Source organism: Streptomyces sp. NPDC001868 (assembly GCF_040297125.1).
Lineage (GTDB): Bacteria > Actinomycetota > Actinomycetes > Streptomycetales > Streptomycetaceae > Streptomyces.
In genome coordinates, this window is the sequence record NZ_JBEOYO010000064.1 from 1 (window position 1) to 50,191 (window position 50,191).

The window sequence follows — 50,191 nt, forward strand, 5'->3', positions numbered from 1 at the left end:
ACATTCCGAACCCGGAAGCTAAGCCTTACAGCGCCGATGGTACTGCAGGGGGGACCCTGTGGGAGAGTAGGACGCCGCCGAACAAATATTGAGAGAAGCCCCGCCGGGAAACCGGCGGGGCTTCTCTGCGTTCAGGGGCAGAATTCAGGACGGCTCCACCAGTTTTGTGTCGTACGCCAGGATCACCGCCTGGATGCGGTCCCGTGAGCCCGTCTTCGCGAGGATGCGGCCCACATGGGTCTTGACCGTCGACTCCGCGAGATGGAGGCGGGCGGCTATCTCGGCGTTCGTCCAGCCTTTGCCGATGACGGTGAGGATTTCCCGTTCGCGGTCGGTGAGGGACGTCAGGCGTGGGTCCTGGAGCGCGGGTTCGGCGGCGGGCTCTCCGGGGGCGACAAGGCGCTTGGCGTAGGTGTCGAGGAGGCGGCGGGTCAGGCTGGGGGCCACGACCGCGTCTCCGGAGGCGACGGCTCGTATGCCGGAGAGGAGCTCCTCGGGGAGGGCGTCCTTGACCAGGAAGCCCGAGGCGCCGGCGCGGAGGCCTGCGTAGGCGTACTCGTCGAGGTCGAACGTGGTGAGGATCAGGACGCGGGTGCGGTCGCCGGAGGCGACGATGCGGCGGGTGGCCTCGATGCCGTCGAGGCCGGGCATGCGGACGTCCATCAGGACCACGTCGGGATGGAGTTCGGCCGTCATACGGACCGCTTCGGTGCCGCCCGGGGCCTCACCGACGAGTGTCATGTCGTCCTGGCTCTCCAGGAGCATGCGGAAGCCGAGGCGCTGGAGGGGCTGGTCGTCGGCGATGAGGACGGTGGTCACTGCGGGGTTTCCTCCGGGAGGTGAAGGTGGACTCGCCAGCCGCGCTGCGGGTGAGGGAGTGGGCCGGCCTCAAGTGTGCCGCCGTACAGGGCCGTTCGTTCGCGCATGCCGGGGAGGCCGCGGCCGCCGTTCGCCGGGGTGGGCGGGGCGGGGGTGGTGCGGGCGGTGTCGGTGATCGTGAGGGAGACGGCGCCGGAGTCCTCGTAGGAGATGAGGAGTTGGGACGTGGCTCCCGGTCCCGCGTGTTTGAGGGTGTTGGTGAGGGCTTCCTGGATGACGCGGTAGACGGTGAGCTGGCGGCCGGGGGGAAGGGTGGGGGTGCCTTGGACGGTGGTGTGGACGGGGAGGCCCGCGGCGCGTACGCCGGTGATGAGGTGGTCGAGGTCGGTGAGGGTGGGCTGGGGCGTGAGGTCGGCCGGTGGGGCGGGCCGGGTGGTGTCCTCGGGGTCGTCGCGCAGGACGTCCAGGAGGCGGCGTAGTTCGGCGAGGGCCTGGCGGCTGGTGGTGGAGATGGCGTCGAGGGCCTCGGCGGCGCGGACGGGGTTCTTCGCCGCCGCGTAGCGGCCGCCGTCGGCGAGACCGGTGATGACCGAGAGGTTGTGGCCGATGATGTCGTGCATCTCGCGGGCGATGCGGGCGCGTTCGGCGGCGGCGGCGAGGCGGAGCTGCTGGTCGCGTTCGACTTCGAGCTGGCGGGCGCGTTCGACGAGGGAGGCGAGGTACTCCTTGCGGGTGCGGACGGCGATGCCGGCGAGCGCCGCGAGGGCCAGGCTCATCGCGACCGGTATGGCGTTCTGGTCGAAGCCCTGGTCGGCGGGGTAGCGGAGGCCGCCGATCACGAAGGGGAGGACGGTCAGGGCGTACGACCAGAGCAGGGTGCGCTGGCGGGTGCGCAGTGCCACGTGGAAGAGGGCGACCAGGAGGAGCATCGAGGCCTGGAGGAAGGCGCCGGTCCAGGTGTTGACGACGGCGAACGGCAGCATCGTCAGGAGGGTCGGGAAGGGGCGGGTGCGGCGGGCGATGAGCGGGACGCTGAGGCCCAGGGAGAGGGTGAGGATCAGTCCGCCGGGGAGTGCGGGGTTCTCGGTGACGTTCAGCCAGCCGCCGCTTGTGTAGTCGATGAGGGCGGCCGTCACGAAGGCGGCGGCGACGAGCAGGTCCCAGAGGCGGGGGCGGCGGCGGTCGAGGTCGCGGGCTCGGTTGGTGAGGCGCTGGACGTGGCGGGTGAGGGGCTGGGGGCCGGTGGGGTGCCAGTCGGACTGGGTGCCGTCGCTTGTCACGGAGGCATCCTCGTACGTCTGCGCGAGTGGCGCGTCCGGCCGGGGCGGGAAACCGGGTGAAGGGTGTAGTACCCCGGTACTACCGTGGCCGGTATGGATCTGGTGGTGAGTGCGGGGAGCGCGGTTCCCGACGGGTACGTCGTGCGGGCCGTTCGGGCTGATGAGTGGCGGGCCGTACGGGAGTTGCGGTTGGCCGCGCTGTTGGATCCGGTGGCGCATCTCGCGTTCCTGGAGACGTACGAGGCTGCGGTGGCGCGGCCGGACGCCTTCTGGAAGGAGCGGGCGGCGGGGGCCGCGGAGGGGGCTCGGGAGCGGCGGCAGTTCGTCGTGGAGAACGTGGCGGACGTGGCGGACGGGGACGGTGGGTGGGTCGGGACCGTGACCGTGCTCGTGGAGGAGGCCGGGGTGCGGGACTTCTTCGGGGGGATCGTCGAGCGGCGGCAGGCGCATCTGGTGGCGGTGTTCCTGCGGGACGGGCATCGCGGGAAGGGCGTGGGCGAGGCGATGTTCGCGGCCGCCGTGGAGTGGGCCCGGGAGGCCGGGGTCGAGCGGGTGCGGTTGTTCGTGAACGAGGGGAACGGGCGGGCCGCCGCCTTCTATCGGCGGGTCGGGTTCGTGCCGAGTGGGGTGACCGTCGAGGGCGATGAGGGGCGGGAGTTGGAGTACGTCCTGCGGTCGGCGCAGGCGTAGGCGCGGGCGCAGGCGTAGGTGCGGGTGCCGGGTGGGCTGGTGTTAGCGTTCGGCGGCATGGACGACAGCGTGTATGTGGGCAATGCGGGCAAGGACGCGGCGCTGGACCGGGGTTGGCTGCTCGGGCACTTCAAGGCCGAGGGCGATCCCCGGCGGAGTGAGGCGGTGGAGATCAAGTGGGGTGTCCATCCGCGGGGTGATACGCGTGCGCAGTGGGTCCAGGGTGAGGAACGTACCGCCCTGCAGGTGCTGATCAGCGGTCGTTTCCGGGTCGATTTCCCCGGCCGTAGCGTCGTGTTGGAGCGCCAGGGCGACTATGTCGTCTGGGGACGCGGGGTGGACCACTCCTGGGTCGCGGAGGAGGAGTCGGTGGTGCTGACCGTGCGGTGGCCGTCCGTGCCCGGGTACGCGGTGTCGGACGGGGATGCTTCCTGACCCCTGCTAGGGCAGCGGGAGTTCGGCGTTCGGCCAGCGGGATCTGGCCTGTTCGCGGGAGCGGAGGAGGGCCAGGGTGGGCAGGCCCCGGTCGGCGCCGGAGGTCAGCAGGGCCGGGAGCTGGGGGAGTGGGGCCACGGCTGCCACGTCGTCCAGGACCAGGGTGAGTGGTGGGTCGAGGCGGCCGGAGGATGACCGTTCGGCCATGCGCCGGCCGCGCTCGACCACGCTTGAGGCGAGGGCCGTCAGCAGGGGCATGGCGGATGGGTTCGCCTTTGGGTCCTCGATGGGGTCGCCGACCACATAGAGCGTTCCCCCCTCGTGCACGAAGGAATCCAGGGCGAGGGAGTCCGCCCGGTTCGGGGTGCAGGATTCGCGGACGTTGACCGTGGAGAGGGCGGAGAGGGCCCGGGCCGTCAACTGCTGGGCGATGTCCCGGCGTTCGGGGTGCGAGGTGAGGGCCGACTCCAGTTCGCCCGCCGCGCCGGGGGCCGCCTTCGGGTTCGTACGGAGGGTGCGTACCGCTTCCTGGACGTTGCTGCCCTGGGCCCAGCGGTGCAGGTGGCGGATGGTGCGGGCGTCTATGGCGGCGGCGTGGAGGTAGCTGCGCAGGAGTGTCTCCGCGGTGTCCGCCATGGCCTGGTCGATCTTCGCGGTGGGGCGGATGGGGGCGAGGAGGGCGGTGGCCCTGGCCGCCGCCGTCGGCTTGTCCTCGCAGCCGGCGATGGGGGACCAGTGGAGGCGGGCCGGGGTGTCGCAGCGGTGTGCGGGGTCGTAGAGGAGGACCGGGCCCAGCTTCGCGCGGGCGTCCTTCGTGTCCGACCAGAGGGTGGGGTCGGAGGTGACCACCAGGGCGGGGCCCTCGGCGTCCCGTACGGCCTGGGCGGCGGCGGGGCGGCGGGACTCGGCGGGGCCGAGGACCACCGAGGGGGGTGGTGTGGTCGCCCAGCCGGCCGGGGCCGCGAGCGGAGCGGCGGGCTCGTCGTGACGCGGCTCGGGGAGCGGCGGGGAAGGTGCGGTGGGTGCGGTGGGTGCGGGGGGCGTCGAGGTCGCGGCCAGGGCGGGGAAACCGGCGGGGGGAGCGAGGCCGCCGCCGTGGTGGCTTCCGGCGGGCTGGGGGACCGGCGGGACCGGGGTGGTCGCCGGGCCGGGAGCGTCGGCGGCCGATGTGGTGGGCGAGGGCCCGTGCTGGGCGTGGCCGTCGCCGGGGTGTGGCTGGGCTGTGGGCGCCTGCTCCACGGGGGTGTGGGGTGCCGGGCCCGGGTGGTGGGCGTATCCCCCGAGGTGCGGTGTGCCGTGGCCGGAGAACTCGGTCGGTGCGCCTGCCACCGCTCCTGCCCCGGCTGCGGCTCCGCCCTTCCCCTGGGCCCGTGCCGCCTTCTCCCGTGCCCGTACGGCCCTCCAGCGGGCCAGGGTGCCCATGGTGAAGACGGTCAGGACGAGGAGGACCATGAGCTGGCTGATGAAGAGGCCCCAGAAGAGGCCGTAGCCGGAGAGCTGGGCGGCGGGGGTGTCCGGCCAGGCGGCGGGGAGGTCCTGAGGGGCGCCGACCAGGCTGCGTACGGCCAGGGGTGTGCGGGTGAAGGTGACGGCGTCGGGCCAGGCGCCGTGGGCGAAGAGGCCGGCCAGGCCGGTGGCCGTCCAGACCAGCAGGGTCAGGCACACCAGGAAGCCGAGGAGGGCGATCAGCAGCCCGTCGGGGATGCCGCCTCCGCCCTGCTCGGGGCGTCGTCGGTCGTCGGGTCTCATCGCACGCCGCCGTTCACGCCGTTTCCTCCGCCGCCGTTCACGCCGCTACCTCGCCCTGCCCTGTGTTCGTTCCGGCTCGTCCCTGGTCCCGTTCGGGCTCAGGCCACTGTCGACTCGGAGGAGCCGTATCCGTCGACCTCGCTCAGTCGCTGTTCGACGAAGGCGGCTGCCCGTTCCTCGGCCTCCAGTTCGGCGGCGTGGAAGGCGTCGTCCTCGTCGAGCAGGTGGTCGACGGACGATTCGGTCATCGCGCGGTCGGTGAAGACCAGGGGGCGTTCGGTCTCGGTGATCAGGTGTTTGACCACCTGGACGTTGCCGTTGACGTCCCAGACGGCGATGCCGGGGGTGAGCGTGGGGATGATCTCCACGGCCCAGCGGGGCAGGCCCAGTACGCGGCCCGTCGCCCTCGCCTCGTCCGCCTTCTGGGCGTAGATCGTCCGGGTCGAGGCCATCTTGAGGATGGCCGAGGCTTCCTTCGCCGCCGCGCCGTCGACCACGTCGGACAGGTGGTGGACGACCGCGACGAAGGACAGGCCGAGCCGTCGGCCGAACTTCAGCAGGCGCTGGAAGAGCTGGGCGACGAACGGGCTGTTGATGATGTGCCAGGCCTCCTCGACCAGGAAGATGCGCTTCTTCCGGTCGGGGCGGATCCAGGTGTGCTCCAGCCACACGCCGACGATCGCCATGAGGATGGGCATGGCGATGGAGTTGCGGTCGATGTGGGACAGGTCGAAGACGATGAGGGGTGCGTCGAGGTCGATGCCGACGGTGGTGGGGCCGTCGAACATGCCTCGGAGGTCGCCGTCGACCAGGCGGTCCAGGACCAGCGCCACGTCCAGGCCCCAGGCCCGTACGTCGTCTATGGCGACGTTCATCGCCTCCGCGGACTCCGGTTCGGGGTGGCGGAGTTGCTCGACGATGTCGGTGAGGACCGGCTGGCGTTCGACGATGGTCTCGTTGACGTAGGCGTGGGCGACCTTGAGGGCGAAGCCGGAGCGTTCGTCCAGGCCGTGGCCCATCGCGACCTCGATGATCGTCCTCAGGAGAGCCAGCTGGCCCGTCGTGGTGATCGAGGGGTCGAGGGGGTTGAGGCGGATGCCCATGTCGAGGGCGGCCGTCGGGTCCAGGCGGATGGGAGTTATTCCCAGCTCCTGCGCGATGAGGTTCCATTCGCCGACGCCGTCCTCGCCCTGGGCGTCGAGGACGACGACCTGGCGGTCGCGGAAGCGGAGCTGGCGCAGGACGTACGTCTTCTCCAGGGCCGACTTGCCGTTGCCGGACTCGCCGAGGACGAGCCAGTGCGGGGCGGGGAGCTGCTGGCCGTAGAGCTGGAAGGGGTCGTAGATGTAGCCCTTGCCGGAGTAGACCTCGCGGCCGATGATCACGCCGGAGTCGCCGAGGCCGGGGGCGGCGGTCGGGAGATAGACGGCCTGGGCCTGGCCCGTGGAGGTGCGCACCGGGAGGCGGGTCGTCTCGACCTTGCCGAAGAGGAAGGAGGTGAAGGCGTCCGTGAGGGCGGACATGGGGTCCCGCATCAGCGACGTACCTCCTGTCCCGGCTTCTGTTCCGATGGATGATCCCGCATCGCGGTGGCCCTACCTTCGGATTCCGGTGGCGAACGGGAGCGTGTTGACGAAGGCCCGGTGGTGTTCGCGGTCGCACCACTCCAGCTTCAGATACGACTTGCCGGCCGAGGCCCTTATCGTCCGCTTGTCGCGGGCCAGGGCCTCGGGGGAGCGGGAGGAGACGGTGATGTAGCCGACGAGGTTGACGCCGGCCGCGCCGCTCGCGAGGTCCTCGCCGCGCTGGTCGAGGCGGGAGTGGGAGGCGACGTCGCGGGGGTCGACGGTGCGGTTCATCTTGGCGGCGCGGGACGCCTCCGCCTCGTCGTTCGTCTTCTCGGTGAGCATGCGTTCGATGGCGACCTCGGTGGGTTCGAGGTCCATCGTGACGGCGACGGTGCGGATGACGTCCGGGGTGTGGACGAGGAGCGGCGCCAGGAAGTTGACGCCGACCGGGGTCATCGGCCATTCCTTCACCCAGGCGGTGGCGTGGCACCAGGGGGCGCGGGTGGAGGACTCGCGGGTCTTGGCCTGGAGGTAGTCCGGCTCCATCGCGTCCAGTTCGGCCGGCCAGGCGTTGCGCTTGGTCATGGCCTGGATGTGGTCGATGGGGTGGTCCGGGTCGTACATGGAGTGGATGAGGGAGGCGAGGCGGCCCTGGCCCAGCGGCTGCCGTACGCGGATGTCGGCCTCCTGGAGGCGCGAGCAGATGTCTGTCAGCTCGCGGGCCATGACGACGGCGAGGCCCGCGTCCTTGTCGAGCTTGCGGCCCTGGTGGGGCCGGGCGGCGCGGGCCATGGCGTGGCCCTCGGCGGCGAGTTCGCGGGTGTAGTGCATACAGGCGACGAGGTACGCGCGGTGCTGCTCGCTGCTCGTGGAGACCATGGACTGCAGCTGGTCGTACGACTGCTGCAGCCAGCCGGGGGCGCGTTCGTCGCCGCGCTGGGCGACGTCCTTGGCGTGGGCGTCGGGGTCGGCGGGGAGCGTACGGGCGAGCATCTGGAGGCGGGTGACGAAGCCGTCGCCGTTGGCCACGTGCTTGAGGAGGGTGCCGAAGCGGTCGACGAGGGCTTCCTGGTCCTCGGAGTCGCGCAGGCCGACGCCCGGGCCCTCGATCTCGATGGCGGCGGTGACGGTGCGGCGGTCCGCGTGCAGCAGGACGGCGATCTCGTCCGGGCCGAAGGGCGCGGCGAGCCAGGTGATGCGGCCGATGCCCGGCGGGGGGCCGACCTCGACCTCACGGCCGTCGAGGCGTGTGCCGGCCTCCATGTTGGCGGAACGGTACGTCGTGCCGCTGCGCAGGCTGCGCTTGTAACTGCGGTTGATCTCGAACCACTTGTAGAACGTCCGCCGCTTGTATGGCACGTACACCGCGGCCAGCGCCAGCATCGGGAAGCCCGTGAGCAGGGCGATGCGGGGGACGAGCACCGGGACGAGGAGGCCGCACATCATGCCGAGGAACGCGCCCGCGATGATCAGCGCGATCTCGCCGGACTCGCGGTTCCGGCCGATGATCGCGTTCGGCCGGGCGCGGCCGATCAGATAGGTACGGCGGGGCGTGATCGGATGGGACATATGGGCCGCGTGGGAATCAGTCGTCAACGCCCTTCACCTCCCGTGCGGTTGGAGCTGCTGTTGCGGGTGTTGCCGGCGTGGGGGGTGTTGACCGGGCTCGTACGGGGCGGCGGTGCGGCGGAGGGGACGGATCCGCCGCCTCCGCCCGGGGTGCGCGAGCTGTGGGCGGCCACGCCGCCGGATGCGGGGTTGGCCTGGCGGGGGGTGCTGCTTCCGCCTCCGCCGCCGTTGTTGTCGGCCCGGGAGCTGTGGGTCTTGATGCCCTGGGCGACGAGGCTGGCCGGGGAGCTGATCACGGCGGCGGCCTTGCCTTCGGCGCCGCGCATGATGCGGTTGTTGCGGGAGTTGGCGATCTCGTCGCCGAAGCCCGGGACGAAGCGGTAGATCATCGCCGAGGCGAAGATGGCGAGGAGGATGATGGCGAGGCCGGAGACGACCGCGGCGAGGGAGTCGGGGCCCTCCTCCGTGGTCAGGGCGCCGGCGAGGCCGAGCACGATGACGATGACGGGCTTGACCAGGATGATCGCGATCATGATGCCCGCCCAGCGGCGGACGTGGCCCCACAGGTCCTTGTCGACGAGACCGGCGTAGACGACGACGCCGAGGAGGGCGCCGACGTAGAGGAGGACGGCCCTCAGGTACAGCTCCAGGTAGAGCACTCCGGCGGCGACGATGGAGATCAGCGACACCAGGATCAGCATGATCGGGCCGCCGCCGATGTCGTTGCCCTGCTTCAGGGCCTCGGAGAACGTGCCGAAGAACGTGTCCGTCTGGTTGCCGGTCGTCTTGGCGATGATGTCGCTGACGCCGTCGGTGGCCGAGACGACCGTGTAGAGGATCAGCGGGGTGAAGGCCGAGGCCAGCACGGTCAGCCAGAGGAAGCCGACGGCCTCCGAGATCGCCGTCGTGAACGGCACGCCGCGGACCGCTCGCTTGGTGACCGCGAGCAGCCACAGGACGAGGGTGAGGATCGCTGAGGCGGCGAAGACGACCGCGTAGTGCTTCAGGAACGTGAGGTTCGTGAAGTCGACGTTCGCGGTCTCGTCGACGGCTTCGGAGAGCTTGTCGACGGTCCAGGAGGCGGCGTCGGCGCAGCCTTGGGCGAGGGAGGAGAGGGGGTCGAGGGTGGTGGTGAGGTCATTGGGGGTGGTGCCCGAACCACCACCACCGCCTCCTCCGTTGTCGCTCTCGCAGTACTCCCGGGCCGCGCCGGAGAGCAGTGAGCATGAGTCCCCGCTGGGGGAGGGTGAGGGCGACGGTGTGGGTGCGGCGACGGCACGCGTCGCCAGGAGGACGAGCGTGGTCTGTACGGCTGTGAAGGCTGCGGCGACCTCGAGTACGCGGCGTTGCCTACCGGGCATAGGTGAACCCTCCGTACTCCTCGACGGCCTTCGAGATGTCGTCGGACGTCGAGACCTTGTTGTCGCCGTTGACCGGCGCGGGACCTTCCTTCTGCGCGAAGCTGTCGACCTTCCAGTCGTCGTTCTCCCAGCGCAGGTGGAGGGTCATGGTGAACCAGTCGCTGGTGACCGGGTTGGTCGTGCTCTCCGATGCCATGCCGAACACACCCGTGCACCAGACCTCGACGGTCGCGGCGCTGTCCGAGTAGCTCGTGGTCGTGGTGCCGACCGGCATGGTGCGTGAGACGTATGTGCTGCCGTCCGGTGCGTTGCCGTCCTGGTCCAGTCCGACCTTGGTCAGGAAGTCCGTGCTGTACACCGTGTTCAGACGGTCTTCCAGATCGGCCGACTTGTCGGCGGTGAAGACCCGCTGGACGATCTCGCTTCGCCGTACCGGCTTGAGGATGTCGGCCGAGACGAGCACCACGGAGTAGTTGGCCGCCGCCGATTCGGCGCCCTGCTGGTCGTGGGCGAAGCCTGAGGGGATGCCCCCGGTCTTCGTGGTCACCGGCCGCTCCCCCGAAGCCGCCGTAGGCGCCGTCTCCGCCTTGTCTCCGCCGGCGGTTCCGTCGGTGTCGGAGTTGCCGTCTCCCCGGTTCGCGAAGGCGATCGCGGCGATGAGGAGGACGACGACGCCGACGACGGTGACGAGGCTTCTGGAGGAGGAGCGGCCCCGGCGGGGGTCGCCGCCGCCGTCGGGGAGGCGGGTTCGGGTCTGGCCGGTGCCGGCGTAACCGCCGTACGCGCCGTCGTCACCGGAGCGCGAGGGCTCGCCGTGCCCGTGCTCGTCGCCGAGACTCATGCCGCAGTCGCCCCTTCAACTTCGACGTCGTACGGAAAGGCGTAGCAGTACGACGGTAGCCGCGCTGGTTCCCGCGCGGGCGCGGTGTGGAGACTCGACATCAGGGAAACGCAACCTCAGCCGGTGGGCACGACGGACGGGTGGGGTGGATGGGGAACCGGCCGCCGCGCTACACGGCCATGCCGTACACGATGGTGAAGAGCGTGCCCAGTGAACCGATGATGAAGACGCCGGTGAGGCCGGCGATGATGAGGCCCTTGCCCTGTTCGGCGCTGAAGGTGTCGCGGAGGGCGGTCGCGCCGATGCGCTGTTTGGCCGCGCCCCAGATCGCGATGCCGAGGCAGAGGAGGATGGCGACCGCCATCACGACCTCGATCATCACGCGTGCCTCGTTGCCCAGGCTGCCGAAAGGCCCCCAGTCCGGGGCGATTCCGCCGATGATGGTGGTGATGTCGCCCTTTTCGGCCGCAACGAACATATAAGTCACCGCCCCTAGTGGGTAGTTCTGTTGTCTTCGCTTGCTGTGCGACGCGTGCGCCTCGGCGTCCGCATCGCACGCCTCCGCGCGGGTGCGCAGAGGTCGGGCCCATTCTCGCCGACAATGACACTGTCGCATGTCGACTTGACGTCATTGATTGGCGGTTTTCGTACGGATCCCTTGCCGCCGGCCCGCGTGGGACCCTAACGGGGGGTGCGGAACGGTAAACGAAGGGTCGTATCGTCACTCTGTGTATCACGGCAGGTCACGTCGGGCAACGAGGGTGAATCGGAACCTGTGGTGTGGTTCCGTCGTTATTCCCCTTCTGTGACCTCTGGAGGGCGGCCCGGCCCCGCTTCTGACGGGGTGTCGGTCGCGCCCTTCCGCTGTTCGGTCGGGTCCGGTGTGCTCCGGGTTCGAGTGTGCCTGATGTGGACGTAAGGGTCGTGTGTGGGGCCGGGCCGCTGATCGACGCCAACTTCGATCCGCTGGAACCGCTTTGCCCGGCTGCCGGCTGAGGCGTTGTCAGTGGTCGTGGATACGTTGGGGTCATGAGTTCTTCGCTGAGTGTGTATCTGCTGGATGTGGCTGCCACCCGGGCGTTGGTCGGGTCCGGTGACGAGCAGTTGCTGGAGGTCGTGCGCGGTGAGTTCGGGGGCGATCTGGCGCGTGACGACGAGTGGTTCGCGTCCGAGATCGAGGACGGGGCGCCGACGGCGTACGAGGCGTTGCGGGCCGTCGTGCACGGGGGGCCGTTCGGTGAGGACGGGGACAAGGAGCACGCGTTTCAGTACGGGTACGCGTACAAGCGGCTGTGTTCCCTCACGGGGTCGTTCCTGGACAACAGCTGTTTCACCCCGCACCGGGGCGACTGGCTGTCGGTGGTCGACGAGGGGCTGACCGCGCTGGGGATCACGGCGGTGTCGGTGGAGGAGTTCGGGTACAGCGATCTGCCGGCTCCGCTGCCGTCGACGTACATCCCGGGCTGTGGTGAGTGGACGCATGAGCAGTGTCTGCGGGCGCTGGAGCAGTTCGAGGCGACGAAGGCGAAGGACGGGGCTCCGCCGCCGCTGGAGCCGGAGGTCGTGGAGGCGGTCATGCAGGTCCTCCAGTGGCTGCGGCACGCCGAGTCGCGGCCCGGCTTCGGGGTCATCGGCTTCAAGTTCTGAGTACGGCGGTCCTTGCCCTGATGTGGGGAAGGGGGGAGGGGGAGGAGGGGCGCGTGCGGCTGGGGGCTGAGGAGACTCCTGAGCTGTGGGCGTTTCTGGGTGGGCTCCGCCTCGGTCAGGTCCTCTCCGGGACGGTCGCGGCGGTGGAGAGGTTCGGGGTGTTCGTGGCGCTGGACGAGGGGCCGGAGCATCCGGTCTTTCCCGGGGTCGGGTTCATCACCGTTCCGGAGCTTTCGTGGCGGCGCGTCGAGGACGTCGCGGAGGTGGTGCGGGTGGGGCAGCGGGTCGCGTGTGAGTTTCTGCAGTTCGACACCTGGAACGGGGAGGCCCGGCTGTCGTTGCGGGCGATGGAGCCGGATCCCTTTCAGGCATTCGCGGACCGGGTCGAGGTGGGGCGGAGGCTGCGGGGGCGGGTCACGAAGGTGGTTCCGTTCGGGGTCTTCGTGGAGGTGGCCGACGGGATCGAGGGGCTGGTTCACCTGAGCGAACTCGCCGTGGAGCCGGTGGAACCGGTGGAGATGGCGGACCCGGTGGAGATGGCCTGCGGGGGCGTCGGTGTGGGGGACGAGATCGTGGTGGTGGTGACCGAGGTCGACCGGGTGTGGCGGAGGCTTTCGCTGTCGCGGGTTCCGGACCTGGGTTCGTCCTAGGGGCTGGGCTGCCCGTTCCTGTGTCAGCCGACAGGACCCGGCTCCCGCGTGCCATTCTGCGCCGATGCCGAGAATCGGATCGATCGTGCTGAACGTCGCCGACCTCGGTCGCGCCTCCGGCTTCTGGAGCGCCGCCCTCGGTCACACGCCCCGTCCCGGGCGGCCCGAAGTGCTGGCCCCGGCCGACGGCCGGGGGCCGCTGCTCTGGCTGGACGAGGACGACCGTACGCATCTCGACCTGTGGACCGACAGCGCTGAGGAGCAACGGGCCGAGGTGGAGCGGTTGTTGGGGCTGGGGGCCACCCGGGTCGAGTGGGGGACCCCCGAGGGTGCCGACTTCGTCGTTCTCGCGGATCCGGAGGGGAATCTGTTCTGTGTGATCGACACCGCCGCCGGGGGGTGAGCCCTGGCAGGGCTCAGGCCTCCGGTTGCCCCGCGGTCGGCTCGTAGTCCCCCACGCCCTCCACGCCCTCCACGAAGTGGTCGAACTCCCCGGCTTGGACGCCCAGGACGAACGCGTCCCACTTTCGGCGGTTCGTCGTCACGACGTTGTCGGGGTCGCTCGTTTCGCGGATGTAGACGGGGGCTTCGGGGTCGTCCTCGCCGTCGCCCTCGCCGAAGGCGAGTTCGATCCAGGGGCCAGGGCCGGTCGCGTCGTCGGGGGCGGCGCGGATCCAGTCGAGGTCCGGGGGGATGTCGGACACGAGGTGGCTCCTCCTCTGGGGGCTGCCTGGGTGGGCTTCTGAGCGTGCCCCGGTGCTGTTCGACGCCGGGTGGCCGGGCGTGGCGTGGTGGGGTCGGGGGCGGTCGCTCGGGTGTGTCCGGTCACCGTATCCCCGTCCTGGACGCGGGCAGGGGGGAGTTGTCCGGGGTTGGCCGGGGGGCGTCGGGTGATCATTCCTATGGAGGGGGGCCGCCTCTACACTTGCTGGCGGCGGACTGGCGCGCGGTGAGGGGCGGTTGACGGTGCGTAAGGCGTGGATCGTGGCCATCGCTGTCGGCAGCGCCGGGCTCAGCTTCGTGATGGTGCTGGTCGTGGGTGTCTATCTGGTCGCCGGGAATCTCGCGAACGGGATCGGCGGGAAGTCCGTCGGGCTGGCCAAGGGGGCCGTTCCCGCCGCCTATCAGGCGCTCGTACAGAAATGGGGCAATCTGTGCGACGCCATCAATCCGGCGTTGCTCGCCGCACAGCTGTACCAGGAGAGCGGGTTCAATCCGAAGGCGCAGAGCCATGCCGCCGCGCAGGGGATCGCGCAATTCATTCCGGGGACCTGGGCCACGCACGGGCTGGACGGGGACGGTGACGGGGACCGCGATGTGTGGGACCCGAATGACGCGATTCCGTCGGCCGCCTCGTACGACTGCTCCCTCGCGAAGTACGTGAAGGACGTACCCGGTGATCCGACGGCGAACATGCTCGCTTCCTACAACGCGGGGGCGTACGCCGTCATCAAGTACGGCGGTGTCCCGCCGTACAAGGAGACCCAGAATTATGTGAAGACGATCACGACGCTGTCGGAGAGTTTCGCCGCGCCCACGACCCGGGTCGATCCGAGCGAGCAGGCGGCCGGGGCCATCGCGTACGCGCAGAAGAAGCTCGGGACGCTGTATCTGTGGGGCGGTACGGGTACCGCTGAGCAGGGCGGACGCTTCGACTGCTCGGGGCTGACGCAGGCGGCGTACGACAGTGTGGGGATCACTCTGCCGCGGGTCGCGAACGATCAGTACAACGCCGGGCCGCACCCCTCGCGGGACGAACTGCTGCCGGGGGATCTCGTGTTCTTCTCCGACGACCTCACCAACTCCCGGGCCATTCGGCACGTCGGGATTTATGTGGGGGGCGGATACATGATCGACGCGCCGCGGACGGGGGCCGTCATCCGGTTCGACCCGATTGATACCCCCGACTACTTCGGTGCCACCCGGGTCACCGAGGATGGCGCGAAAGCGTTGCCCACGACGGTCTGACAGTGCCGTAATTCTCCGTGAACCCATGCCCTGAGCTGCGGAGACGTGTCTCTCTTCGATAACGTCTGAGTGATCATTCAGTGGAGGGTGGAACGCATTGAAGGGGAGTGTGCGTTCCTATTTGACGTAGCGCGTTGACGCTGGAGCGGAAGCACTACGCACACCACGGGGGTGGCACAGCGCGGCGCACGTACGGGTGCGGTCGCGGGAACGATGACGAAAGGGCCGCAGCACGATGGCTGGACTCGCCGCGCATGCCGCACTTGCCGCTGAATCCGGATCGAATCCCGACGTCGAGCTGCTCTACGACATCAACGGCCTCGCCAAGGACGCGCCGCACTGGCTCGACCGGGTGATGGAGTTCGTCGGTGAGTACGGGCTTCTCTTCGTGATGGTGCTGCTGATTCTGGGGTGCTGGTGGGGGGTGCGGAAGCGGGGTGGGGAGGATGCCGCCTCGTCCGTGGCCGCGTTGGTGTGGGCGCCGCTCGCCGCCGGCGTCGCCGTGCTGGTCAACGTGCCGATACGCGGGTTCGTGGAGCGGCCCCGGCCCTTTCTCGATCATGAGGGGCTGGAGGTGCTGGTCTCCGGCAAGACCGACTACTCGTTCGTGAGTGATCACGCGACGCTGATCATGGCGATGGCGGTGGGGTTGTTCGTCGCCGATCGGAAGTTCGGGGTGGTCGGGCTGGTGGTCGGGCTGCTGGGTGGGTTCATCCGGGTGTACATGGGGGTGCACTATCCGACCGATGTGATCGGGGGGTTCGCGTTGGGGACCGCGGTCGCGTTGTTGCTGTCGCCGTTGGCCATGGCGCTGCTCACGCCGTTGATGAAGGCGGTGGAGCGGTCGCCTCGGGTGGGGTGGGTTGTGCGGGCTCGGGGGCGGGATGGGGGGCGTGCGGTGATTCCGGGGGCTCGGGTTGAGGGTGCCTCGGCGGAGGAGCGGGATCTGGCGGCCTGAGGGTTCGCCCGGGAGTTCTTCGCCCCCGCCGCCCCTACCCGTCCCATCACCAGGGGCTGTGCCCCTTCGACCCCCTGAGCGCCTTATGGCTCGGGGGGTTCTGTTCTTTGGCGGGTGCGGGTTGTTCGTGGTTGCTCGCGCAGTTCCCCGCGCCCCTGGAGGGGCCTTCGGCCCTCCAGGTCCGATACCTCCTGGAGGGGGCTTCGGCTCTCCAGGGCTGTCCGTTACAGGGCCTGGGGGAAGGTGAAGAAGCGGTTGGGGTCGTATTTCTTCTTCAGGGTGGTCAGGCGGGGGGCCGCTTCGCCGTAGTAGGCCTTTTTCCAGTTGGTGAGGGTGGGGTCGGTGTAGTTCTGGTAGGCGGCGCCGGAGGCGTGGCGGGTCATGGACTTGTGGGCCGTGGTGAGCCAGGACTGGGCTGTCGTGCCGGAGGTGCCGGACTTCCAGGAGGCGAGGTACTGGGCGAGCATCCGGGAGCGGCGGTGGACGAAGGCCGTGGCCGTGGGGGAGACGCGGTTGATCTGGCCGCCCAGGGCGGTGAGCTGGATGGAGCCGGCCCCGCCCTTCACGCCCGTGATCTGGGTCAGCAGGGTCTGGATGCCCGCCGAGGAGATCGAGCGGTCGAAGAAGTCCGAGCGGGCCGCGTACGTCTCGCGGCCCAGCGCGCCCTGGGGGGAGCGGCCCGGTGTCGAGCCGGGCAGATGGCACTTGGCGTCGGTCGAGAACGAGGAGCAGCCGGCGTAGCCCTCCATGGCGTCCTCGTACGAGCGGCGCCTGAGGGAGACGCTGCGGGCCGGGGTGCCGACACGGTCGGCGAGGCGGTCGAGGGCGTTCTCCAGGTCGCCGTACGTGCCGAGGGAGAAGGCGGCGACCGAGATGGAGGGACTGCCTCCGTTCTGGATGTGGCAGGAGGACCAGATCTCGTCGGGCTGTGCCGGGCCCCACTCCTGCCAGGCCTTCACGACGGCGGCGGCCTTGGACCACGGCCAGGTGAGGTACGCGGTGACGCCCTGAGGGGCCGCGTGGGTCTTGAAGCGGAGTTCGGTGACCACGCCGAAGTTGCCGTTGCCGGCGCCGCGTAGTGCCCAGAAGAGGTCCTTGTTGGTGCTGGCGTTCGCGACGAGTTGCTTGCCGTCCGCCGTTATCAGCGTGGCCTGGGTGAGGCTGTCGCAGGTCAGGCCGTAGGCGCGGGAGCTGACGCCGTGGCCGCCGCCGAGGGTCAGGCCGGAGACGCCCACGGTCGGGCAGGAGCCGGCGGGGATGGTCACGCCCTTCGCGGCGAGGGCGCGGTAGACGTCGATCAGCTTCGCGCCGGCGCCGATGACCGCCTCGTCGGCGGAGGCGCGGACCTTGTTCAGCTTGGAGACGTCGATGACCAGGCGGCCGTTGCCGGAGGACCAGCCCGCGTAGGAGTGGCCGCCGTTGCGGATCGAGACCTTGATGTCGTGGGCCCTGGCGTAGGCGAGGGTGGTGCGGATGTCGTCGGGGTGGGCGACATAGGCGACCGCCGTGGGCTTCAGGGTGTCGTAGCGGGTGTTGTAGAGCTGGCGGGCCGTGGACCAGGCCTTGTCGCCGGGGCGGACGAGGGGGCCGTCGAGGTCCTTGGCCAGGGCTGACCAGTTGGCGGCGGAGGCCTTGGAGACGGTGGCCGTGCCGGTGGTGGTCCGCAGGGACGTGTCCGTGGTGTCGGTGCCGGTGCCGGTGCCTGTGCAGGCGGTGGCCGTCAGGGTGGTCAGTGCGGCCGCACCGCCGATGAACGTGCGTCGTTCCATGTGTGCCTCCCGGTGCGCCGCGTGGGTTGGTCGTGGAACGAGACGGGGTTGGTGGGGGAGGGGTTCCAGGATTCTCGCCCCCGCCGCCCCTGCCCGTCCCATCACCAGGGGCTGTGCCCTTTCTGCCCCCCTTCTTCGGGGGCTGCCGCCCCCAGGTCCCCGCCATCGGATGAGGGGGCTTGTGTGGGTTTGTGCGTGTCGGAGCGTCGTGGCTTGTCGCGCCGTTCCCCGCGCCCCTATCGGGCGGGAGTGGGAGTAGGGGCGGGGGTGACCGGGCAGTCGTGAATCTGTAGTCGGTCGAGCACTTAGGGTTACAAGGTGGGTGGGGGTGGTGGGAGTTATGTGGAACGCTTGAGTCCACTGGTGTGGGAGAGGTGATGGCTACGGGATGGCGGCATCGGAATCTGGACGTGCCCTCACCGTGAGCATTCCGTGACCTCACCGCACTGTCGGCAGGGGTTCACTCGCCGTTCACTTCCGTCCATCGGCGGCTTCACCTGATCTGCCTAATTTCGGCCTTACCCGGTGCGGGATGCGGACCGAAATGCGGCCGTGCAACCCGTGACGACAGCAGTCTGAGGGACCGAAGGCATCCGCTGGACAGCTCCCGATGCTGATACGACGACTTCGCACGCCGCCATCTGGACGGCGGCTCCTGGAAGGAACTCCCGAAAGTGAAGCTTCAGCGCAAGAACCGGCTGCGCGCCCTTTCTCTCGGTGCTGTCGCCCTCACCGGCGCTCTCACCCTCACCGCGTGTGGGTCCGACGACACCACCGGTGGCGCGAGCGGCGACACCGGCGCGAAGACGCCGGCCGCCGGCAGCATCGACTGCGGCGACGCCAAGGGCCAGCTGCTGGCCGACGGCTCCTCCGCGCAGAAGAACGCGATCGACGCCTGGGTGAAGCAGTACCAGAGCGTCTGCAAGGACGTCGTCATCAACTACAAGGGCAGCGGCTCCGGCGCGGGCATCACCGCGTTCACCCAGGGCCAGGTCGCCTTCGCGGGCTCCGACTCGGCGCTGAAGCCCGAAGAGGTCACGGCCTCCAAGGAGATCTGCTCCGACGGTCAGGGCATCGACCTGCCGATGGTCGGCGGTCCGATCGCCGTCGGTTACAACGTCCCGGGTGTCGACAGCCTGGTCCTGGACGCCAAGACCCTCGCCCTGATCTTCGACAGCAAGATCACCAACTGGAACGACAAGGCCATCGCGGCGCTCAACCCCGACGCCGAGCTGCCCGACCTCAAGATCCAGGCCTTCCACCGCTCGGACGAGTCCGGCACCACGGACAACTTCACCAAGTACCTGATCGCCGCGGCCCCCGACAACTGGAAGTACGAGGGCGGCAAGGCCTGGCAGGCCAAGGGCGGCCAGTCCGCTCAGGGCTCCTCCGGTGTCGCGCAGGGCGTGAAGGAGACCAAGGGCGCGATCTCCTACATGGAGCTCTCCTACGCCAAGGACGGCATCAGCACGGTCGACGTCAAGACCGACGCCGCCGAGCCGGTCAAGGCGACCGTCGAGAACGCCACCAAGGCCATCTCCGAGGCCCAGGTCGTCGGCACGGGCAAGGACCTCGCGCTGAAGCTGAACTACAAGCCCTCCGCCGAGGGCGCCTACCCGATCACCCTCGTCACCTACGAGATCGTCTGTGACAAGGGCAACAAGGCGGACACCCTGCCCGCCACCAAGTCCTTCCTCACCTACATCGCGTCCGAGGACGGCCAGGCGCTGCTCTCCGAGGCCGGGTACGCCCCGATGCCCGAGGAGATCATCACCAAGGTCCGCACGACCATCTCGGAACTGAGCTGACCTGAGTGCGGCCCAGCCCCGACCGGGACTGGGCCGCACCGTCCGGTGCACCGCCGCCAGGAGCATCCCGCCACCGCGGGCGGCTCCGCCCCGAGCCGCCGTCCGTCCGGCGACGGCTCCGCAGACCGGAGAACCTGATGGACATATCGACCAAAGACACTCCCGCTCCCCCCACCCCACCGCCTTCCGAGACCGCCGAGCAGAAGCGCGCCGCACGCGGCGCGACCCGCCCCGGCGACCGGATCTTCCTCGGCCTGTCCCGCGGATCCGGCATCTTCCTGCTGGTGATCATGGCGGCCATCGCCGTGTTCCTCAGCTACCGTGCCGCGCTCGCGATCAGCAAGGACGAGGGCAACTTCTTCACCACCTTCGAGTGGAACCCCACCGGCAACCCGCCGGTCTTCGGCATCGCGGTCCTGGCCTTCGGCACGATCGTCTCGTCGGTCATCGCCATGGCCATCGCGGTCCCGGTCGCCGTCGGCATCGCCCTCTTCATCACGCACTACGCCCCGCGCAGGCTGGGTGGCCCCATCGCGTACGTGATCGACCTGCTCGCCGCCGTGCCGTCCATCGTGTACGGCCTGTGGGGCATCCTGGTCCTCGTACCGCAGCTCGACGGGCTCTACGGCTGGCTGAACGACTACCTCGGCTGGACCGGCATCCTCGAGTGGCAGGGCGGCGCCCCCCGCTCGATGCTCACCGTCGGCATCCTGCTCGCGATCATGATCCTGCCGATCATCACCAACGTGAGCCGTGAGGTCTTCCGCCAGGTCCCGCAGATGCAGGAAGAGGCCGCGCTGGCGCTCGGCGCCACCCGCTGGGAGGTCATCCGGATGTCGGTGCTGCCCTTCGGGCGCTCCGGTGTCATCTCCGCCTCGATGCTGGGCCTCGGCCGCGCGCTCGGCGAGACCATGGCCGTGGCGATGGTTCTGTCGTCCAGCTTCGAGATCAACCTCAGCCTGCTCGACCCGGGCGGCGGCACCTTCGCCCAGAACATCGCCAGCAAGTTCAGCGAGGCCACCGAGATGGGCCGGGACGCCCTCATCGCCTCCGGTCTGGTCCTGTTCGTCATCACCCTGCTGGTCAACGGCGCGGCCCGGCTGATCATCGCCCGCCGCAAGGAGTTCTCGGGGGCCAACGCATGAGCAACGCAACTCTCACCCCGAAGGGCCCGAGCAGCCTGCGCGCCGCGTCGCTGCCCAAGTGGTTCGCGTGGGCGGTCGCCGCCGGTTCGGTCGCGCTGGGCCTTGGCATCAGCGCCGTGGCCGGCCTCGAGAGCTCCATCCAGTGGGCCCTGATCGCCGGCATCCTCTTCGTCCTCGGCTCGTTCGTCATCGCCGCCCGCGTCGAGGGCAAGCGGCAGGCCAAGGACCGGGTGGCGACCAGCCTCGTCTGGGTCGCGTTCCTGCTCGCGGTGCTCCCGCTGGCCTCCCTCATCTGGGAGACCATCAGCCGCGGTGTGAAGGTCCTCGACGGCTACTTCCTCAGCCACTCGATGGGCGTCGTCTCCAACACCGAGCCCGGCGGCGGCATCTACCACGCCATCCTCGGCACCCTGGAGCAGGTCGGCATCGCCGCCGTCATCTCCGTGCCGATCGGTGTGCTGACCGCGATCTACCTGGTCGAGTACGGCCGCGGCAACCTCGCCAAGGCCGTCACCTTCTTCGTCGACGTCATGACGGGCATCCCGTCGATCGTCGCGGGTCTGTTCATCCTCAGTACCTGGATCCTGATCCTGGACATGGGCCCCTCCGGCTTCGCCGGCGCGATGGCGCTGACCATCCTGATGCTGCCGGTCGTCGTCCGCTCCACCGAGGAGATGCTCAAGCTCGTCCCGAACGAGCTGCGCGAGGCCTCGCTGGCGCTGGGCGTGCCGAAATGGCGCACCATCCTGAAAATCGTGCTGCCGACCGCCATCGGTGGTATCACGACAGGTGTGATGCTCGCGGTCGCCCGTATCGCCGGTGAGACCGCTCCGGTCCTGCTGCTGGTGTGGGGTTCGAGCTACATCAACGCGAACCCCTTCTCCGACCCCCAGGCCTCGCTGCCGATGTACATCTATCTGCAGTTCCAGCAGAGCGGCGGTTCCGGAGCGGCGTACGACCGTGCCTGGGCGGCGTCGCTGACGCTGATCGCCTTCATCATGATCCTGAACCTGGCGGCCCGCGGCATCGCCCGCTGGAAGGCGCCGAAGACCGGTCGCTGACGCGGCCATACAGCGACCAGTTCCCCCGCGAAAGAAGCAGTGATTCCCATGGCCAAGCGAATTGACGTCAGCGGCCTCAACGCCTACTACAGCTCCTTCCGAGCCATCGAGGACATCTCGATGGCCATCGAGCCCCGTACGGTGACGGCCTTCATCGGCCCCTCCGGCTGCGGCAAGTCCACGTTCCTGCGCACCCTGAACCGGATGCACGAGGTCACGCCGGGCGGCCGCGTCGAGGGCAAGGTCATGCTCGACGACGAGAACCTGTACGGCGCCGGGGTCGACCCGGTCTCCGTGCGGCGTGAGGTCGGCATGGTCTTCCAGCGTCCGAACCCGTTCCCCACGATGTCGATCTACGACAACGTGGCGGCGGGCCTGAAGCTGGTCGGCGGCAAGAAGAAGTCCGAGCTGGACGAGATCGTCGAGAAGTCCCTCAAGGGCGCGAACCTCTGGAACGAGGTCAAGGACCGCCTGAACAAGCCGGGTTCCGGGCTCTCCGGTGGTCAGCAGCAGCGGCTGTGCATCGCCCGTGCGATCGCGGTCGAGCCGAAGGTGCTGCTCATGGACGAGCCGTGCTCCGCGCTGGACCCGATCTCGACGCTCGCCATCGAGGACCTCATCGGTCAGCTGAAGGAGCGCTTCACGATCGTCATCGTGACGCACAACATGCAGCAGGCGGCGCGGGTCTCCGACCGTACGGCGTTCTTCAACCTCTCGGCGGTCGGGCAGCCCGGCAAGCTCATCGAGATAGACGACACGGAGCGGATCTTCTCCAACCCGTCCGTCCAGGCCACGGAGGACTACATCTCCGGGCGCTTCGGCTAGGCCGACGTCTCCAAGGAACCCCTCGCGGTGCTGCATGGCGGTGCCGCCGCGAGGTAGGTGAAGGGCCCGCCCCCGGCTCCCGGGGGCGGGCCCTTTCTCGTGGGGGGAGGGGGGCTCGGCAGGTGGGATTTCTCGCCCCCGCCGCCCCTACCCGTCCCATCCCTGGGGACCGCGCCCCAGACCCCCCACGGCTGAGTGGTCGGGTGCGGGTCCGGTGGGGCTTCTCGCGCAGTTCCCCGCGCCCCTGACGGGGCGCCCCTTGCAGGGGCTACAGGAAGGCCAGGTTCACGAGCCAGAAGCTCGTTGCCGCTACCAGGGCCGCGGCCGGCATCGTGATGAACCAGCCGAGGATGATGTTCTTGGCCACGCCCCAGCGGACGGCGTTGATGCGCTTGGTGGCGCCTACGCCCATGATCGCCGAGGTGATGATGTGGGTCGTGGAGATGGGGGCCTTGAAGATGAAGGCCGTGATGAACATGATCGACGCGCCGGTGGTCTCGGCGGCGAAGCCCTGGGGCGGGTCGAGTTCGATGATCTTCCGGCCCAGGGTGCGCATGATGCGCCAGCCGCCCGCGTAGGTGCCGAGCGAGAGCATGACCGCGCAGACGATCTTCACCCAGATCGGGATGGGGTCGCCGTAGTCCTCGACGTCCGCGATGACCAGGGCCATCACGACGATGCCCATCGTCTTCTGGGCGTCCTGGAGACCGTGGCCGAGGGCCATACCGGCCGCCGACACGGTCTGCGCTATGCGGAAACCGCGCTTGGCCTTGTGCGGGTTGGCACGGCGGAAGATCCACATGATGGCCGCCATCACCAGATAGCCGACGACCAGGCCGACCACCGGTGACACGAACATCGGGATGACGATCTTTTCGAGGACGCCGGACCAGTAGACCGTCGTACCGCCCGCGAGTGCCGCGCCCACCATGCCGCCGAACAGCGCGTGGGAGGAGGACGACGGGAGACCGAAGTACCAGGTGACGAGGTTCCAGGTGATCGCGCCGACGAGGGCCGCGAAGAGGATGCCCATCCCCTTGGAGCCCTCGGGGGTGGAGATCAGTCCCTCGCTGACCGTCTTGGCGACGCCGCTGCCGAGGAAGGCGCCGACGAGGTTCATGACCGCGGCCATGGCGAGGGCGGCGCGCGGTGTCAGCGCGCGCGTCGACACCGAGGTGGCGATCGCGTTCGCGGAGTCGTGGAAGCCGTTGGTGTACGTGAAGAAGAGCGCGACCCCGATGGTCACGACCAGGGCGAAGGTGTCCATGAAGGGGTCAGGACTCCTTGACGGCGATGGTCTCCACCGTGTTCGCCACGTGCTCGAACGCGTCCGCCGCCTCCTCCAGCACATCCACGATCTGCTTGAGCTTGAGGACCTCGATGGCCTCGTACTTGCCGTTGAAGAGCATGGCCAGCAGCTTGCGGTGGATCTGGTCGGCCTGGTTCTCCAGCCGGTTGACCTCGATCCAGTACTCGGTGAGGTTGTCCATCGTGCGGAGGTTCGGCATCGCCTCGGCGGTCAGCTCGGCGGCGCGCGAGAGGACCTCGATCTGCTGCTCGACGCCCTTGGGCAGTTCCTCGACGTTGTAGAGGACGACCAGGTCGACGGCCTCCTCCATGAAGTCCATGATGTCGTCGAGGGAGGACGCGAGGTTGTAGATGTCCTCGCGGTCGAAGGGCGTGATGAACGAGGAGTTCAGTTGGTGGAAGATCGCGTGTGTGGCGTCGTCACCGGCGTGTTCAGCGGCCCGCATACGCTCTGCGATCTCGGCCCGGCCGGCGGTGTCCGCCCCGAGCAGTTCCATGAGGAGTTTCGAGCCCGTGACGATGTTGTCCGCGGATGCGGCGAACATGTCGTAGAAGCTCGTCTCCCTGGGGGTCAGACGAAAGCGCACGTGGGGTCCTCGGTAAGCATTGGTTTCGGTCAGGCTGATGCTAGGCGCATCATCCGGCCACGGCTAATGGGCCGTCCCCCAGTGTCGCCCATCAGGCAGATTGACCGGCAGGGGGGCCGCCCGCAGGGCGTATACCCGCCAAAGTTCGATACCATATACCCGGTAGGGGTATATGTCTGGAGGCTGCGATGACGACCACAGGGGCCGGTGCCGAAGTGCCCTCCGCCGTAGACGGGGTGGAGCCCGGTGTCGTGACCGATCACGACCGTGGAATCCATGGGTACCACCACCAGAAGGACGAGCATCTCAAGCGTCTGCGGCGCATCGAGGGACAGATCCGTGGGCTTCAGCGAATGGTCGACGAGGACGTCTACTGCATCGACATACTCACCCAGGTCTCCGCCTCCACCAAGGCCCTGCAGTCCTTCGCGCTGCAGCTCCTCGAAGAACACCTGCGGCACTGCGTCGCCGACGCGGCTCTGAAGGGCGGCGCGGAGATCGACGCGAAGGTGGAGGAGGCCACGAAGGCGATCGGGCGGCTGCTGCGGACCTGAGGGTCAGGGGGCGGGGTGCGCCGGGGTCGGTTTTCGGCCACCGGGTGCGGTGTCCGGCGCGCCTGCCCGTCTACCGGCGGGGTTCGTCCTCGTGGGCGCGCTCTTCCCAGACGCGCAGGACCTCGTCGATGCGGTCGGGGCTGAGGCGGTCGCCGTCGGTGGTCGAGGCCGCGATGATGAGGTCGCCGCAGAGCTCGATCTCGGCGAGGGCCACGTGGTCCTGAACCGCCGTACCGCCTGCCGGAGCCACGCGCATCACCTCTTCTCTGCCGTCACCGACTCCTAGGGTAGGCAGCGGCCCACAGCCGGCGCATGGCACCAACGGACCATTTCCGGCCCCGTACTTTCCGCGCCGCCCCGGTCCTGCCCCTCCGCTCCACTCCTCCGCTCCAGGCCTCCGCTCTAGTCCTCCGCGATCTTCCCGGCGTAGATGTCCTCGGGCCTCGGCAGGCGTACGGCGACGGCGACCCCGAAGTCGTACAGCAGGGTCGTCGAGGCGACGGCGACGGAGCCCTGGCCGCCGCCGTTGACGAAGCTGAAGCGGTGGCGGACCTTGCGGACGCGGCCCTCGTCGTCGAGGTAGGCGTCGAAGGGGACGCGGGAGGTGGCGAAGCCCTCGGCGGCGGCGCGCAGGGGGGCCCGGTTGCCCTCGGAGGCCGCGCGGGAGGCCGTCAGCAGGTCGGCGGTGCCGCGGTAGTGCCGGACCGGGGTGCCGTCCACCTCGGTGTCGCCGACGAACCTCGCCGTCCGTGTTCCGCGCAGCACCTCGGCCGCGGCGAACGGGTCGGTGGCGCCGCCGGTGACCAGATTGCCGTCGGAGAGGGTGCCGGTGTCGACGCGGACCCATTTGTCGGCGGGGACGCCCGCGCCCCGGTTCTTCATGAACAGGGCGCCGGGGGCGAGGAGTTCGGTGATCGGGCGGTGTTCGCTGTGGCCGGCGGGGTCGTGCGGGAGCAGCACCTTGAGTCGGCCGAGCTGTCTGCCGTAGTCGTAGACGCCCTCGCCGTGGATGGTCACGCGGGTGCCGCCGGTGGCCATCTCCATCTCGGTACGGGCCTTGGAGCTGCCCGCGCGGACGAGAGTGGGGGCGGCGCGGCGCAGCAGGTCCACCGGGTCGGAGGGGAGGGAGTCGTCGTCGGTGCCCGAGCAGCCGGTGACACCGGCCGCGCCGACCATGAGTCCCGCCGCGACGAGTGCCGCGCCCGTTCTGCTGTGCCGCCGCGTCACCATCGCCTGCCGATCCCCTGCCGGGTTTGTGCCGGGTTTCTGTGGTCGTTTCGGATAACGAAGGGCGGGGGAGGGCGTCACGCCGGGAGGGTGCGGGGGGATGGGAGGGGCGCCTGAGAGCTCGGGGGTGATGGGTTGTATCGCGGCTGCGGGTGAGTGGGGCTTCTCGCGCCCACGCGGCGGAGCCGCACATCGATACAGCCCCGCGCCCCTGAGCCGGGGCTTCGCCCCCGATCACGGGTGGGGGTGCTTGCCTTGGGTAACGTTGTCGGTGTGGCGCATCAGGACGAGCCGATACCTCCGCAGCACCGTACGACCACCGTCGATCAGGGGCGCTTCTGTGTGGCGAGATGCAGCTGCGGCTGGCGTGGGCCGGCGAGACGGGCGCGGAGTCTGGCCCGGACGGACGCGGAGGGGCACTCGGCGGGCGGGGTGTGAGCGCGGGCCGGGGGCGTGTGCGGGTCAGGCGTGGCGGAGGGTCGCCAGGAACTCGTCGACCAGTTCCCGGTCGCGGGGCTGGGTGAGGCGGGCGCGGGCGGCGGCCGGGTCCAGCCAGAGGATCCGGTCCACCTCGTGGTTGGGCTCGAAGTGGCCCCCGGTGGCCTCGGCCGCCCAGTAACTCACCTGCTTGGCACGCCCGTTGACGAAGTAGTGGGTCGTCGGCAGCCGGGGTCCGGGCGCGCAGCGGTGGCCGGTCTCCTCCTCGACCTCGCGCAGCGCGCCGGCGAGGGGGTCCTCGCCGCGCTTCAGCTTGCCCTTGGGGTGCGACCAGTCGTCGTACTTGGGCCGGTGGACCAGGCAGATCCGCAGGTCCGAGCCGTCGGGCGAGCGGCGCCACAGGACGCAGCCCGCCGCCTGGACGACGGCGTCGGGGTTGCCGGTCACGACGTGCTCACCGCCTCCTTCTGCCAGGACTGCTGGAACGCGAACCGGGATGCCTCCACTTCGTGGCGCTGGTCGGCGTGGAGGACGCCGAGGGCGTAGGCCGTGGCCGGGGCGATCCGGGGGGTGCGGGCGGCGGCGGCCGCCGCGGAGGCCGCTTCGGAGGCGTCGCGGTGGCGGTTGAGGGCCTCGCCGGCCGTGAGGAGGCGGACGTCCACGGGGACGGCGCCCGGGTGCAGGACCTCCAGGGCGTAGCGGTGGAGGCGGAGCAGCAGCCGTACCTGGTGCCAGGGGGCGTCCTGGGGGTGGGGCGCGGTGTCCGGGGAGAGGCCGTGGATGAGGGCCTCGGCGTTGTAGGGGTGGCCGGCCGTGTGGAGGGGGAGGCCGGTGACCGCGTCGCGGAGGCGTTCGTGGGCGGCGGCGGCGAGGGGGCGGAGGTCCGCGGTGGGGGCGGTGGGGGTGAGGGGGACCTCGCTGGCGAGGACGGCGACGTTGTCCGCGACGGCGTGGAAGCGGGAGGAGCCGAGGGCTTGCAGGGCCGCCGAGTGGGCCCGGGTGCGGGCGAGGGTGAGCTGGCGGTCGAGGAGGGCGCCCGCCTTCGCCGCGCCCACGGTCAGGCTGCCGCGGTCCGGGGTTGCCGTGGGGCGGGAACCTGGGCCGGCGGTGCCGGGTTCCGCTGTGCCCACCCGTTCCGCCCCGGCGGAACGACTGCCCACAGCGGGGGCGGGGGCGGTGGAACGGCCACCGGCGGAGGCGGCGGCTGTGTTGGACCGGCCACCGGCGGAGGCGGTGGTCGTGGTGGCGCGGCCCCCGGCGGTCGTGGTGGTGCGGCTGCCGGGGGTGGCGGTCGTGGCCCGGCCCGTCGTGGTCGGCTGGGAACTGGCCGCGGCCGAGCCGGACTTGGGCGCCTGGGCCGGGAACGGTGTCGCGCCCGAGAGCCGGTTCAGGGCCGTCACCAGGCGGTCCAGACGGGCCGCGTACGCGTGCTCGCGGCCCAAGGTGCCCGACAGCCAGGCCAGTTCGGGGCGGAGGGACTCCGACCAGTCCGTGTCGAGCAGAGGCCGGAAGGTGTGCAGCGTGCCGCTGATCCGGCGGGCCGAGCGGCGCAGGGCCAGGGCCGCGTCGCCGGACTCCTCGGCTGCCGCCGCCGCGCCCCCACCGGTCTCGCGGTGGGTGCGCAGCGCGCGGAGGAACTCCGTGGCCTGGGCCCGCAGATAGCCGGCGACGGCATCGGCGGGTACGACCAAGGGGTCCGTGGGGTCAAGGTGTTGCTGTGCCACGCCGGCGCCTCCGGGCGTCAATGAGCATCTCCTGGACGTTGCGCAGGGGCTGGCCGTCCGCGTCGGTGGAGTGCCGGATCCACTCGCCGTCGGGACCGAGGTGCCAGGAGGAGGTCGTGTCGGACATACCGGTCTCCAGCAGGCGGTTGAGCGCCGCCCGGTGGGCCGGGTCGGTGACCCGGAGCAGGGCCTCGATCCGGCGGTCGAGATTGCGGTGCATCATGTCGGCGCTGCCGATCCACACCTCCGGCTCGCCGCCGTTGCCGAAGCCGAAGATCCGGGAGTGTTCGAGGAAGCGGCCGAGGACCGAGCGGACCCGGATGTTCTCCGACAGGCCTGGGACCCCGGGGCGGATGGCGCATATGCCGCGCACCCACACGTCGATCGGCACACCCGCCTGCGAGGCCCGGTACAGCGAGTCGATGAGTGCCTCGTCCACGATCGAGTTGACCTTGATACGGACGTGCGCGGGACGTCCGGCACGGTGGTGCTGGACCTCCTTGTTGACGCGGGCGATCAGCCCGTCGCGCAGGGACTTGGGCGCGACGAGGAGACGGCGGTAGGTCTCGCGGCGCGAGTAGCCGGAGAGCCGGTTGAAGAGGTCGGAGAGGTCCGCGCCGACCTGCGGGTCCGACGTGAGCACGCCGAGGTCCTCGTACAGCCGGGCCGTCTTCGGGTGGTAGTTGCCCGTACCGACGTGGCTGTAGCGGCGGAGGGTGTCGCCCTCCTGGCGGACCACCAGGGACAGCTTGCAGTGGGTCTTCAGACCGACCAGGCCGTAGACGACATGGCAGCCGGCCTCCTCCAGCTTGCGGGCCCACTTGATGTTGGCGTGCTCGTCGAAGCGGGCCTTGATCTCGACCAGGACGAGGACCTGCTTGCCGGCCTCGGCCGCGTCGATGAGCGCGTTGACTATGGGGGAGTCGCCGGACGTCCGGTACAGGGTCTGCTTGATCGCCAGGACGTCCGGGTCCTCGGCCGCCTGCTCCAGGAACGCCTGCACCGACGTCGAGAAGGAGTCGTACGGGTGGTGCAGCAGCACGTCCCGGTTGCGCAGCGCGGCGAATATGTCGGGCGCGGACGCCGACTCGACCTCGGCCAGATCGCGGTGGACGCCGGCGACGAACTTGCGGTACTTCAGCTCGGGCCGGTCCAGGGAGGCGATACGGAAGAGGCCGGTGAGGTCCAGGGGCCCGGTCAGCGGGTAGACCTCGGACTCCTTGATCTTCAGCTCGCGCACCAGCAGGTCCAGGACCTCCTGGTTGATGTTCTCCTCGACCTCCAGGCGCACCGGCGGCCCGAAGCGGCGCCGCATGAGCTCCTTCTCCAGGGCCTGGAGGAGGTTCTCGGCGTCGTCCTCCTCGACCTCCAGGTCCTCGTTGCGGGTGACCCGGAAGGCGTGGTGCTCCAGCACCTCCATGCCCGGGAACAGCTCCTCCAGATGGGCGCCGATCACGTCCTCCAGGGGGACGAACCGGCCCGGGGATGCCTCCAGGAAGCGGGACAGCAGCGGCGGGACCTTGACCCGGGCGAAGTGCGAGGTGCCCGTCACCGGGTTCTGGACGCGTACGGCCAGGTTCAGGGAGAGGCCCGAGATGTACGGGAAGGGGTGTGCCGGGTCGACGGCCAGCGGCGTCAGGACCGGGAAGATCTGGTGCCGGAAGAGCGTGAAGAGACGGGCCTGCTCCTTCTCGGCCAGTTCGCTCCAGCGGACCAGGTGCACGCCCTCCTCGGCCAGGGCCGGGGCGACGTCCTCGTGGAAGCAGGCGGCGTGCCGGGCCATCAGCTCGCGGGAGCGGGCCCAGATCATCTCCAGCACCTCGCGGGGCTGGAGGCCGGAGGCGGAGCGGGTGGCCACGCCGGTGGCGATACGGCGCTTCAGACCGGCCACGCGGACCATGAAGAACTCGTCGAGGTTGCTGGCGAAGATCGCCAGGAAGTTCGCTCGTTCGAGCAGGGGGGTGTTCGGGTCCTCGGCCAGTTCCAGGACGCGTTCGTTGAAGGCGAGCCAGCTGCGCTCCCGGTCGAGGAAGCGGCCCTGCGGCAGCTTCTCGCCGTCGTACTCCTCTTCCTCGTATCCGTCGAGGTCGGCGTCGATGTCGGGTTCGAGGTCGGACACCGCGGCCGACACCGTGTGCGGGCGGTGGCCGGTTATGGAGCCGACCGTCGGCTGCGCGTGCTGGACCTGGTCTGCCTGGGCGTTGGACTGGCTCATGGCACCATTCTTCCGCGCCGCGAGCATGACCGGCGCGTCGGACAGGGCCGGGGGGAGTGCCGGGGGGAGTGCCGGGACGGGCGCGGAGGCGTTCGCGGCGTCGTTCTCGGCGATGTCCGCGTCGATGCGCGCGACGACGTCGACGACCTCGGCGGTGTGGTGCGGGGCCACGGGCGCGGTCGCGTGAGGGCCGCTCCCCGCGCTCTTCCCGTTGCTTGGGCCGTTGCGTGGGGGAGGCGAGGGCTCGGGCACGACGGGGTTCATTGCGGAAGCGTCGCAAGGTCGTCTGAATGACTGGTTACAAGGACCTTACGTGCGGGATAGCGCGGGGAGGACCGCCGGTTCCGTGGAAGCGTTGCCGGTTCCGCGGAAGCACGTGTGGGGCTCCGGCGCACGCCGTATCGCCGTCGTGCTCCGTTCACCGGCCGTACGCCGTCGGCACGCCCCTCCCCCCGTAGGAGGGGCGTGCCTGTCCATGGCGGCGGCCGGTGATCGTCAGCGGGTGCGGCGGCCCAGCAGCCAGAAGGCTGCGGCGGTGGCGAGGACCGTGACGGCGAGGACGACGCCGGTGGCCGTGAGGTGCAGGGGCCAGAAGTCCGAGGGCGGCCGGGCTTCGATGTACTGGTCCGTGGCCCACAGGTCCTCGGTGTGCCGGTCGAGGTACAGGTGGAACCAGACCATGAAGCCGAGGGCCACGCCGAGCGCCGGCAGCGCGCGCTTCAGGGCGAGGCCCGCCAGGGCGCCCACCGCCAGCGCGCACAGGGCGTACGCCACGAGCAGGGGGCCCCGGTTCACCATCGGGTCGGGGTAGTACCACTCGTCGCCCATGACGCTCCGGTCCGCTCCCCAGGCGGAGCGGTAGAGCAGCACCAGGACGGTGGTGCCGAGGACGAGCAGCGCGGCGGGCACCGTCAGTTTGACGACGAGCCACCGGACCGGGGTGACCGACTGGGTCCAGGACAGCTGGGCCGTGCCCCGCTCCAGCTCGCGGCCGGTCAGCGCGGCCCCTGCCCAGGCGGCCACGCCGTAACTCAGGTACGAGACGAGCGTGCCGATCATGCTCATGTCCGTGCTGTACGACATCGCGGACTCGATGTCGACGCACCCGCCGCGCCTGCTGCACGAGGCGCTCTCCCGCCATATCCCGTCCAGAGCGACGATCCGCAGCCAGAGCATCCAGCCCGCCATGCCCAGGACGTACGCGCCCCACACCAGCAGGGCCGAGCGGTGCAGCCGCAGCACGGCCCAGAGCGGGCCGCGCGGGCGGAGGCCTCGGCGGGCGGCGGGGGTGGCGGGAGTGGCCATGGTGGTCATGCGCCGCCTCCCGTACGCGGTGACGTGCCGCCTCCCGTAAGGCGCCGCAGCAGGTGGAAGGAGGCCAGGACCAGGAGGGCGGTGGCGGTGAGGAGGATGGCGGTCTCGACCAGTTGGAGGGGCCAGAAGTGGGAGGAGGGGTGGAAGTCGGCGTAGAAGGAGACGGCGTCGGCCCTGCCACAGGAGTCGTCCGTGCAGGCCACGTCCGAGACGCGCTCGCCGGTCGCGGTGACGAAGCCGCGGTCGACCAGCTCGCCCGTCCAGTCCCGTTCCGCGGTCTTGGAGACCAGGGTCTCGACCGGCCACAGCAGATGGCGGTTGGTCTGGAGCGCGATCGTGAGGACGGCGGTGCCCAGCAGGCCGGCGGCGAGCGCGGGCAGGGAGCGGCGGAGCAGCAGGCCCGCGAAGACGCCGAGGGCCAGACCGAACAGGGCGCAGGCCGTGGCGACGGTGCCGTTGGCCGGGAAGGTCGTGGACTGGAACCAGTCCCTCGTCCCGAGCGCCCGCCGCAGGTCGGCGTCCGACGACCACAGCAGGCGGTGCAGCAGGGTCAGCAGGACCGTCCCCGAGACGATCAGGGCGGCCGGGACGGCGAGCTTGGCCGCCAGCCAGCGGGCCGGGGTGACGGACTGGGTCCAGGACAGCCGGGCGGTGCCGCTCTCCAGCTCGCGGCCGATCAGGGCGCCGCCGGCCCAGGCGCCGATCAGGACCGGAGCGACGGCGAGGACGGCGGTGCCGAAGGTGACGGCCCGGTCGTACAGGGTGTAGGCCGGGCCGACCTCGCAGTAGTCGGAGCTCGCGCAGTCGCCGGCCCGGTACTCGGCCCAGGCGGCGTCCACCCCGGGTCCGGCGGCCCACAGGAGCGCGGCGGCGGTCAGCAGCACCAGCAGCCCCCAGAACCACAGGGCGGACCGGTGCACGCGGAGCACGGCCCGGATCAGTCCCCGGGTCGGGCTCATCGGCGGGGCCGGCTCCCCGGAGCGGGCGCCCTCGACGGTCTCGACGGTCGTGATGCTCATACGGCGGCCTCCCGCGACTCGGCTCCGTCGGTCTCGCCGGCGGGGTCGCCGGGGTCGCTCCCGGCTTCGCCGGCCTCGCCACCTGCATCGCCCTCGTCGCCCTCGTCGTCGACGGTGAGGGCCGGGGCCTGAGGTGCCCTCAGGTGGGCGAGGACCAGTTCCTCCAGGGTCGGGTCGGCGGTCTGCCAGCCGGGGGCGACGGTGCCCCGTGGGCGGATCAGCGCGGTGAGCTGACGCCCCGTCGTGCGGGACTCGACGACGGTGTGCGGGGCGAGGTCGCCGACCGGGCCGGTGACCAGGGTGTGCGCGGCGAGGATCCCGTCCAGCGGGCCCGCGAGCCGGACGCGTCCGGCGCCCAGCAGGAACAAGTGGTCGCAGGAACCCTCCAGTTCGGCCACCACGTGCGAGGACATGACCACCGTGGTGCCGTGCTCCACGGCGTCCGCGAGCAGCGTGCCCATCAGCTCGTGCCGGGCGAGCGGGTCGAGGTCGGCCATCGGCTCGTCCAGCAGCAGCAGTTCGGGCCGCTTGCCGAGGGCCAGGGCGAGCGCGACCCGGGTGCGCTGGCCGCCGGAGAGGGAGCGGATCTTGGCGTCCCGGCTCAGCCCGCCCGCGTCCACCACCCGCTCGGCGGCGGCCGCGTCCCAGCGCCGGGGGTTCAGCTCGTGGCCCAGCCGCAGGGTCTCGGCGACGGTCAGCTGCGGATACAGGGGCTTGTCCTGGGCGACGTACGCGATGCGCTCGCGGGCCTCCACCGGGGTCGTCCCCAGTACGCGGACGGTGCCCTCGGTGGGGGAGAGCAGCCCGGCCGCGTGGGCCAGGAGCGTCGACTTGCCCGCGCCGTTCGGCCCGACGAGCGCGCACACCCGTCCCCTCGGCAGGCGCAGCGTGCAGTCGCGCAGTGCCCAGCCCCCTTGCCGCCACCCGAACTTCTTGCCGAGCGCGGCCGCCTCCATGGCGGTCCCGGTCATGCCTCGTCCCCCTGATCTTTCCCGTCCAGCCGGTCCAGCTGGTCCTTCGTGAAGTGTTCGTCCAGGACGGAGGTGAAGAGCGCCTCCACATCGTCCCGTTCGAGTCCGGTCTCACGGGCCCGGACGGCCCATGCGCCCAGCTCGGCCCGCAGCGGGGAGTCGACGGGCGTGGCGCCCAGTGACTTCCGTACGAACGTGCCGAGGCCGCGGCGGGCCTCGACCAGGCCCTCGCGCTCCAGCTCGCGGTAGGCCTTCAGCACCGTGTTCGGGTTGATCGCGGTGGCCTCCACGACCTCGCGGGCCGTGGGGAGCTTGTCGCCGGGCTCCAACAGGCCCAGCCGCAGGGCCTGTTTGGTCTGGTGGACGATCTGCATATAGGTGGCGACACCGCTGCGCCGGTCGATGCGGTACTCGACCACTCGGACAACCACCCTTTCACTAATTGAGTAGTGAAAGGGTGGTGCAAGAGAGGGGGCGGTGTCAACAACACCGCCCCCAGCCTGTGGACAAGTCCTGGTTCCGGAGGCTATGTCTCCGAGCGGTACATCAGGTCCGTCTCGTACGTCACGAATCCCAGGCGTTCGTACACGGTCACCGCCGCCTTGTTGTCGGCGTCGACGTAGAGCATCGCCGTGGGCAGGCCCTGCGCGGCGAGGTGGCGCAGGCCGATCGTGGTGAGGGCCTTGCCGAGGCCGCCGCCCTGGGCGCCGGGGCGGACACCGACGACGTACACCTCGCCGAGCTGCTCGGCGGCGTGTGCCTTCGTCCAGTGGAAGCCGATCAGTTCCTCGCCCCGGTGGGCCAGGAAGAAGCCCGCCGGGTCGAACCAGGGTTCGGCCTTGCGGTCGTCGAGGTCGCGCTGGGTGAGGGAGCCCTGTTCGGGGTGGTGGGCGAACGCCTCCGCGTTCGCGGCGAGCCAGGCCGCGTCGTCCTCGCCGGGAACGAAGGCGCGGACGGTGACGCCGTCGGGGAGCACCGGCTCGGGCGGGTCGAAATCGGCCAGCGAGCGGCGCATCTGGCGGAGTTCGCGGAACAGGGTGAGGCCGAGGACCTGGGCGAGATGGCGGGCGGCGGAGTGGCCGCCGTGCGCCCAGACGCGCAGCCGCTTGCCGGACTCGGCGAGCAGGGCGGAGCCGAGCGCCCTGCCGTGGCCGTGGCCCCGGTGGGAGGGGTGGACGACCAGCTCGGCGGCGGGGGCCTCGATGGGGTCGGTGTCCTCCAGCTGGGCGTAGCCGACCAGGTCCTCGCCGACGCTGAGGAGGAGGTGGCGTACGCCGTCGCGGGGGCCGCCGCGGAGTTGGAGGCGGCCTTGCTCGGACACGGCCTGTTGGCCGTCGACCTGGGCGGACTCGTCGAGGAGGGTGAGTACGGCCGTCTTCTGGTCGGGAGTCAGGTCCAGGCTTGTCTCGATGCGGCGCGCTCCGCTGGGCTGGGCCGTGTCGTCGCTGGTCATGGGTACGAGGTTAGCTCCGCAGGGGGGCGCCCAGGGGGTGGGTGGTTCTGGCGTCGCGCGGGCGCGGCTTGAATATGGCTGGTCGCGCCCCGCGGCGGAGCCGCAGCTGTCACAGCCCCGCGCCCCTTTGGGGCGCACCTATGTGCCCTTTCGTGCCAAGTCCTCCTCGATGGCAATCAGGTCGTAACCAGGAACCCCCTGTCGCGCTACGCGCGTTGACCCTACGCTTCGGGCCGACGGGGCCTGTTCTTACGTTTCTCTCGTTTCTCTTACTCCTCACGAGCCCAGGGGGGCACATGTCAGCCACACCCCAAGCGCAGCGCCGCAGAAGCCGCCGCAACCGGGTCCTCGCCGCCGCGGCCGGCCTGGCGACCGTCGGGGCGCTGGCCGCCGCGATCCCGGCGAACGCCGGTGAGTCGAAGTCGGAACCCGGCAAGGACAAGCCGGGCCGGTACCAGGACGTGCAGCTGCTGTCGTTCAACGACCTGCACGGCAACCTGGAGCCGCCGGCCGGTTCCTCGGGCCGGGTCACGCATCTGCACGAGGACGGCACCACCGAGACGATCAACGCCGGTGGTGTCGAGTACCTGGCCACGCACCTGCGCGAGGCCCGCCGGGCCGACGACTACACGATCACCGCCGCCGCCGGTGACATGGTCGGTGCCTCCCCGCTGATCTCGGGCCTGTTCCACGACGAGCCCACCATCGAGGCGCTGAACGGGCTCGACCTCGATGTGACGAGCGTCGGCAACCACGAGTTCGACGAGGGCGCCAAGGAACTGGCCCGCCTGCAGAAGGGCGGCTGCCACCCGACCGACGGCTGCTACGTCAAGGGCAAGAAGTTCAAGGGCGCCGACTTCCCGTACCTCGCGGCGAACGTCATCGAGGACAAGACCAAGAAGCCGCTTCTGAAGCCCTACTGGGTGTGGAAGAAGAACGGCGTCAAGGTCGGCTTCATCGGTGTGACGCTGGAGGACACCCCGGGTGTCGTCTCCGCCGAGGGCGTCAAGGGCCTGACCTTCAAGGACGAGGTCAAGACGATCAACAAGTACGCCAAGGAGCTGGAGCGCCAGGGCGTCAAGTCGGTCGTCGCGCTGATCCACGAGGGCGGTGCCCCCGCCTCCACCTCGTACAACTACGACTGCGACTCGCCCGGCGCGGGTGACGGCATCTCCGGTCCGATCGTCGACATCGCCAAGAACATCACGTCGAGGGTCGACGCCGTCGTCACCGGGCACACGCACGCCGCGTACGCCTGCACGATCAACGACCCGGCGGGCAAGCCGCGCATGGTCACCTCGGCCGCGTCCTTCGGCCGCCTCTACACCGACACGACGCTGACGTACGACCGCCGGACCGGCGACATCGCCCGTACGGCCGTGGATTCCGCGAACCACGTGGTCACCCGGGACGTCGAGAAGGCCGCCGACATGACGGCCCTCATCAGCAGGTGGAACACCCTCGCCGCCCCCATCGGCAACCGCGCCATCGGCTACATATCCGCCGACGTGCCCAACGCCGGCACCGAGTCCCCGATGGGTGACCTGATCGCCGACGCGCAGTACTGGTACGGCAAGACGCTCGACCCCGAGGTCGACCTCGCACTGATGAACCCCGGCGGTGTGCGCGCGCCGCTCACCTACGCGGCCAAGGGCACCGAGGGCGACGGCGTGGTGACCTACGCCGAGGGCTTCACCGTCCAGCCGTTCTCCAACACGGTCAACCTCCAGAACTTCACGGGCGCTCAGCTCATCTCGGTTCTGAAGGAGCAGGTCAGCGGTTCGAACACCGCCGCGCCGAAGGTGCTGCTGCCGTCGTCCGGGCTGACGTACACGCTCGACCTGAAGAAGACCGGCGCGGACCGGATCGTCGTGGACACCATCAAGCTCAACGGCGCGGCCATCGACCCGGCCGCCACGTACCGGGTCGCGACCAACAGCTTCCTCGCGGGCGGCGGCGACGGCTTCCCGACGCTGGGCCAGGGCACGAACGACCTGGTCGGCGGAGACGACCTCGCCGCACTTGAGCAGTACCTGCTGGCCAACTCCTCGGCCACCAGCCCGATCGCACCGCCGGCGGCCAACCGGATCACGATCGTCAACTAGTCACATCGGACCGCTTCGGCCGGATCGTGTGAAGCCGTCCGTTCACCGCCCCGCGCCCCCGGACCATCGGGGGCGCGGGGTGTTTCACGTCTCCCGCCGTCACGTCCCCGACGGGCTTCCACAGCGGGATCACGGATCTCGATCGAGCAGGCTCAGGTACGTGCCGAGGTGGGCCGCCGCGTCGAGCATGGCGACGCCCCGCGCGGTCAGTCTCCGCCGCCAGTCGTCCAGGGCGTCCGAGAGGGCGTCGGTGCCGCCGGCCGTCCGGATCCGCCGGACCACGGTGGCGATGTGGTCGAGGGGGTGGCCGCCGCGCCGGAGGAGGTGGGCCAGTTCGGCGTCGCGGATGTCGGTCGCGCCGTAGACGCGGTATCCGGTGAGCGGGTCTCGGGCGGGGGCGAGGATGCCCGCGGCTTCCCAGGCGCGGAGGGTCGCGGGGGTGACCCGGAGCCGGTGGGCGAGTTCGCCGATGGTGCGCCCGTCGGCACGCGCCGACCGGTCCCGGGCGGGCGCGGTCCCCGCCTCCGCCATCAGGTGGTCCAGCGCGTTGCGTACCGCGTCGAGGGTCTCCCGGTCGCGGAGCGACTGGCTGTGGCCGAGGTCGATGATCGCCAGGGCGTCGTCGAGGGCGTCCGCGTGGAGGGCGCGCATGATCTGTCCGGCTGATGTGTGGCCGTAGGCGGGGACGAGGGCGAGGAAGGCGCGGAGGGCCGCCGCGTGTGTCTCGGTGTAGATCCGGTAGCCGCTCGCCGTGCGCTCGGCGGGCGGGATGAACCCGTCGCGCTCGTAGTTGCGGACGGCCTGGGTCGAGAGGCCGTGCTCGCGGGCGAGGTCGAAGGGGCGCAAGGTGACCACCGTTTTGAGACTTCGGGGGATGTGGTGAGGGTAGATAGCGGGGCATGACTCTCCAAGCCTCAACCGATCCTTCAAGGATACGATCGAGGCTCATGAGTCAGGACATTCGAGACTTCGTGACCCCGTCGTGCGACCTGCTGGCCCTCGGCGAACCGACGCACACCGATCCGGCCTTCCCCCGCGTCCGCAACGAACTGTTCGCCCGACTCGTCGACCAGGGCTTCCGTTCGATCGCCCTGGAAACCGATCGCGTCCCCGCGTTCGCCGTCGACGACCACGTCCGGGAGGGGGCCGGTGACTTCGACGAGGTGATGAGCGCAGGCATCGCGTTCGGCCGTGGCGAACTCGCCCCCAACCGGCAACTGGTCACCTGGATGCGCGAGTACAACCGGACCCGCCCGCCGGAGGAACGCCTCGCCTTCCACGGCTTCGACGCCGAGATGGAGAACATGAGCGCGCCCAGCCCGCGCCGGTACCTGGAACACGCCCGCGGGTACCTGGCCCGCCCGTACCTGACCCGCGAGGAAGACCCCGCCTCGGCCCCCACCCCCACCCCCACCCTCGCTCTGAACGTCCCCACCCTCGCTCTGACCACCGCCTCCGCCGCCGACCTCGCGGACCTCGCCGGTGACGACGAACGCTGGAGCCGTACGGAGGCGGTCCTGGACCCCGCGATGTCGATCGGTGCCACGCCAGAGGCGGAGACGCTCCGCTGTCTCGCGGACGACATGCTCACCGAGTTCCACGCTCGCGCGCCGGAACTGATCGCGGCGACCTCGCGGGCCGCGTGGTTCAGGGCGAAGGCCCATCTCACGGCCGGTCTGGGCCTGTTGCGCTACCACCGGCAGCTGGCGCGCCCGGCCGAGGAGGACGTCCGGATATCCCGCCTCCTCGCCACCCGGGACGCCCTCATGGCCGAGAACCTCCTCGACATCCGCGCCATCGAGGCGGACCGAGGCCCCACCCTGGTCTTCGCCCACACCCTCCACCTCCAACAAGGCCCCAGCCACATGCGCATGCGCGATCTGGACCTCGACTGGCACGGCGCCGGCGCCATCCTGGCGTCGCTGGTGGGCGAGCGGTACGCCTTCGTCGCGGCGGGCGACCTGGGCCATGGGTGATCGCTGACGGCCCGGAGCCGCCCGGCCCGATGGCGCTGCTCAGGGCCATCGGGCAGCATGCTCCCGTGCTGCTCCCCGATATGGATGGGCGGCTCGATGCCCTCGTCGGCCGTGATGCGCTGCCCGAGTAGGCGCGTCGAGTCAGTGCGGTCCAGCGACTCCAAGGGGCCGCGCATCCTGTACTTCGACGAGGGCCATGGCCGGCTCGTCCATGGCTTCCAGCGGCGCGTTCCCTACACCGCTTCCGGCGGAGGAGTGGCCGCCCCCGGCAGCCGCACCGTCGCCAGTGTGCCGCCGTCGTCCGGGCGGGACAACGACACCTCGCCGCCCGCCTGTTCGACCGTGCGGGCCACGATGGACAGGCCCAGGCCCGAGCCCGGGAGGGACCTCGCGCTGGGGGAGCGCCAGAAGCGGTCGAAGACGTGGGGGAGTTCGTCGGCGGGGATGCCGGGGCCGTGGTCGCGGACCGTGAGGGTGCCTTCGGACAGTGAGACCTCGATCGTGCCGGACTCCGGGCTGAACTTCACCGCGTTGTCGAGGATGTTGACGATCGCCCGTTCCAGGGCGGACGGCTCGGAGCGTACGTACCAGGGCCCCAGGTCCGCCGTGATCGTCAGCTCGGGGCCGCGCAGCCGGGCCCGGCGCAGGGCCGCCTCCACCGTCTCCTGGAAGTCGACCACCTGGAGGTGACGGCCTCCCTGCTGGCCCGACTCCGAGCGCGACAGCTCCTGCAGATCGCCTATCAGCGAGGCCAGTTCGGTCATCTGGGCCTTCACCGAGGCGAGCAGGGCCTTGCGGTCCTCCGCCGGGATCGGGCGGCCCGTCTCCTCGCTGCGGGTGAGGAGTTCGATGTTCGTACGGAGGGAGGTGAGGGGGGTGCGGAGTTCGTGGCCGGCGTCCGCGATGAGTTGTTGTTGCAGTTCGCGGGAGTTCGCGAGGGCGCTCGTCATGGAGTTGAAGGAGCGGGAGAGGCGGGCGATCTCGTCCTCGCTCTTCTCCTCCACCGGGATACGGATGCCCAGGTCCTCGGTGCGCGCGACGTGCTCGACGGCTTCCGTGAGCTTGTCGACCGGTCGGAGGCCCGCGCGGGCCACGGCCAGCCCAGCGGCCCCGGCCCCGACGACTCCGATGCCGGAGACGATGAGGAGGATGAGGGCGAGGTCGTTGAGGGTCGACTGGGTGCCCTTGAGGGGAAGCGCGGCGACGATCGCCGCGTTGGACGTCTCCCCGGTGGTCCGGTCGGTGAGGGTCACCGGTGTGGTCATGATCCGTACGTCGACACCCTCGGAGTCGGTGCCGTTGCGATACAGGGTGAGATCACGGCGCGTGTCGCTGACGATCTCCTCGTCGTCCTGGCTGACGTTCACCAGGCCCGCGGAGAAGGGCAGGACACAGGGCGTTCCGTCCTCCAGGATCACTTGGAAGTACGTGTTCTGGGGGCCCTGGCGGCCGTCGTTCTCCGCCGGGACCTGCGTGCATGCGTTGACCGCCTGTTCGGCCGCGTTCCGCATCATCCCCATGCCCACGGACTTCTTCAGATCATCGTTGAGCTGGTCGTACAGCTTCCCCTGCACGATGAACCAACACGTCACCGACACCGCCGCCACCGCGAACGCCACCGCCGCCGCGACCAGCATCGACAGCCGGGTCCGGATCGGCAGGGACCGGTAGCGGCTCAGGAGCCTCTTCATTCCGCGCCGCCCTGGCGCAGGACGTACCCGACGCCCCGCACGGTGTGCACGAGCCGGGGCTCGCCGCCCGCCTCGGTCTTGCGGCGCAGATACATGACGTACACGTCCAGGGAGTTGGAGGACGGCTCGAAGTCGAAGCCCCAGACCGCCTTCAGGATCTGCTCGCGGGTGAGGACCTGGCGCGGGTGCGCCATGAACATCTCCAGGAGCGTGAACTCCGTACGGGTCAGCTCCACCGGCCGCCCACCCCGCCTGACCTCCCGCGTCGCCAGATCCATCCGCAGGTCCGCGAAGGTGAGCGCCTCGTCCACCTCGGCGGTGCCGGCCGCCGCGGCGGCGTACGTGCTGCGGCGCAGCAGCGCGCGGACGCGGGCGAAGAGTTCGTCCAGCTCGAACGGCTTGACCAGGTAGTCGTCCGCGCCCGCGTCGAGGCCGGTGACACGGTCGCCGACCGTGTCGCGGGCCGTGAGCATCAGGATCGGGGTCGTGTCGCCCGCGCCGCGGATCCGGCGGGCGGCGGTCAGCCCGTCCATGCGCGGCATCTGGACGTCGAGGATCACCAGGTCCGGCCGGTACGCGGTCGCCTTCTCCAGCGCGTCCGCGCCGTCGACGGCGACCTCGGTGCCGTAGCCCTCGAAGGCGAGGCTGCGCTTCAGGGCGTCGCGCACCGCCGGCTCGTCGTCGACGATGAGGATGCGCTGGGGTTCGGGGGCGCCTTCGGCGGGGCTCATGTTGGTTTTCGTTCCTCGGGTGCGGTGGACTACAGGGCCGGGGCGCCGTAGGGGTTCTGGTGCGTCGCCGTGCGCGGGTGCGTTGTGGCCGGTCGCGCAGTTCCCCGCGCCCCTGAAGGGGCGCGCGCGGTGTCGCCCTAGCCTTGCACGTCGCCCCGGTCGCGCAGAAGACGCGAAGAATCAGCCGCGAACCGTACGACGGTGCGGTCGTGCCGCCGTGCCGCGGCGGGCCGGGGCGTGGGCGGTGGCCGCCACCTCGGGGGCCCGGAGCACCGGCGGGTGCAGTTCGGCCGCCACCGCGAGGGCGAGACCCAGTCCGGCCGGGTCGCCGGCGGTTGCGACGGTGTGGGAGACCTGCGTGATCATGTCGAACTCCTTGGACTCAGCGGGACGGGAGGGGAACTACCTGGTCGGCGGGCCGGGCCTCAGTCCGAGCCGCCCGCCCGCAGTGTGCTCAGGTCGGCCTTGACCGTGTTGATCGGGATGGCGAAGCCGAGGCCGACGCTGCCGGCGCTGGACGAGGTGGCGTCGGCGGCGGAGTACATCGCGGAGTTGATGCCGATGATGTTGCCGTTCATGTCGATGAGGGCGCCGCCGGAGTTGCCGGGGTTGAGGGAGGCGTCGGTCTGGAGGGCCTTGTACGTGGTCGTGGAGGAGCCGGTGTCACCGTTGAACTCCTGGCCGCCGAACTCGAACGGCCACTGCCCGCCGTCCTGCTGTTGCTGCTGCTGGCCCTGGCTCTCGTCCGTCGAGACCGTCACATCACGGTCGAGGGCGGAGACGATGCCGCTGGTCACCGTGCCGGTGAGGCCCTCGGGGGAGCCGATCGCCACGACCTGGTCGCCGACCTTGACGCCGGCGGAGTCGCCGAGGGTGGCGGCCTTCATCCCGGAGGCGTCCCGCAGCTTGATGAGGGCCAGGTCCTTCTTGCTGTCGGTGCCGACGACCTCGGCCGTGTAGGACTTGCCGTCGCTGGTCGTCACCTTGATCTGGGAGGCACCGGAGATCACATGGTTGTTGGTGATGATCTCGCCGTCGCTGGTGATGATCACACCGGAACCGGTGGACTCACCCGCGTTCGAGCTGGCGCTGATCTCCACGATGCTGGGGCTGACCGCCGTGGCGACCCCGGAGACGGTGCCCTTCTGGCTGGTGGGCACCACGCTGGTGCTGGTGGAGCTGGAGGCCACGGTGTCCGTACCGGTCAGCTCCTGGATGCCGTACGCCGTACCGCCACCGATCGCCGCCGCGACGAACGCCACGGCCGCCAGCAGCGCGATCGGCCCCCGGGCACGCTTGCGCGGAGCGGCCCCGGCGGACTCCGGCCCGGCGGCGGAGGAGACCGGCTCGCTGAGGAGCGCGGTGGGAGCGGCGTGCGAGGCGTGCGCCGAGGACCCCGCCGGGTCGTACGCCGGCGGGGGCGGCCACTCCGGGTTCACCGGGGGCACCGGAGGCACCGGGGCGGGGGCCTGCTGCTGGAGGTACGCGGGCTGCTGCGGGGTCTCGCCCTGGGCGTACCCGGACTGCTGCTGCTGGTCACCCTGGTAGGGGTTCTCGTACTCGCCGCTGCGGCGGAAGCTCTCGGTCATGACTCAGAGCCTGCCGCCCGACCATGAGACGTTCCTGAGTGCTCCCTGAGAACCCCACCAGAACCTCGTTCGCCCCATATAAAGACGCCGGTCCCCGCAGGCATGGGAAACACAGGGTTGCCGGGCGGTGATGCGAAAGAACGCACTATCCGAATACTTGTCTGACTTCTGTGAACTCCTGTGAATTCCCTGTCCGGTGAGGCGTGCGATGCCTACGATCACCCAGCCGGAGGGGGGCTCCGCGATACGACCCGAGGCCGGGAGCACCGGTGACGGGGCGGTCGGCGTCGTACGCCCTGCTCGGGCTGCCCACGACACCCACGCATCCCAGGAGCCCTGAGTGATACGTGCCTTCAAGGCACTTCCCGCCGCAGCCCTCGCGCTCGCGCTGAGCGGCGCAGGCGTCCTCGCGGCGCAGCCCGCGACGGCGGCCGACGAGCCGGCACGGCCCACGGTCACCCTCGACCCGCCCGCCGCGCCCAAGACCTCCGCCAAGGAACTCCGCCAACGAGTGATCAAGGCGGCGGAGGACCAGGCGACACCGGCGACGGACGACGCCTCGTCGGAGGACGCCCCGTCCTCCTCATCCCCGTCCCCGTCTCCGTTCATCATCGGCGGCAGCGAGACGACGATCTCCGCCGCCCCCTGGATGGTCCAGCTCGCGTACTACGACGCGGCGACCGACGAGGGCTCCTTCTGCGGCGGCACCCTGGTCGCCCCGAACAAGGTCCTCACCGCCGCCCACTGCCTCGACGGGCTCGACTGGACGGCGAACGGCGCGGTCCTGGCCGGCACGACCGACCTGTACGACGACACCACCGGCACGGTCGCGGGCGTCCTGCGCCAGTGGGAGCACCCGAAGTACGACGGGGAGCTCATCAAGAACGACGTCGCCGTCCTCACCCTGGACCGCCCGCTGGAGCAGAAGCCGCTGCGCCTGGCCGCGTCCGACGACGGCTCGCTCTACACCGCCGGCACGCAGGGCACGGTGTACGGCTGGGGCCTGACCTCCGGCGGCACGGACGCCCAGCTGTCCGCGAAGCTGAAGAAGGCGACGCTGCCGCTGGTCAAGGACACAACCTGCGACAGCGCGATGAAGTCGGTCCTCGGCACGGACTACTTCGCCGAGGGCTCCATGGTCTGCGCGGGCACCCCGGCCTCCGGCGGCGACGCCGGCACCACGAGCACCTGCAACGGCGACTCCGGCGGCCCCCTGGTCGTCGGCGGCAAGGTCGTCGGCATCGTGTCCTGGGGCGTCACCGGCTGCGTCGCCAAGGGCGCCTACCCGGTCTTCACCAAGGTCTCCTCGTACACCTGGGCCGCCCAGCCCCGGATCGACGACACCGACCTGACGTACGACGGTCGCGCGGACCTCCTCGCCCGTACGCCCTCGGGGAACCTCTTCCAGCAGGACAGCAAGGGCACGTCGCTCGCCGCGCGCGCCTACCAGGGCAACGGCTGGCAGAACGCGAGCTGGGTCATGCAGGCCGACCTGGACCGGGACTTCTACCAGGACCTGATCATCCGGGACAAGAACGACGGCAAGCTGTATCGCAGCTACATGAACCACTCCACCTGGGAGTGGACCTGGATGCAGATCAGCTCGGTCTGGGGCGGCTACAAGTCGTACGCGATCCCCGGCGACCTCACCGGTGACGCGCTCCCCGACCTCGTCGCCCTCGACGCCGACGGTTCGGTCTACCTCTACCCCGGCAAGGGCAACGGCCAGTTCAACACCAAGGTCCGGGTCGTCAACAAGGCCTGGAAGGGCGCCAAGCTGCTCGGCCGCGGTGACTTCTCCGGCGACGGCAAGGCCGACCTCCTGGTCCGCTTCGCCGACGCCTCGCTCTCCCTCTACAAGGGCACCGGCAAGGCCTCGACCCCCTGGTCCCCCCGCATCAAGGCCCGCACGGGCTGGAAGTTCACCGCCTACGTGACCAACGGCGATGTCACCGGCGACGCCATCGCCGACGTGATCGCCCGCGACTCCGGCGGCACCCTCTGGCTCTACCCCGGCACCAACAAGGCCTCCACGTCCCTGTTCGCCACCCGCATCAAACTGGGCACGGGCTACAACCAGTACAACGCCCTGTTCTAGGAGCACGAAGCACAGCGACGAGGCCCGCGCCCTGTTTTCCAGGGGCGCGGGCCTCGTCGCTGTGCTGAAGACTCAAGGGCAACCAGTGCTTTCAAGGGGCGCGGGGAACTGCGCGACAAGCCACGACGAACCCGCGGTCAGCAGCCGACCTCAAGCCCTACGGCGCTACCCGCTCCCGAACTACCCGCTCCCGAACTACTCGCACCCACACGACCGCCGAGTAACCAGCTTCGACGGAAACAGCTTCACCCGTTCCCCCCGAGACCCCGCCACCCGAATCCCGTCATCGAGCACCAGATCCACCGCGGCCCGAGCCATCCCCGTACGATCCGTCGCGATCGTCGTCAGCGGCGGATCCGTGAGCGCCGCCTCCTTGACGTCGTCGAACCCGGCGACAGCCAGCTCACCCGGCACCTCGATCCGCAGCTCACGCGCGGCCCGCAGCACCCCGATCGCCTGGTCGTCCGTGGAACAGAAGATCGCCGGCGGCCGCCCCGGCGCCGCCAGCAGCTTCAGCGCCACCTGGTACGCGTCGTACCGGTTGTAGGGCGCCTGGTACAGCCGACCCTCGGTCGGGATCCCGGCCTCGTCCATCGCGCGGCGCCAGCCCTCGACATGGTCGGAGACGGGGTCACCGACGAGCGGGGTCTCGGCGATACCGCCCATACAGGCGACGTACTCGTAGCCGTGGGAGAGCAGATGCTCCACGGCGATCTTCGCGCCGCCGAGGTCGTCGGTCACCACGGCCACGTCGTCGATCGCCTCGGGCCGCTCGTGCAGCAGCACGACCCGCGCGTCCCAGGCCTCTATCTCGGCGGCGGCGTTGTCGTTGAGGGCGTGGCTGACGAGGATCAGTCCGGAGACGCGCATCCCGAGGAACGCCCGCAGATAGTGGACCTCGCGCTCGGCGACGTAGTCGGAGTTGCCGACGAGGACCATCTTGCCGCGCTCGGCGGCCGCCTGTTCGACCGCGTGTGCCATCTCGCCGAAGAACGGCTGACGCGCGTCCGGGACGATCAGGCCTATCAGCTCGGTGCGCCGCGAGGCCATCGCCTGGGCGACGCGGTCGGGCCGGTACGCCAGTTCCTTGATGGCGGCGAGGACACGCTCGCGCGTGGCCGGGGCAACCGGCCGGGGTCCGTTGTTGATGACGTAGCTGACGACGGCGGTGGACGTACCCGCCAGTCTTGCCACGTCATCCCGAGTCACCTTGGCCACGCGCGGAGTCTACGCGGATAAAACGCCCCTGGGCAGGGCGTACGGCATCCTCCCTGTGCGGTGGCTGTGCGTAGGCCGCCCCGCGGGGACCCGGCGGGGCCGGCCACTACGCCTCGGCCGCGATCTCGACGGTGTCCAGGGGCGCCGTCTCGTCCGCATCCGCCGTCTTTGGGGAGGGCGAGGGGGCGGCCTTGGCCTTCGCCTCGTCACCGCCGCGCTCCGCCTTCTCGGGCGTAACGAATCGATAACCGACGTTCCGGACGGTTCCGATCAGTGACTCGTGCTCGGGGCCGAGCTTGGCGCGCAGCCGTCGTACGTGGACGTCGACCGTGCGCGTACCGCCGAAGTAGTCGTAGCCCCAGACCTCCTGCAGCAGCTGGGCGCGGGTGAAGACGCGGCCCGGGTGCTGGGCGAGGTATTTGAGGAGCTCGAACTCCTTGAACGTGAGGTCGAGGACGCGCCCCTTGAGCTTGGCGCTGTAGGTCGCCTCGTCCACGGAGAGATCGCCGTTGCGGATCTCCATCGGGGAGTCGTCGTTGACGATCTGCTGCCGTCCCATGGCGAGCCGCAGTCGCGCCTCGACCTCCGCGGGACCGGCCGTGTCGAGAAGGACGTCGTCGATGCCCCAGTCGGCGGTGACGGCGGCGAGACCGCCCTCGGTCACGACGAGGATGAGGGGGCAGCCGGGGCCGGTGGAGCGGAGCAGCTGACACAGGCTGCGGACCTGCGGGAGGTCACGGCGTCCGTCGATCAGGATGACGTCCGCACCGGGGGTGTCGACGAGAGCGGGGCCTTCAGCCGGAGCCACGCGCACGTTGTGCAGCAGCAGCCCGAGGGCCGGAAGCACCTCCGTGGAAGGCTGGAGGGCGTTGGTCAGGAGCAGCAGAGAACTCATACGTCTGGTTCCTCCTCGGTCCCTGCGAGGACGTGTGTGGCACTGCGGAACCACGATGCCGACCGGGCGGTCGACTACGGGGTCTCGCAATGTTCTGCTCTGCGATCCCGGGGCCCGTATACCTGCGGTCACCTGGAGTTTCCCGCTCGTATACAACGCTTCCGAAAGCACAAAAGGACCCGGGGGCGACATTGCCCGAGTCCTCTGTCCAGCAGAATAGCCCACATGAGTGCTGGTCCGGCAGGTCATGTGACGCGATCTTTCGACATTCCGAACTCTGAGACGGCCGATCGAACCTCTTCGAGGCCGCCCCGAACCCCTTTGCGCAGGTTTCTGCGCACTGACGACGGGGTGAATATCGATGCCGTATACGATCCCAAGTCCGTTGTATACAAAGGCTCGGACGACACCGGAACTCCACCCTCCGGCCACCTTGCCGACCCCCTCGCCGGCCATCTCGCCGTCGTCGTCGCCCACGGCTTCACGGGTGACGTCGACCGCCCACATGTTCGAAGGGTGGCGGAGGTGCTCGCCCGGTACGGGTCCGTCGTCACCTTCTCCTTCCGCGGCCACGGAAGATCCGGCGGCCACTCCACGGTCGGCGACCGCGAGGTGCTCGACCTCGCGGCGGCGGTCCGCTGGGCCCGCGAACTCGGCCACGCGCACATCGCCACGGTCGGCTTCTCGATGGGCGGCTCGGTCGTCCTGCGCCACGCGGCCCAGCCGGACGCGGGCACGGACGCCGTCGTCTCCGTCAGCGCGCCCGCCCGCTGGTACTACCGCGGCACGGCCCCCATGCGCCGCGTCCACTGGCTCATCACCCGCCCCGCCGGCCGCCTCCTCGGCCGCTACGGCTTCCGCACCCGCATCCACCACCGCGACTGGAACCCGGTCCCGCTCTCCCCGGTGGAGTCGGTCCCCCTGATCGCCCCGACCCCCCTCCTGATAGTCCACGGCGACCGCGACGGCTACTTCCCCGTCGACCACCCCGAAATGCTGGCGGCAGCGGCGGGCGACGACGGGGAACTGTGGCTGGAGCGCGGCATGGGGCACGCGGAGAACGCGGCGAGCGAGGAATTGCTGGGGAGGATCGGGGAGTGGGTGGCGAAGAGGGGGACGGGTACGCCGCCCCACTAGCGGCGGCGCCTCGCCACCTGGGCCGCGCCCGACCCTTCAGGGGCGCGGGGCCGCTTCGATGTGCGGCTGAGCCGCGTGGGCGCGACAAGCCCCCACCGGCCCGCGGTTTCCCCACTGCGCCAACCGCCCCGTAGCCTGACCCCGACACGACTAATACACGAGGAACGCAGATGCCAAAGGGCACCGTCCGCTACTGGGCCGCGGCCAAGTCCGCAGCCGGCCTCGCCGAGGAGCCCTACGACGCGGCCACCCTCGCGGACGCCCTGGACGCGGTCCGCGACCGACACCCCGGCGAACTCACCCGCGTACTGCGGCGATGCTCGTTCCTCGTCGACGGGAACCCCGTGGGCACCCGTGCGCATGAGACGGTACGTCTGGCCGAGGGCGGCACGGTCGAGGTGCTCCCGCCGTTCGCAGGAGGGTGACCCCCACATCATGAGCAACCAGCCGTACGGCTACGAGGGCCACCAGGGACAGCCGGGCCAGCAGGGGCAGCAGGGGTACGACGCGTACCAGGAATCCCAGCGGTACGGGGCCCCGGCACAGCCCCAGCCCCAGTGGCAGGGCTACGACGAGGGCCAGGCCGCCCAGGCCCAGCAGTACACCCAGCAGTGGGAGGGCCAGACCTGGGAGACCCAGATCCAGCCGTCCACACCGCCCGCGGCCCACCTGACGGAGACGGCGTACCTGCCCCAGCAGACCGACGGTCCGAACGGGCCGTACGGCGCGAACGGGCAGTACGGCCAGCACTCCTCCCAGTACGGCCAGAACCCGCAGCAGGGCCAGTACGCGCCCCAGGCCCAGCAGCCGCAGGCGCCCGCGCACGCCCAGCACCATGCCCAGCCCCACGTCCAGGCGCAGCCCCAGCCCCGGACCGAGCCCGTCGCGGAGGGCGAGCCCGGCTATGGGCCGCCCACCCTCACCGGCAACACCCGGGTCACCGACGCCCAGCGGGCGCGGGCCGAGGGGCGGTCGCCGATCATCGATCCCGGGATGCAGCCGGCGCTGATCACGGCCGTACTGGGCCTGCTGCTGGCCGGTGCCGCGGCGATCGGCGAGTACGCGCTCGCCGTACCCCTGGTGGTCCTGCAGGCGGTGACCGCGGCGGGCTGGTTCCGGCTGAACGGCATGTGGCCGGCCCGGCAGGGCATCGTGCTGGCCTTCGCGGGCGCGCTCGCGGCGGACGCGGCGCTCTTCACGGCGGGCCGGGAGCACGCGCCCGCCGCGATCCTCGGCACGCTCGGTGTGTGGGTGCTGCTCGGGATCGTGCTCGGGCTGCGGAGCCACGCGGATCCGGACGAGCGGATGTACGGGCTGATGGCGACGGTGGCCTCGTCGGCGCTGGCGATCATCGCGACCGGGTACCTGGCGGCCGTGGCGGACGCGGTGACGGTGGGTGGGGTCGCGGTGGCGGTGGCTGTGGTGGCCCGTGCGCTGCCGTTGCCCGCGGTGGCGTCGGTGGTGGTGTCGCTGTTGGCGGCGACCGGGGCGGGAATCGCCGTGGGTGGTGCGACGGGGCTGGGGAGTTCGGGGGCGTTGCTCGGGGCCGGGGCCGCGCTCTGTGCCCTCGTCGGCCACCGGGTCGCCGCCTATGACTACCCGTCCCGCTTCGTCCACTTCACCGCGGGTGTCGCCCTCCCGCTGACGGCGGCGGCGCCGGCGGTCTACCTGCTGGGCCGCGCCCTCGCCTGACCGCCCCCTTTTCGCCCCCGCCGCCCCTACCCGTCCCATCCCCAGGGGCTGCGCCCCTTCGACCCCCAAGGCGCGCCTCCGGTGGGGGCTGGTCGCGCAGTTCCCC

47 protein-coding genes and 1 rRNA gene are annotated in these 50,191 nt (G+C 70.4%); 19 read left to right on the top strand and 29 right to left on the bottom strand.

Going from position 1 to position 50,191, the window contains the following annotated elements:
- Positions 1–83: ribosomal RNA gene (gene rrf, locus ABT147_RS40770) — 5S ribosomal RNA — on the top strand; the annotation flags it as partial.
- A gap of 61 nt (positions 84–144) precedes the next feature.
- Here rrf and ABT147_RS40775 read toward each other — a convergent pair.
- Both ABT147_RS40775 and ABT147_RS40780 read right to left on the bottom strand, forming a co-directional pair.
- Positions 145–819: a response regulator gene (locus ABT147_RS40775; protein WP_351416136.1), complete on the bottom strand. Its 675-nt coding sequence runs from the start codon at positions 817–819 to the stop codon at positions 145–147.
- Positions 816–2,099, bottom strand: coding sequence for a sensor histidine kinase (locus ABT147_RS40780; protein WP_351416138.1), 1,284 nt, complete (start codon positions 2,097–2,099; stop codon positions 816–818). The genes ABT147_RS40775 and ABT147_RS40780 overlap by 4 nt, the downstream gene beginning before the upstream one ends.
- A gap of 93 nt (positions 2,100–2,192) precedes the next feature.
- Between ABT147_RS40780 and ABT147_RS40785 the strand changes: the two genes are divergently transcribed.
- Together ABT147_RS40785 and ABT147_RS40790 are read left to right on the top strand one after the other, a co-directional pair.
- Entirely contained in the window at positions 2,193–2,789 is a 597-nt protein-coding gene (locus tag ABT147_RS40785; protein WP_351416140.1) for a GNAT family N-acetyltransferase, read from the top strand.
- A 57-nt stretch (positions 2,790–2,846) separates the two neighbouring features.
- Entirely contained in the window at positions 2,847–3,224 is a 378-nt protein-coding gene (locus ABT147_RS40790) for a cupin domain-containing protein (RefSeq protein ID WP_351416143.1), read from the top strand.
- 6 nt (positions 3,225–3,230) lie between these two features.
- Here the strand turns inward: ABT147_RS40790 and ABT147_RS40795 are convergent, their stop codons facing one another.
- The 6 genes from ABT147_RS40795 to ABT147_RS40820 form a co-directional block, all read right to left on the bottom strand.
- A complete protein-coding gene (locus ABT147_RS40795) occupies positions 3,231–4,973 on the bottom strand; it encodes a type IV secretory system conjugative DNA transfer family protein (RefSeq protein WP_351416145.1) in 1,743 nt (580 codons plus the stop codon).
- A gap of 98 nt (positions 4,974–5,071) precedes the next feature.
- Positions 5,072–6,508 (bottom strand): ATP-binding protein, encoded by a 1,437-nt coding sequence (locus tag ABT147_RS40800; RefSeq protein WP_351416147.1) that lies wholly within the window; start codon positions 6,506–6,508, stop codon positions 5,072–5,074.
- Positions 6,509–6,568: 60 nt separating this feature from the next.
- Complete coding sequence (locus tag ABT147_RS40805; protein WP_351416239.1) at positions 6,569–8,110, bottom strand: SCO6880 family protein; 1,542 nt, start codon at positions 8,108–8,110, stop codon at positions 6,569–6,571.
- 23 nt (positions 8,111–8,133) lie between these two features.
- A complete protein-coding gene (locus tag ABT147_RS40810) occupies positions 8,134–9,471 on the bottom strand; it encodes an energy-coupling factor transporter transmembrane component T family protein (protein ID WP_351416150.1) in 1,338 nt (445 codons plus the stop codon).
- Positions 9,461–10,312 carry a DUF8175 domain-containg protein gene (locus ABT147_RS40815; RefSeq protein WP_351416152.1) on the bottom strand — a complete coding sequence of 284 codons (852 nt, stop codon included), beginning with the start codon at positions 10,310–10,312 and terminating at the stop codon, positions 9,461–9,463. Before ABT147_RS40815 ends, ABT147_RS40810 begins: the two co-directional genes overlap by 11 nt.
- Before the next feature lie 169 nt (positions 10,313–10,481).
- Positions 10,482–10,790, bottom strand: a complete 309-nt coding sequence (locus ABT147_RS40820) for a DUF8827 family protein (RefSeq protein WP_351416155.1) — start codon at positions 10,788–10,790, stop codon at positions 10,482–10,484.
- A 551-nt stretch (positions 10,791–11,341) separates the two neighbouring features.
- Between ABT147_RS40820 and ABT147_RS40825 the strand changes: the two genes are divergently transcribed.
- From ABT147_RS40825 to ABT147_RS40835, 3 genes are all read left to right on the top strand, one after another.
- Positions 11,342–11,959, top strand: coding sequence for a DUF7691 family protein (locus ABT147_RS40825; protein WP_351416158.1), 618 nt, complete (start codon positions 11,342–11,344; stop codon positions 11,957–11,959).
- Positions 11,960–12,012: 53 nt separating this feature from the next.
- A complete protein-coding gene (locus tag ABT147_RS40830) occupies positions 12,013–12,609 on the top strand; it encodes a S1 RNA-binding domain-containing protein (RefSeq protein ID WP_351416160.1) in 597 nt (198 codons plus the stop codon).
- A 64-nt stretch (positions 12,610–12,673) separates the two neighbouring features.
- Complete coding sequence (locus tag ABT147_RS40835; protein WP_351416162.1) at positions 12,674–13,012, top strand: VOC family protein; 339 nt, start codon at positions 12,674–12,676, stop codon at positions 13,010–13,012.
- A gap of 13 nt (positions 13,013–13,025) precedes the next feature.
- On the opposite strand, the gene ABT147_RS40840 is transcribed toward ABT147_RS40835, so the two are convergent.
- Positions 13,026–13,313 (bottom strand): DUF397 domain-containing protein, encoded by a 288-nt coding sequence (locus ABT147_RS40840; protein WP_351416165.1) that lies wholly within the window; start codon positions 13,311–13,313, stop codon positions 13,026–13,028.
- Positions 13,314–13,632: 319 nt separating this feature from the next.
- Between ABT147_RS40840 and ABT147_RS40845 the strand changes: the two genes are divergently transcribed.
- Both ABT147_RS40845 and ABT147_RS40850 read left to right on the top strand, forming a co-directional pair.
- Positions 13,633–14,577 carry a C40 family peptidase gene (locus tag ABT147_RS40845; RefSeq protein WP_502983251.1) on the top strand — a complete coding sequence of 315 codons (945 nt, stop codon included), beginning with the start codon at positions 13,633–13,635 and terminating at the stop codon, positions 14,575–14,577.
- A 235-nt stretch (positions 14,578–14,812) separates the two neighbouring features.
- Positions 14,813–15,535 carry a phosphatase PAP2 family protein gene (locus ABT147_RS40850; protein WP_351416169.1) on the top strand — a complete coding sequence of 241 codons (723 nt, stop codon included), beginning with the start codon at positions 14,813–14,815 and terminating at the stop codon, positions 15,533–15,535.
- A gap of 224 nt (positions 15,536–15,759) precedes the next feature.
- Here ABT147_RS40850 and ABT147_RS40855 read toward each other — a convergent pair whose 3' ends face one another.
- Positions 15,760–17,304 carry an FAD-binding oxidoreductase gene (locus ABT147_RS40855; RefSeq protein ID WP_351416172.1) on the bottom strand — a complete coding sequence of 515 codons (1,545 nt, stop codon included), beginning with the start codon at positions 17,302–17,304 and terminating at the stop codon, positions 15,760–15,762.
- A gap of 674 nt (positions 17,305–17,978) precedes the next feature.
- On the opposite strand from ABT147_RS40855, the gene pstS reads away from it, so the two are divergent.
- From pstS to pstB, 4 genes are all read left to right on the top strand, one after another.
- The gene (pstS, locus tag ABT147_RS40860) at positions 17,979–19,112 is read left to right on the top strand and encodes a phosphate ABC transporter substrate-binding protein PstS (RefSeq protein ID WP_351416174.1); all 1,134 of its coding nucleotides are present in this window, start codon (positions 17,979–17,981) and stop codon (positions 19,110–19,112) included.
- 137 nt (positions 19,113–19,249) lie between these two features.
- A complete protein-coding gene (gene pstC / locus ABT147_RS40865; RefSeq protein WP_351416177.1) occupies positions 19,250–20,257 on the top strand; it encodes a phosphate ABC transporter permease subunit PstC in 1,008 nt (335 codons plus the stop codon).
- A complete protein-coding gene (gene pstA, locus ABT147_RS40870) occupies positions 20,254–21,318 on the top strand; it encodes a phosphate ABC transporter permease PstA (protein WP_351416179.1) in 1,065 nt (354 codons plus the stop codon). Before pstC ends, pstA begins: the two co-directional genes overlap by 4 nt.
- A gap of 48 nt (positions 21,319–21,366) precedes the next feature.
- Positions 21,367–22,143 carry a phosphate ABC transporter ATP-binding protein PstB gene (gene pstB, locus ABT147_RS40875; RefSeq protein ID WP_351416182.1) on the top strand — a complete coding sequence of 259 codons (777 nt, stop codon included), beginning with the start codon at positions 21,367–21,369 and terminating at the stop codon, positions 22,141–22,143.
- Positions 22,144–22,411: 268 nt separating this feature from the next.
- Here pstB and ABT147_RS40880 read toward each other — a convergent pair whose 3' ends face one another.
- Together ABT147_RS40880 and ABT147_RS40885 are read right to left on the bottom strand one after the other, a co-directional pair.
- Positions 22,412–23,410: an inorganic phosphate transporter gene (locus tag ABT147_RS40880; RefSeq protein ID WP_351416184.1), complete on the bottom strand. Its 999-nt coding sequence runs from the start codon at positions 23,408–23,410 to the stop codon at positions 22,412–22,414.
- A gap of 7 nt (positions 23,411–23,417) precedes the next feature.
- Positions 23,418–24,038 (bottom strand): DUF47 domain-containing protein, encoded by a 621-nt coding sequence (locus ABT147_RS40885; RefSeq protein WP_351416186.1) that lies wholly within the window; start codon positions 24,036–24,038, stop codon positions 23,418–23,420.
- Between the two features lie 188 nt (positions 24,039–24,226).
- Here ABT147_RS40885 and ABT147_RS40890 point away from each other — a divergent pair, with 188 nt between their 5' ends.
- Positions 24,227–24,592, top strand: coding sequence for a metal-sensitive transcriptional regulator (locus ABT147_RS40890; protein WP_037688248.1), 366 nt, complete (start codon positions 24,227–24,229; stop codon positions 24,590–24,592).
- A 70-nt stretch (positions 24,593–24,662) separates the two neighbouring features.
- Here the strand turns inward: ABT147_RS40890 and ABT147_RS40895 are convergent, their stop codons facing one another.
- The 10 genes from ABT147_RS40895 to mshD form a co-directional block, all read right to left on the bottom strand.
- Positions 24,663–24,848, bottom strand: coding sequence for a hypothetical protein (locus ABT147_RS40895; protein WP_351416189.1), 186 nt, complete (start codon positions 24,846–24,848; stop codon positions 24,663–24,665).
- Positions 24,849–24,994: 146 nt separating this feature from the next.
- Positions 24,995–25,822: an SCO4651 family lipoprotein gene (locus tag ABT147_RS40900; RefSeq protein ID WP_351416191.1), complete on the bottom strand. Its 828-nt coding sequence runs from the start codon at positions 25,820–25,822 to the stop codon at positions 24,995–24,997.
- 459 nt (positions 25,823–26,281) lie between these two features.
- Positions 26,282–26,704, bottom strand: a complete 423-nt coding sequence (locus ABT147_RS40905) for an NUDIX hydrolase (protein ID WP_351416194.1) — start codon at positions 26,702–26,704, stop codon at positions 26,282–26,284.
- A complete protein-coding gene (locus ABT147_RS40910; protein ID WP_351416196.1) occupies positions 26,701–27,981 on the bottom strand; it encodes a CHAD domain-containing protein in 1,281 nt (426 codons plus the stop codon). The genes ABT147_RS40905 and ABT147_RS40910 overlap by 4 nt, the downstream gene beginning before the upstream one ends.
- Positions 27,962–30,196: an RNA degradosome polyphosphate kinase gene (locus tag ABT147_RS40915; RefSeq protein ID WP_351416242.1), complete on the bottom strand. Its 2,235-nt coding sequence runs from the start codon at positions 30,194–30,196 to the stop codon at positions 27,962–27,964. Before ABT147_RS40915 ends, ABT147_RS40910 begins: the two co-directional genes overlap by 20 nt.
- 495 nt (positions 30,197–30,691) lie before the next feature.
- Entirely contained in the window at positions 30,692–31,510 is an 819-nt protein-coding gene (locus tag ABT147_RS40920; RefSeq protein WP_351416199.1) for an ABC-2 membrane transporter-related protein, read from the bottom strand.
- Positions 31,507–32,529 carry an ABC-2 membrane transporter-related protein gene (locus ABT147_RS40925; RefSeq protein ID WP_351416201.1) on the bottom strand — a complete coding sequence of 341 codons (1,023 nt, stop codon included), beginning with the start codon at positions 32,527–32,529 and terminating at the stop codon, positions 31,507–31,509. Before ABT147_RS40925 ends, ABT147_RS40920 begins: the two co-directional genes overlap by 4 nt.
- Entirely contained in the window at positions 32,526–33,500 is a 975-nt protein-coding gene (locus ABT147_RS40930) for an ABC transporter ATP-binding protein (RefSeq protein WP_351416203.1), read from the bottom strand. The genes ABT147_RS40925 and ABT147_RS40930 overlap by 4 nt, the downstream gene beginning before the upstream one ends.
- Positions 33,497–33,919 carry a GntR family transcriptional regulator gene (locus tag ABT147_RS40935; RefSeq protein ID WP_351416244.1) on the bottom strand — a complete coding sequence of 141 codons (423 nt, stop codon included), beginning with the start codon at positions 33,917–33,919 and terminating at the stop codon, positions 33,497–33,499. The genes ABT147_RS40930 and ABT147_RS40935 overlap by 4 nt, the downstream gene beginning before the upstream one ends.
- A 107-nt stretch (positions 33,920–34,026) precedes the next feature.
- Positions 34,027–34,953: a mycothiol synthase gene (mshD, locus tag ABT147_RS40940; protein WP_351416206.1), complete on the bottom strand. Its 927-nt coding sequence runs from the start codon at positions 34,951–34,953 to the stop codon at positions 34,027–34,029.
- A gap of 296 nt (positions 34,954–35,249) precedes the next feature.
- Between mshD and ABT147_RS40945 the strand changes: the two genes are divergently transcribed.
- Entirely contained in the window at positions 35,250–37,058 is a 1,809-nt protein-coding gene (locus ABT147_RS40945; protein WP_351416208.1) for a bifunctional metallophosphatase/5'-nucleotidase, read from the top strand.
- 129 nt (positions 37,059–37,187) lie between these two features.
- On the opposite strand, the gene ABT147_RS40950 is transcribed toward ABT147_RS40945, so the two are convergent.
- Positions 37,188–37,913 (bottom strand): TioE family transcriptional regulator, encoded by a 726-nt coding sequence (locus tag ABT147_RS40950; protein WP_351416210.1) that lies wholly within the window; start codon positions 37,911–37,913, stop codon positions 37,188–37,190.
- Between the two features lie 92 nt (positions 37,914–38,005).
- On the opposite strand from ABT147_RS40950, the gene ABT147_RS40955 reads away from it, so the two are divergent.
- Positions 38,006–39,034 carry an erythromycin esterase family protein gene (locus ABT147_RS40955; RefSeq protein ID WP_351416212.1) on the top strand — a complete coding sequence of 343 codons (1,029 nt, stop codon included), beginning with the start codon at positions 38,006–38,008 and terminating at the stop codon, positions 39,032–39,034.
- Positions 39,035–39,267: 233 nt separating this feature from the next.
- Here the strand turns inward: ABT147_RS40955 and ABT147_RS40960 are convergent, their stop codons facing one another.
- The 4 genes from ABT147_RS40960 to ABT147_RS40975 form a co-directional block, all read right to left on the bottom strand.
- A complete protein-coding gene (locus ABT147_RS40960) occupies positions 39,268–40,725 on the bottom strand; it encodes a HAMP domain-containing sensor histidine kinase (RefSeq protein ID WP_351416214.1) in 1,458 nt (485 codons plus the stop codon).
- Entirely contained in the window at positions 40,722–41,456 is a 735-nt protein-coding gene (locus tag ABT147_RS40965; protein WP_351416217.1) for a response regulator transcription factor, read from the bottom strand. The genes ABT147_RS40960 and ABT147_RS40965 overlap by 4 nt, the downstream gene beginning before the upstream one ends.
- 180 nt (positions 41,457–41,636) lie before the next feature.
- Complete coding sequence (locus ABT147_RS40970; protein WP_351416219.1) at positions 41,637–41,822, bottom strand: hypothetical protein; 186 nt, start codon at positions 41,820–41,822, stop codon at positions 41,637–41,639.
- A 59-nt stretch (positions 41,823–41,881) separates the two neighbouring features.
- The gene (locus ABT147_RS40975; protein WP_351416222.1) at positions 41,882–43,045 is read right to left on the bottom strand and encodes a S1C family serine protease; all 1,164 of its coding nucleotides are present in this window, start codon (positions 43,043–43,045) and stop codon (positions 41,882–41,884) included.
- 340 nt (positions 43,046–43,385) lie between these two features.
- Here ABT147_RS40975 and ABT147_RS40980 point away from each other — a divergent pair, with 340 nt between their 5' ends.
- Complete coding sequence (locus tag ABT147_RS40980; RefSeq protein WP_351416225.1) at positions 43,386–45,143, top strand: trypsin-like serine protease; 1,758 nt, start codon at positions 43,386–43,388, stop codon at positions 45,141–45,143.
- A 195-nt stretch (positions 45,144–45,338) separates the two neighbouring features.
- Here ABT147_RS40980 and ABT147_RS40985 read toward each other — a convergent pair whose 3' ends face one another.
- Positions 45,339–46,361, bottom strand: coding sequence for a LacI family DNA-binding transcriptional regulator (locus ABT147_RS40985; RefSeq protein ID WP_351416227.1), 1,023 nt, complete (start codon positions 46,359–46,361; stop codon positions 45,339–45,341).
- Between the two features lie 106 nt (positions 46,362–46,467).
- Positions 46,468–47,256: a response regulator transcription factor gene (locus ABT147_RS40990; RefSeq protein WP_351416230.1), complete on the bottom strand. Its 789-nt coding sequence runs from the start codon at positions 47,254–47,256 to the stop codon at positions 46,468–46,470.
- Between the two features lie 225 nt (positions 47,257–47,481).
- Here ABT147_RS40990 and ABT147_RS40995 point away from each other — a divergent pair, with 225 nt between their 5' ends.
- The 3 genes from ABT147_RS40995 to ABT147_RS41005 all read left to right on the top strand — a co-directional run bounded on the left by ABT147_RS40995 (position 47,482) and on the right by ABT147_RS41005 (position 50,085).
- On the top strand, positions 47,482–48,393 hold the full coding sequence (locus ABT147_RS40995; RefSeq protein ID WP_351416233.1) for an alpha/beta hydrolase: 912 nt from the start codon (positions 47,482–47,484) through the stop codon (positions 48,391–48,393).
- A gap of 170 nt (positions 48,394–48,563) precedes the next feature.
- Positions 48,564–48,818, top strand: coding sequence for a MoaD/ThiS family protein (locus ABT147_RS41000; protein WP_351416235.1), 255 nt, complete (start codon positions 48,564–48,566; stop codon positions 48,816–48,818).
- A gap of 10 nt (positions 48,819–48,828) precedes the next feature.
- Positions 48,829–50,085, top strand: coding sequence for a hypothetical protein (locus tag ABT147_RS41005; protein WP_351416237.1), 1,257 nt, complete (start codon positions 48,829–48,831; stop codon positions 50,083–50,085).
- Positions 50,086–50,191 lie beyond the last annotated feature (106 nt).

What these genes read in the sequence shown, in the direction of transcription:
- ABT147_RS40785 (WP_351416140.1), top strand. Translation starts at nt 2,193, where the DNA reads ATGGATCTGGTGGTGAGTGCGGGGAGCGCGGTTCCCGACGGGTACGTC.
- ABT147_RS40790 (WP_351416143.1), top strand. Translation starts at nt 2,847, where the DNA reads ATGGACGACAGCGTGTATGTGGGCAATGCGGGCAAGGACGCGGCGCTG.
- ABT147_RS40795 (WP_351416145.1), bottom strand. Translation starts at nt 4,973, where the DNA reads ATGAGACCCGACGACCGACGACGCCCCGAGCAGGGCGGAGGCGGCATC.
- ABT147_RS40800 (WP_351416147.1), bottom strand. Translation starts at nt 6,508, where the DNA reads ATGCGGGACCCCATGTCCGCCCTCACGGACGCCTTCACCTCCTTCCTC.
- ABT147_RS40805 (WP_351416239.1), bottom strand. Translation starts at nt 8,110, where the DNA reads ATGTCCCATCCGATCACGCCCCGCCGTACCTATCTGATCGGCCGCGCC.
- ABT147_RS40810 (WP_351416150.1), bottom strand. Translation starts at nt 9,471, where the DNA reads ATGCCCGGTAGGCAACGCCGCGTACTCGAGGTCGCCGCAGCCTTCACA.
- ABT147_RS40815 (WP_351416152.1), bottom strand. Translation starts at nt 10,312, where the DNA reads ATGAGTCTCGGCGACGAGCACGGGCACGGCGAGCCCTCGCGCTCCGGT.
- ABT147_RS40820 (WP_351416155.1), bottom strand. Translation starts at nt 10,790, where the DNA reads ATGTTCGTTGCGGCCGAAAAGGGCGACATCACCACCATCATCGGCGGA.
- ABT147_RS40825 (WP_351416158.1), top strand. Translation starts at nt 11,342, where the DNA reads ATGAGTTCTTCGCTGAGTGTGTATCTGCTGGATGTGGCTGCCACCCGG.
- ABT147_RS40835 (WP_351416162.1), top strand. Translation starts at nt 12,674, where the DNA reads ATGCCGAGAATCGGATCGATCGTGCTGAACGTCGCCGACCTCGGTCGC.
- ABT147_RS40845 (WP_502983251.1), top strand. Translation starts at nt 13,633, where the DNA reads ATGGTGCTGGTCGTGGGTGTCTATCTGGTCGCCGGGAATCTCGCGAAC.
- ABT147_RS40850 (WP_351416169.1), top strand. Translation starts at nt 14,813, where the DNA reads ATGGCTGGACTCGCCGCGCATGCCGCACTTGCCGCTGAATCCGGATCG.
- ABT147_RS40855 (WP_351416172.1), bottom strand. Translation starts at nt 17,304, where the DNA reads ATGGAACGACGCACGTTCATCGGCGGTGCGGCCGCACTGACCACCCTG.
- pstC (WP_351416177.1), top strand. Translation starts at nt 19,250, where the DNA reads ATGGACATATCGACCAAAGACACTCCCGCTCCCCCCACCCCACCGCCT.
- pstA (WP_351416179.1), top strand. Translation starts at nt 20,254, where the DNA reads ATGAGCAACGCAACTCTCACCCCGAAGGGCCCGAGCAGCCTGCGCGCC.
- pstB (WP_351416182.1), top strand. Translation starts at nt 21,367, where the DNA reads ATGGCCAAGCGAATTGACGTCAGCGGCCTCAACGCCTACTACAGCTCC.
- ABT147_RS40880 (WP_351416184.1), bottom strand. Translation starts at nt 23,410, where the DNA reads ATGGACACCTTCGCCCTGGTCGTGACCATCGGGGTCGCGCTCTTCTTC.
- ABT147_RS40890 (WP_037688248.1), top strand. Translation starts at nt 24,227, where the DNA reads ATGACGACCACAGGGGCCGGTGCCGAAGTGCCCTCCGCCGTAGACGGG.
- ABT147_RS40895 (WP_351416189.1), bottom strand. Translation starts at nt 24,848, where the DNA reads ATGCGCGTGGCTCCGGCAGGCGGTACGGCGGTTCAGGACCACGTGGCC.
- ABT147_RS40900 (WP_351416191.1), bottom strand. Translation starts at nt 25,822, where the DNA reads ATGGTGACGCGGCGGCACAGCAGAACGGGCGCGGCACTCGTCGCGGCG.
- ABT147_RS40915 (WP_351416242.1), bottom strand. Translation starts at nt 30,196, where the DNA reads ATGAGCCAGTCCAACGCCCAGGCAGACCAGGTCCAGCACGCGCAGCCG.
- ABT147_RS40920 (WP_351416199.1), bottom strand. Translation starts at nt 31,510, where the DNA reads ATGACCACCATGGCCACTCCCGCCACCCCCGCCGCCCGCCGAGGCCTC.
- ABT147_RS40925 (WP_351416201.1), bottom strand. Translation starts at nt 32,529, where the DNA reads ATGAGCATCACGACCGTCGAGACCGTCGAGGGCGCCCGCTCCGGGGAG.
- ABT147_RS40930 (WP_351416203.1), bottom strand. Translation starts at nt 33,500, where the DNA reads ATGACCGGGACCGCCATGGAGGCGGCCGCGCTCGGCAAGAAGTTCGGG.
- mshD (WP_351416206.1), bottom strand. Translation starts at nt 34,953, where the DNA reads ATGACCAGCGACGACACGGCCCAGCCCAGCGGAGCGCGCCGCATCGAG.
- ABT147_RS40945 (WP_351416208.1), top strand. Translation starts at nt 35,250, where the DNA reads ATGTCAGCCACACCCCAAGCGCAGCGCCGCAGAAGCCGCCGCAACCGG.
- ABT147_RS40955 (WP_351416212.1), top strand. Translation starts at nt 38,006, where the DNA reads ATGAGTCAGGACATTCGAGACTTCGTGACCCCGTCGTGCGACCTGCTG.
- ABT147_RS40960 (WP_351416214.1), bottom strand. Translation starts at nt 40,725, where the DNA reads ATGAAGAGGCTCCTGAGCCGCTACCGGTCCCTGCCGATCCGGACCCGG.
- ABT147_RS40965 (WP_351416217.1), bottom strand. Translation starts at nt 41,456, where the DNA reads ATGAGCCCCGCCGAAGGCGCCCCCGAACCCCAGCGCATCCTCATCGTC.
- ABT147_RS40970 (WP_351416219.1), bottom strand. Translation starts at nt 41,822, where the DNA reads ATGATCACGCAGGTCTCCCACACCGTCGCAACCGCCGGCGACCCGGCC.
- ABT147_RS40975 (WP_351416222.1), bottom strand. Translation starts at nt 43,045, where the DNA reads ATGACCGAGAGCTTCCGCCGCAGCGGCGAGTACGAGAACCCCTACCAG.
- ABT147_RS40990 (WP_351416230.1), bottom strand. Translation starts at nt 47,256, where the DNA reads ATGAGTTCTCTGCTGCTCCTGACCAACGCCCTCCAGCCTTCCACGGAG.
- ABT147_RS40995 (WP_351416233.1), top strand. Translation starts at nt 47,482, where the DNA reads ATGAGTGCTGGTCCGGCAGGTCATGTGACGCGATCTTTCGACATTCCG.
- ABT147_RS41000 (WP_351416235.1), top strand. Translation starts at nt 48,564, where the DNA reads ATGCCAAAGGGCACCGTCCGCTACTGGGCCGCGGCCAAGTCCGCAGCC.
- ABT147_RS41005 (WP_351416237.1), top strand. Translation starts at nt 48,829, where the DNA reads ATGAGCAACCAGCCGTACGGCTACGAGGGCCACCAGGGACAGCCGGGC.